At 72.3% G+C, this 56,598-nt stretch carries 52 protein-coding genes and 1 pseudogene (1 of these 53 only partly in view); 37 read left to right on the top strand and 16 right to left on the bottom strand.

Features of this window, described 5'->3' with window-relative positions; all coding sequences use genetic code 11:
- A protein-coding gene (locus D0D28_RS18165) for a vitamin B12-dependent ribonucleotide reductase (RefSeq protein WP_094007509.1) crosses the window boundary here: on the top strand, positions 1-1,556 show its 3' portion. The gene continues 1,267 nt to the left of window position 1, outside the view; the window shows 1,556 of its 2,823 coding nt (coding positions 1,268-2,823); its start codon lies beyond the left edge, outside the window; its stop codon occupies positions 1,554-1,556.
- A 128-nt stretch (positions 1,557-1,684) separates the two neighbouring features.
- On the opposite strand, the gene D0D28_RS18160 is transcribed toward D0D28_RS18165, so the two are convergent.
- Positions 1,685-2,506 (bottom strand): ComF family protein, encoded by an 822-nt coding sequence (locus tag D0D28_RS18160; RefSeq protein ID WP_162831108.1) that lies wholly within the window; start codon positions 2,504-2,506, stop codon positions 1,685-1,687.
- Between the two features lie 135 nt (positions 2,507-2,641).
- Between D0D28_RS18160 and D0D28_RS18155 the strand changes: the two genes are divergently transcribed.
- Together D0D28_RS18155 and D0D28_RS18150 are read left to right on the top strand one after the other, a co-directional pair.
- Positions 2,642-3,529 (top strand): DNA-processing protein DprA, encoded by an 888-nt coding sequence (locus D0D28_RS18155; protein WP_116111391.1) that lies wholly within the window; start codon positions 2,642-2,644, stop codon positions 3,527-3,529.
- Between the two features lie 53 nt (positions 3,530-3,582).
- Positions 3,583-4,347, top strand: coding sequence for an SDR family oxidoreductase (locus tag D0D28_RS18150; RefSeq protein WP_116111390.1), 765 nt, complete (start codon positions 3,583-3,585; stop codon positions 4,345-4,347).
- Here the strand turns inward: D0D28_RS18150 and D0D28_RS18145 are convergent.
- Entirely contained in the window at positions 4,329-5,156 is an 828-nt protein-coding gene (locus D0D28_RS18145) for a LysR family transcriptional regulator (protein WP_116111389.1), read from the bottom strand. The genes D0D28_RS18150 and D0D28_RS18145 overlap by 19 nt on opposite strands.
- Before the next feature lie 297 nt (positions 5,157-5,453).
- On the opposite strand from D0D28_RS18145, the gene D0D28_RS18140 reads away from it, so the two are divergent.
- Positions 5,454-6,761: an MFS transporter gene (locus D0D28_RS18140; RefSeq protein WP_116111388.1), complete on the top strand. Its 1,308-nt coding sequence runs from the start codon at positions 5,454-5,456 to the stop codon at positions 6,759-6,761.
- Here D0D28_RS18140 and D0D28_RS18135 read toward each other — a convergent pair.
- Together D0D28_RS18135 and D0D28_RS18130 are read right to left on the bottom strand one after the other, a co-directional pair.
- Positions 6,710-8,719: a prolyl oligopeptidase family serine peptidase gene (locus D0D28_RS18135; protein WP_116111387.1), complete on the bottom strand. Its 2,010-nt coding sequence runs from the start codon at positions 8,717-8,719 to the stop codon at positions 6,710-6,712. The two genes, D0D28_RS18140 and D0D28_RS18135, sit on opposite strands and share 52 nt — an antisense overlap.
- Positions 8,720-8,748: 29 nt before the next feature.
- Positions 8,749-9,309, bottom strand: coding sequence for a TIGR03086 family metal-binding protein (locus D0D28_RS18130; protein ID WP_116111386.1), 561 nt, complete (start codon positions 9,307-9,309; stop codon positions 8,749-8,751).
- Between the two features lie 79 nt (positions 9,310-9,388).
- Between D0D28_RS18130 and D0D28_RS18125 the strand changes: the two genes are divergently transcribed.
- Together D0D28_RS18125 and D0D28_RS18120 are read left to right on the top strand one after the other, a co-directional pair.
- Positions 9,389-10,813: a PLP-dependent aminotransferase family protein gene (locus D0D28_RS18125; RefSeq protein WP_116111385.1), complete on the top strand. Its 1,425-nt coding sequence runs from the start codon at positions 9,389-9,391 to the stop codon at positions 10,811-10,813.
- A 35-nt stretch (positions 10,814-10,848) separates the two neighbouring features.
- Positions 10,849-11,277 carry a CBS domain-containing protein gene (locus tag D0D28_RS18120; protein ID WP_094007516.1) on the top strand — a complete coding sequence of 143 codons (429 nt, stop codon included), beginning with the start codon at positions 10,849-10,851 and terminating at the stop codon, positions 11,275-11,277.
- A 206-nt stretch (positions 11,278-11,483) separates the two neighbouring features.
- On the opposite strand, the gene D0D28_RS18115 is transcribed toward D0D28_RS18120, so the two are convergent.
- On the bottom strand, positions 11,484-12,533 hold the full coding sequence (locus tag D0D28_RS18115) for a DUF2293 domain-containing protein (RefSeq protein ID WP_116111384.1): 1,050 nt from the start codon (positions 12,531-12,533) through the stop codon (positions 11,484-11,486).
- A gap of 55 nt (positions 12,534-12,588) precedes the next feature.
- Entirely contained in the window at positions 12,589-13,515 is a 927-nt protein-coding gene (locus D0D28_RS18110; RefSeq protein ID WP_240323254.1) for a hypothetical protein, read from the bottom strand.
- Between the two features lie 261 nt (positions 13,516-13,776).
- Here D0D28_RS18110 and D0D28_RS18105 point away from each other — a divergent pair, with 261 nt between their 5' ends.
- Positions 13,777-14,856 (top strand): DUF4192 domain-containing protein, encoded by a 1,080-nt coding sequence (locus D0D28_RS18105; RefSeq protein WP_116111382.1) that lies wholly within the window; start codon positions 13,777-13,779, stop codon positions 14,854-14,856.
- Positions 14,857-15,749: 893 nt separating this feature from the next.
- On the opposite strand, the gene galE is transcribed toward D0D28_RS18105, so the two are convergent.
- The 3 genes and pseudogenes from galE to D0D28_RS18090 form a co-directional block, all read right to left on the bottom strand.
- Positions 15,750-16,739, bottom strand: a complete 990-nt coding sequence (galE, locus tag D0D28_RS18100; RefSeq protein ID WP_116111381.1) for a UDP-glucose 4-epimerase GalE — start codon at positions 16,737-16,739, stop codon at positions 15,750-15,752.
- Positions 16,740-16,825: 86 nt separating this feature from the next.
- Positions 16,826-17,998, bottom strand: a pseudogene (gene galK, locus D0D28_RS18095) (galactokinase).
- Entirely contained in the window at positions 17,995-18,690 is a 696-nt protein-coding gene (locus D0D28_RS18090; protein WP_116111380.1) for a metal-dependent transcriptional regulator, read from the bottom strand. Before D0D28_RS18090 ends, galK begins: the two are co-directional and overlap by 4 nt.
- A gap of 104 nt (positions 18,691-18,794) precedes the next feature.
- Between D0D28_RS18090 and D0D28_RS18085 the strand changes: the two genes are divergently transcribed.
- Both D0D28_RS18085 and D0D28_RS18080 read left to right on the top strand, forming a co-directional pair.
- The gene (locus D0D28_RS18085; RefSeq protein WP_094007522.1) at positions 18,795-19,964 is read left to right on the top strand and encodes an acetoin utilization protein AcuC; all 1,170 of its coding nucleotides are present in this window, start codon (positions 18,795-18,797) and stop codon (positions 19,962-19,964) included.
- 616 nt (positions 19,965-20,580) lie between these two features.
- On the top strand, positions 20,581-23,208 hold the full coding sequence (locus D0D28_RS18080; RefSeq protein ID WP_116111405.1) for a bifunctional GNAT family N-acetyltransferase/acetate--CoA ligase family protein: 2,628 nt from the start codon (positions 20,581-20,583) through the stop codon (positions 23,206-23,208).
- Positions 23,209-23,273: 65 nt separating this feature from the next.
- Here D0D28_RS18080 and D0D28_RS18075 read toward each other — a convergent pair whose 3' ends face one another.
- The 3 genes from D0D28_RS18075 to D0D28_RS18065 are packed head-to-tail and all read right to left on the bottom strand — an operon-like array spanning position 23,274 to position 27,038.
- Positions 23,274-24,803, bottom strand: a complete 1,530-nt coding sequence (locus D0D28_RS18075) for a long-chain-fatty-acid--CoA ligase (RefSeq protein ID WP_116111379.1) — start codon at positions 24,801-24,803, stop codon at positions 23,274-23,276.
- Positions 24,800-25,846 (bottom strand): acyl-CoA dehydrogenase family protein, encoded by a 1,047-nt coding sequence (locus tag D0D28_RS18070; RefSeq protein WP_116111378.1) that lies wholly within the window; start codon positions 25,844-25,846, stop codon positions 24,800-24,802. The genes D0D28_RS18075 and D0D28_RS18070 overlap by 4 nt, the downstream gene beginning before the upstream one ends.
- A 10-nt stretch (positions 25,847-25,856) precedes the next feature.
- Entirely contained in the window at positions 25,857-27,038 is a 1,182-nt protein-coding gene (locus D0D28_RS18065; protein WP_116111377.1) for an acyl-CoA dehydrogenase family protein, read from the bottom strand.
- A gap of 105 nt (positions 27,039-27,143) precedes the next feature.
- Here D0D28_RS18065 and D0D28_RS18060 point away from each other — a divergent pair, with 105 nt between their 5' ends.
- The 14 genes from D0D28_RS18060 (at position 27,144) to D0D28_RS17995 (ending at position 40,271) form a co-directional block, all read left to right on the top strand.
- The gene (locus tag D0D28_RS18060; protein ID WP_116111376.1) at positions 27,144-27,335 is read left to right on the top strand and encodes a ferredoxin; all 192 of its coding nucleotides are present in this window, start codon (positions 27,144-27,146) and stop codon (positions 27,333-27,335) included.
- 53 nt (positions 27,336-27,388) lie between these two features.
- Positions 27,389-28,279, top strand: a complete 891-nt coding sequence (locus D0D28_RS18055; protein ID WP_116111375.1) for a 3-oxoacyl-ACP reductase — start codon at positions 27,389-27,391, stop codon at positions 28,277-28,279.
- Positions 28,276-29,790 (top strand): aldehyde dehydrogenase family protein, encoded by a 1,515-nt coding sequence (locus D0D28_RS18050; protein ID WP_116111374.1) that lies wholly within the window; start codon positions 28,276-28,278, stop codon positions 29,788-29,790. The genes D0D28_RS18055 and D0D28_RS18050 overlap by 4 nt, the downstream gene beginning before the upstream one ends.
- Positions 29,790-30,551, top strand: coding sequence for a glucose 1-dehydrogenase (locus D0D28_RS18045; protein WP_116111373.1), 762 nt, complete (start codon positions 29,790-29,792; stop codon positions 30,549-30,551). Before D0D28_RS18050 ends, D0D28_RS18045 begins: the two co-directional genes overlap by 1 nt.
- 99 nt (positions 30,552-30,650) lie before the next feature.
- A complete protein-coding gene (locus tag D0D28_RS18040) occupies positions 30,651-31,445 on the top strand; it encodes an MlaE family ABC transporter permease (RefSeq protein ID WP_116111372.1) in 795 nt (264 codons plus the stop codon).
- Positions 31,445-32,308 carry an MlaE family ABC transporter permease gene (locus D0D28_RS18035; protein ID WP_162831107.1) on the top strand — a complete coding sequence of 288 codons (864 nt, stop codon included), beginning with the start codon at positions 31,445-31,447 and terminating at the stop codon, positions 32,306-32,308. Before D0D28_RS18040 ends, D0D28_RS18035 begins: the two co-directional genes overlap by 1 nt.
- Positions 32,305-33,627 (top strand): MCE family protein, encoded by a 1,323-nt coding sequence (locus D0D28_RS18030; RefSeq protein ID WP_116111370.1) that lies wholly within the window; start codon positions 32,305-32,307, stop codon positions 33,625-33,627. Before D0D28_RS18035 ends, D0D28_RS18030 begins: the two co-directional genes overlap by 4 nt.
- Positions 33,624-34,667, top strand: a complete 1,044-nt coding sequence (locus D0D28_RS18025; RefSeq protein WP_116111369.1) for an MCE family protein — start codon at positions 33,624-33,626, stop codon at positions 34,665-34,667. Before D0D28_RS18030 ends, D0D28_RS18025 begins: the two co-directional genes overlap by 4 nt.
- The gene (locus D0D28_RS18020; protein ID WP_094007534.1) at positions 34,664-35,695 is read left to right on the top strand and encodes an MCE family protein; all 1,032 of its coding nucleotides are present in this window, start codon (positions 34,664-34,666) and stop codon (positions 35,693-35,695) included. Before D0D28_RS18025 ends, D0D28_RS18020 begins: the two co-directional genes overlap by 4 nt.
- Complete coding sequence (locus D0D28_RS18015) at positions 35,692-36,879, top strand: MCE family protein (RefSeq protein ID WP_094007535.1); 1,188 nt, start codon at positions 35,692-35,694, stop codon at positions 36,877-36,879. Before D0D28_RS18020 ends, D0D28_RS18015 begins: the two co-directional genes overlap by 4 nt.
- On the top strand, positions 36,876-38,066 hold the full coding sequence (locus D0D28_RS18010) for an MCE family protein (protein ID WP_116111368.1): 1,191 nt from the start codon (positions 36,876-36,878) through the stop codon (positions 38,064-38,066). Before D0D28_RS18015 ends, D0D28_RS18010 begins: the two co-directional genes overlap by 4 nt.
- Complete coding sequence (locus D0D28_RS18005; RefSeq protein WP_116111367.1) at positions 38,063-39,301, top strand: MCE family protein; 1,239 nt, start codon at positions 38,063-38,065, stop codon at positions 39,299-39,301. Before D0D28_RS18010 ends, D0D28_RS18005 begins: the two co-directional genes overlap by 4 nt.
- Complete coding sequence (locus tag D0D28_RS18000; protein WP_116111366.1) at positions 39,298-39,774, top strand: hypothetical protein; 477 nt, start codon at positions 39,298-39,300, stop codon at positions 39,772-39,774. Before D0D28_RS18005 ends, D0D28_RS18000 begins: the two co-directional genes overlap by 4 nt.
- Positions 39,771-40,271: a nuclear transport factor 2 family protein gene (locus tag D0D28_RS17995; RefSeq protein WP_116111365.1), complete on the top strand. Its 501-nt coding sequence runs from the start codon at positions 39,771-39,773 to the stop codon at positions 40,269-40,271. The genes D0D28_RS18000 and D0D28_RS17995 overlap by 4 nt, the downstream gene beginning before the upstream one ends.
- Before the next feature lie 254 nt (positions 40,272-40,525).
- Here the strand turns inward: D0D28_RS17995 and D0D28_RS17990 are convergent, their stop codons facing one another.
- From D0D28_RS17990 to D0D28_RS17980, 3 genes are read right to left on the bottom strand one after another with little or no spacing between them, the layout of a single operon-like run.
- Positions 40,526-41,431 carry a sensor histidine kinase gene (locus D0D28_RS17990; protein ID WP_116111364.1) on the bottom strand — a complete coding sequence of 302 codons (906 nt, stop codon included), beginning with the start codon at positions 41,429-41,431 and terminating at the stop codon, positions 40,526-40,528.
- A complete protein-coding gene (locus D0D28_RS17985) occupies positions 41,428-42,204 on the bottom strand; it encodes an MEDS domain-containing protein (RefSeq protein WP_240323253.1) in 777 nt (258 codons plus the stop codon). The genes D0D28_RS17990 and D0D28_RS17985 overlap by 4 nt, the downstream gene beginning before the upstream one ends.
- Before the next feature lie 21 nt (positions 42,205-42,225).
- Positions 42,226-44,022, bottom strand: a complete 1,797-nt coding sequence (locus tag D0D28_RS17980; protein ID WP_094007542.1) for an AMP-dependent synthetase/ligase — start codon at positions 44,020-44,022, stop codon at positions 42,226-42,228.
- Positions 44,023-44,135: 113 nt separating this feature from the next.
- On the opposite strand from D0D28_RS17980, the gene D0D28_RS17975 reads away from it, so the two are divergent.
- The 9 genes from D0D28_RS17975 (at position 44,136) to D0D28_RS17935 (ending at position 50,482) form a co-directional block, all read left to right on the top strand.
- The gene (locus D0D28_RS17975; RefSeq protein ID WP_094007543.1) at positions 44,136-44,537 is read left to right on the top strand and encodes a polyketide cyclase / dehydrase and lipid transport; all 402 of its coding nucleotides are present in this window, start codon (positions 44,136-44,138) and stop codon (positions 44,535-44,537) included.
- A gap of 20 nt (positions 44,538-44,557) precedes the next feature.
- Positions 44,558-45,349, top strand: a complete 792-nt coding sequence (locus D0D28_RS17970; protein WP_116111362.1) for a metallophosphoesterase family protein — start codon at positions 44,558-44,560, stop codon at positions 45,347-45,349.
- 27 nt (positions 45,350-45,376) lie between these two features.
- Positions 45,377-45,820 carry an SRPBCC family protein gene (locus D0D28_RS17965; protein WP_094007545.1) on the top strand — a complete coding sequence of 148 codons (444 nt, stop codon included), beginning with the start codon at positions 45,377-45,379 and terminating at the stop codon, positions 45,818-45,820.
- A 13-nt stretch (positions 45,821-45,833) separates the two neighbouring features.
- A complete protein-coding gene (locus D0D28_RS17960; RefSeq protein WP_116111361.1) occupies positions 45,834-46,976 on the top strand; it encodes an ArsA family ATPase in 1,143 nt (380 codons plus the stop codon).
- The gene (locus D0D28_RS17955) at positions 46,973-47,353 is read left to right on the top strand and encodes a hypothetical protein (RefSeq protein ID WP_094007547.1); all 381 of its coding nucleotides are present in this window, start codon (positions 46,973-46,975) and stop codon (positions 47,351-47,353) included. The genes D0D28_RS17960 and D0D28_RS17955 overlap by 4 nt, the downstream gene beginning before the upstream one ends.
- 14 nt (positions 47,354-47,367) lie before the next feature.
- A complete protein-coding gene (locus D0D28_RS17950; RefSeq protein WP_116111404.1) occupies positions 47,368-48,303 on the top strand; it encodes an ROK family protein in 936 nt (311 codons plus the stop codon).
- Between the two features lie 12 nt (positions 48,304-48,315).
- Positions 48,316-49,185: an NUDIX domain-containing protein gene (locus tag D0D28_RS17945; RefSeq protein ID WP_116111360.1), complete on the top strand. Its 870-nt coding sequence runs from the start codon at positions 48,316-48,318 to the stop codon at positions 49,183-49,185.
- A gap of 277 nt (positions 49,186-49,462) precedes the next feature.
- Positions 49,463-50,095, top strand: a complete 633-nt coding sequence (locus tag D0D28_RS17940; protein WP_116111359.1) for a TetR/AcrR family transcriptional regulator — start codon at positions 49,463-49,465, stop codon at positions 50,093-50,095.
- A 3-nt stretch (positions 50,096-50,098) separates the two neighbouring features.
- Entirely contained in the window at positions 50,099-50,482 is a 384-nt protein-coding gene (locus D0D28_RS17935; RefSeq protein WP_116111358.1) for a hypothetical protein, read from the top strand.
- Between the two features lie 4 nt (positions 50,483-50,486).
- Here D0D28_RS17935 and mftR read toward each other — a convergent pair whose 3' ends face one another.
- Positions 50,487-51,083, bottom strand: a complete 597-nt coding sequence (gene mftR, locus D0D28_RS17930; RefSeq protein ID WP_094007551.1) for a mycofactocin system transcriptional regulator — start codon at positions 51,081-51,083, stop codon at positions 50,487-50,489.
- 85 nt (positions 51,084-51,168) lie between these two features.
- Here mftR and mftA point away from each other — a divergent pair, with 85 nt between their 5' ends.
- From mftA to D0D28_RS17905, 5 genes are read left to right on the top strand one after another with little or no spacing between them, the layout of a single operon-like run.
- Positions 51,169-51,273 (top strand): mycofactocin precursor MftA, encoded by a 105-nt coding sequence (gene mftA, locus D0D28_RS17925; RefSeq protein WP_094007552.1) that lies wholly within the window; start codon positions 51,169-51,171, stop codon positions 51,271-51,273.
- The gene (gene mftB, locus D0D28_RS17920) at positions 51,258-51,539 is read left to right on the top strand and encodes a mycofactocin biosynthesis chaperone MftB (protein WP_116111357.1); all 282 of its coding nucleotides are present in this window, start codon (positions 51,258-51,260) and stop codon (positions 51,537-51,539) included. The genes mftA and mftB overlap by 16 nt, the downstream gene beginning before the upstream one ends.
- Positions 51,540-51,561: 22 nt before the next feature.
- The gene (gene mftC, locus D0D28_RS17915) at positions 51,562-52,770 is read left to right on the top strand and encodes a mycofactocin radical SAM maturase (protein WP_116111356.1); all 1,209 of its coding nucleotides are present in this window, start codon (positions 51,562-51,564) and stop codon (positions 52,768-52,770) included.
- On the top strand, positions 52,767-54,575 hold the full coding sequence (locus D0D28_RS17910) for a mycofactocin system FadH/OYE family oxidoreductase 1 (protein ID WP_116111355.1): 1,809 nt from the start codon (positions 52,767-52,769) through the stop codon (positions 54,573-54,575). Before mftC ends, D0D28_RS17910 begins: the two co-directional genes overlap by 4 nt.
- The gene (locus D0D28_RS17905; protein WP_116111354.1) at positions 54,572-56,497 is read left to right on the top strand and encodes a mycofactocin system FadH/OYE family oxidoreductase 2; all 1,926 of its coding nucleotides are present in this window, start codon (positions 54,572-54,574) and stop codon (positions 56,495-56,497) included. The genes D0D28_RS17910 and D0D28_RS17905 overlap by 4 nt, the downstream gene beginning before the upstream one ends.
- The last annotated feature ends 101 nt before the right edge of the window (positions 56,498-56,598 follow it).

Raw genomic sequence — 56,598 nt, 5'->3', positions numbered from 1 at the left:
TCGGCGAGACCACCCGCAAGTTCCGCCAGCTGGGCATCGGCTACGCCAACCTGGGCGCGCTGCTGATGGCCACCGGGCACGCCTACGACTCCGACGGCGGCCGGGCGCTCGCCGCGAGCATCACGTCGCTGATGACCGGCACCTCCTACCGCCGCTCGGCGGAGATGGCCGGCGTGGTCGGCGCGTACGAGGGCTACAGCCGCAACGCCGAGGCGCACCAGCGCGTCATGCGCAAGCACGCGGCGGCCAACGACGCGATCCGCACGATGCACACCAACGACGCCACGATCCGTGACCTGGCCACCCGGGAGTGGCGCAACGGCATCGAGATCGGCACGAAGAACGGCTGGCGCAACGCGCAGGCCAGCGTGCTCGCGCCGACCGGCACCATCGGCTTCATGATGGACTGCGACACCACCGGCATCGAGCCGGACTTCTCGCTGGTGAAGTTCAAGAAGCTCGTCGGCGGCGGGTCCATGCAGATCGTCAACCAGACCATCCCGCGGTCGCTCAAGACCCTGGGCTACCAGGACGAGCAGATCGAGGCGATCGTCGAGTACATCGCCGAGCACGGTCACGTGGTCGACGCGCCGGGCCTGCGCCCGGAGCACTACGAGGTGTACGACTGCGCCATCGGTGAGCGGTCCATCGCGCCGATGGGCCACGTGCGGATGATGGCCGCCGTGCAGCCGTTCCTGTCCGGCGCGATCTCCAAGACCGTGAACATGCCGGAGACGGCGACGGTCGAGGACATCGAGGAGATCTACTTCCAGGGCTGGAAGCTGGGCCTCAAGGCGCTGGCGATCTACCGCGACAACTGCAAGGTCGGGCAGCCGCTGTCCAGCGCGAAGAAGAAGGCCGAGGTGGCCGAAGCTTCAGCGCCGGAGAAGGTCGTCGAGTACAAGCCGATCCGCAAGCGGCTGCCGAAGAAGCGCCCGAGCCAGACCCTGTCGTTCACGGTCGGCGGCGCCGAGGGCTACCTGCACGCGGGTTCCTACCCGGACGACGGGCTGGGCGAGATCTTCGTGAAGCTGGGCAAGCAGGGTTCGACGCTGGCGGGTGTCATGGACGCCTTCTCGATGTCGATCTCGGTGGGCCTGCAGTACGGCATCCCGCTGGAGTTCTACGTCTCGAAGTTCTCGAACCTGCGCTTCGAGCCGGCCGGCATGACCGACGACCCGGACATCCGGATCGCCACCAGCGTGCTGGACTACCTGTTCCGCCGTCTCGCGCTGGACTACCTGCCGTACGAGAAGCGGGCCGAGCTGGGCATCTTCACGGCGGCCGAGCGCGCCGCCCAGGTGGAGACGGGCTACGGCGCGCAGCCGGCCGAGCAGGTCGACCTGGAGGCGCTGCGCAGCACGGTCGACTCGAGCCCGGCGAAGGCCGAGCCGGCCGAGCAGCCCCACCCGGCGCACAGCACGGCCGAGCTGATGGAGCTGCACCTCGGCAAGGCGGCCGACGCGCCGCTGTGCATGACCTGCGGCACCAAGATGCGCCCCGCGGGCTCCTGCTACGCCTGCGAGGGCTGCGGCGCCACGTCCGGCTGCAGCTGATCGCATGACCGGGTTTGAGGTGGTGTAGCAGACCCACCTCGGGGCGCCCGAGAACGAAGTCTGCTGTGGGGTGGGACGGTCGTCCCACCCCACAGCGGCTTTCACGGCGGGGCATTCCCGGCGGCGGATCAGTTGCTCAGGGTCCGAAGCGCGGCGAGCCCGACCACCGTCTTGGCCCCGCTGTATTTCGCCGCTGCCGCGACCCCGTCCATGGTCTGTCCGGTCTCGTAAACGTCGTCGATCAGGAGGACCGTCTGCCCCTCCAGGTCTTCGTCGACTCTGTACTCCCAGCGGAATGAGGCGCGATCGGCGCGGGACATTTCCTTGGCAGGCGGCCGTGATGAAATGCGACGTTTCACCTCGACAATTTCTCGTCCGGTTTCACGCGCGACGGCGGTGCCGATCCGCATACTTGCGCTTACCTCCTTGCTGTCGTGTCCTGGCACGGGAACTATCTTGGTCGCCTTGTCGAACCACAGGTGTTCGCGAACGATCCGGCTGAGTCTCTTGCAGAGAAACCGCTCGGTCTCATGCCGTTGCTCGTCGCTGTGCGGTCCGTAGTCTTTGGCGGCACGCATCAGTATCGCGGTCGGTGAATCCCGCAGGGTTCCGTCGGTATCTGGAATCTTGTAGAAGTCGAAAGCGACGGCCCCATCGAGGTAGTACCTCCCCCGGACCCTGAGTACGAGAACCTCCTCGAGGAGTCTCAGAAAATCGGTCAGCTCGTCAGGAGGACGGAAGTCCATCCGAAAGAGGCAGGTCCATTCGGAGTCGCGCCCAGGCGTTTGCGCCTCCGCGCGGGGGAGCGCACCGAGGATGTGTTCCGCGATCTCCTTTGAGCCGCGGATTTTCAGTAACGTCGTGGACCCGGATTGCTCGATCGACCAGGCGTCGAGTCGATTTCCGCGGTGGTCGGGCCGATAACGCGTGATTCCCGATGAAGCGGACAAGTCGGGAAACCTCCCAGGAGTGAACGTCGCTGCGGCCCCGATCATTCCACAGAACGGTCGTCCGTGAGGTCGATTCCGCTAACGGGGCACAGGCTATACTTCGTCGCGGTACCCCTGCGAGCGATTGTGGAATGAATGAGCACAGGAGTGTCGCTTGGCGATCAGGCGGCCGGCGAGCGCGAGTTGGCGTTCGCCCTGTTGGCAGGGCCCGCTGCGGGTGGCGCGCGCCGCGCGACGCGCAGCCTCTTGCGCTCGGGGCGATCACAGATTCTGGATTTGATCGCCCATCTTCCTGCTCCGGATCGTGAGAACGCCGAGGCGACGGCTGCGCGTTTGTGGGAACGCGGTGTACGCCCGTTGCTCTGTGACGACCCTCGGTATCCAGATTCTTTGCGTCGATTCAGCGGTGCCCCACCGGCCTTGTTCTGCTTGGGGCCGATGGAGCTGCTGGAGCGGCCTGCCGTAGGGGTGTGCGGCTCCCGCGACGCGAGCGACGGGGGAATTCGCGCGGCACGGGCCTGCGGAGCGGAAGCCGCCCGCCTCGGCATCGCAGTCGTGTCCGGGTATGCGAAAGGCGTGGACACGGCGGGTCACCTCGCGGCGCTCGAAGCGGGGGGAACGACGATCGCGGTCCTGGCGGAGGGAATCGATCACTTCCGGATGAAGGCGCCCTACCGAGAGCTCGGCACGGCGGTGGGCGCGAACATGCTGGTCGTCTCGCAGTTCCCGCCGGCCCAGCGATGGACGGCCGGGGCGGCCATGACTCGTAATCAAGTCATCGTGGGACTGAGTCGTGCTCTGGTCGTCGTCGAGGCGCGGGACACCGGGGGAACGCTGAAGGCCGGGGAGGTCGCGCTTCGCGGAAGCCGTCCCGTCTTCGTGCTCGACAGCATGGGCAGCGCATCGCCGGGTAATCAGCGCTTGATCTCGGCAGGGGGCCGTCACGTGGCCGACCGTCGTGAGCTGAGGGCGTTACTACAACAGTTGCGTGTCGAGCAAGCACCCCTGCTGCCGATCGACTGAGGGACTCATCTGGCACCTTGTCACGTTCCGGTCGGCTACCGAGTCTTGTCGGTATGAGCGAAACGATCCTCGTCACCGGTGGGACCGGTGTGCTCGGCCGGCAGGTGGCCCGGCGGCTTCTCGCGCCGGGACGGGAAGTGCGCGTGCTGAGCCGTCGTGCGGCGCCCGCGGCCACGCCCTACGCCTGGCGCACCGGCGACCTCCGCAGCCACGACGGCATCGACGCGGCGGTGCGTGGCGCGGATGTGATCGTGCATTGCGCCACGACCCTCGGCGGCAAGGACGTCGCCACCACGAAAGCGCTCCTCGACACGGCCCGGCGCCACGACACCCCGCATCTCGTGTTCATCTCGATCGTCGGTGTCGACCGGATCCCGCTCCCGTACTACCGGGCCAAGCTCGCCGCGGAGGAGGCCGTCGTCGCGTCCGGTCTGCCGTGGACGATCCTGCGTGCCACGCAGTTCCACGACCTGGTGTGCCGCCTCGTGGAGGTCCAGCGGTTCCTGCCGGTCGTCCTGTACCCCGCCGGGTTCCGCGCCCAGCCCGTCGACGCCGGCGAGGTCGCCGCGCGCCTGGCGGACCTCGCCCTCGGTGAGCCCGCCGGTCGGGCACCCGACCTGGGTGGCCCGGAGGTCCGCGACTTCGCCGACCTGGCCCGGGCTTCGTTGCGCGGCAAGGGACGACGCCGTGCGCTGGTGCCGGTGCCGTTCCCCGGCGCCACCGGCCGCGCCTACCGGGCGGGCCACCACCTGACCCCGAACGCGACGGGCCGCGTCACGTTCGAGGAGTTCCTGGCCGCTCAGGCCGCCATCGCGTAGAGGACCTCGCGCAGGCCGTCCTCGCGATCGGTGCGCCACACCACGCGCAACGCCAGCTCGGCCGGGTCGTCGAGCGGCAGCGCGACGAGCGTGCCCTCCGCGAGGTCACCGCCGACCGCGAAGTCGGGCAGCAGGGCGGTTCCGAGGCCCTGCGCCACCCACGCGCGGATCGTCGAGACGCTGTCGAACTCCAGCCGTTTCCCGCCGGTGCCCAGGAGCCGGTCGGCGGCCATCCGGAACGAACAGCCGCTCGGGGTGACCAGCAGGGCGTCGCCGTCGTACCCCGGCCGGGCCACCAGGAACAGCCGCACCGTGTCGATGTCCACGAAGGACAGATCACCGCCGTCGAAACCCAGCGTGCCCAACGCCGTTCCGGTGTCGAGCAGCAGCCCGGCGTCGAGGGACCCGTCCGACACCGCGCGCAGCAACGGCTGCCGCATCAACGACCGCACCGCCAGATCGACGTCCGGCCGCCGGTCCCCGAGCCGGGCGGCCACCGCGGGCAGCCGCGTGGCGACGAGCGTTTCGAGCGCGCCGATGGTGAACCGGGTCCGCTCGTCGCTCACCAGGCGCCGGATCGACTCGGCCTGGTCCAGCAGGCGCCGCGCCTCGGGCAGCAGCCCGCGGCCCCGCTCGCCGAGCACCATCCCGGTCGGTTTCCGATCGAACAGCACCACGCCGAGCGAGGACTCCAGCGAGCGCACGTGCTCGGACACGGTCGCGGGCGACAACCCGAGCCGCCCGGCCGCCCCGGTGACCGTACCGGCCCCCGCGACCGCGACGAAGGCCCGCAACTGCCGCAACTCCATGCGATCACTCTACCGAGAAGGCATTCGGAAAAGGCGAACGCGCAGGTCGGCGACCGGATTCTGGGTGGTTTCGAGTGGACCGCGATGTGGTGCCGGCACCGCCGCAGCTCCGCGAGTGGTACCGCTGGCCACGGGACTCCGGCCCCGGCGCCGCCCAAGAGTGGGTGCCGCCGGGCAGGCGACTCCGACCCCCACCCCCATGAAAATCACCTTAACCACCCCGCATCCGGGAAAACCGAACGCCGCATCAGGCTCAGCCCGTTGAGCAGCAGCCCCGAAAACCGGAGAGTCGCCGCCGTGACCACAACCTCCACCCGGGGCAGCCTCCTCGGAGTCTCCCTCGCCTACTTCCTCGTCCTGCTGGACACCACCGTGCTCACCGTCGCGCTGCCCGGCATCCGCGCCGACCTCGGCGGCTCGGTCGCCGGGCAGCAGTGGGTGGTCAACGGCTACACCGTCTCGTTCGCCGCGTTCCTGCTCGGCGGCGGCGCGCTCGCGGACCGGTTCGGCCCGCTGCGCGTGTTCCGCTGGGGCGTGGCGAGCTTCGGCGTCCTCTCCCTGGTCTCGGCCGCCGCGCCGAACCTGACCCTCCTCGTCGTGCTGCGCGTCCTGCTCGGCGTCGCGGGCGCGGCGTGCCTGCCCAGCTCGCTCGCCCTGATCAGCCGCCTGCACCCGGACCCGGCCGCCCGCGCGAAGGCGCTCGGCGCCTGGGCCGCGATCACCGGCGTCGCGCTCGCCGCCGGGCCGATCGCCGGTGGGGTACTGGTCGACCTCGCCGGCTGGCGCGCGGTGTTCCTCGTCAACGTGCCACTCGCGGCCCTCGGGCTGGCTCTCACCCGCGGCCGCGAGACGGCACCGCCCGGGCGCCGGTTCGACGTCAAGTCCCAGCTCGCCGCGTGCGTGTTCCTCGGCCTGCTGACCGAGGCCATCGTCGACGCCCAGCCCGTCGCGGCCGTCCTCGCCCTGCTGGTCCTGGCCCTGTTCGTGCACCGGGAACGCCGCGCCGCGAACCCGTCCGTGCCGCCGGTCCTGGTGCGCACCCGGGGCGTCGCCGTGAACCTGTTCGCCGGCGCGGCGGTCAACTTCGTGCTCTCCGGCGCGTTGTTCGCGGTGACCCTGCTGCTGCAGGACGAGCGTCACCTCACCCCGGTCGAAACCGGCCTGGCGTTCCTGCCGCTCACGCTGCCCACCGCGTTCAACCCGCTGCTGACCAGCCGGATCGTCGCCGCCCGCGGCCCGCGCCTGCCGGTCGTCGCCGGGCTGACGCTGCTGACCGCCGGTGCCGCCGTCCTGGCCGCCACCGTCCACGCGCCCTACCCGCTGCTGGCGTGCGGCCTCCTGCTGCTCGGGTTCGGCGTCTCCCTCGCGCTGCCCGCGCTCGTCACCGGCGTGGTGACCGCCGCCCCCGAGGGCTACGCCGGAACGGCCGGTGGCCTGCTCAACGCCGTCCGCCAGGTCGGGGCGACCGTCGGCGTCGCGGCGATGGGCGCGGTGGTGGCCACCGGCTCGTTCGGCTGGGCGTTCGTGCTCGCCGCGGCGGTGGCGGCGAGCGGTCAGCTGCTGAGCTTCTGCCAGAGGAACTCGAACAGCAGGGCCCACTTGTAGGCCAGCTGCTCGTTGTCGGCCGCGGCGCCGTGCCCGCCCTCGATGTTCTCGTAGTACCGCACGTCGTGCCCCTGTTCGAGCATGCGCGCCATCATCTTGCGCGCGTGCGCCGGGTGCACGCGATCGTCGCGGGTGGACGTCATGAACAGCGTGGGCGGGTAGGCCCGTCCCTTGTGGACGTTCTGGTACGGCGAGTACTTCCCGAGGTACTCCCACTCGGCCGGGTCGTCCGGGTCGCCGTACTCGGCCATCCAGGACGCCCCGGCGAGCAGCAGGTGGTAGCGCTTCATGTCGAGCAGCGGCACCTGGCTGACGATCGCGCCGAACAGCTCGGGGTAGCGGGTGAGCATGACGCCCATCAGCAGGCCGCCGTTGCTGCCGCCCTGGATGCCCAGCCGCTGCGGCGTGGTGATGCCGCGTTCGACGAGGTCCGCGGCGACCGCGGCGAAGTCCTCGTAGACCAGGTACCGGTTTTCCTTGATCGCGCCGGTGTGCCAGCCGGGCCCGTACTCGCCACCGCCGCGGATGTTCGCGAGCACGTACGTGCCGCCGCGCGCGAGCCAGCCCCGGCCGATCACGCCGCTGTAGGCGGGCAGGCGGGACACCTCGAACCCGCCGTAGCCGGTGAGCATCGTCGGCCCGTCCCCGTTGCGGGGCCGCACCACAAAGTACGGGATCCGCGTGCCGTCGTTCGACGTGGCGAAGTGCTGCTCGACGGTGATGTCCGTGGCGTCGAACCGGGCCGGGGCCTGCTTGAGCACCTCGGTGCCGCCGCCGACGTGCCCGTACGAGAGCGTCGAGGGCTGCGTGAAGCCGCTGGTGTTGAGCAGGTACTCGTCGCTGTGGTCGGGATCGGTGTCGATGATCTCCGCGGTGCCCAGCTCGGGCGCCCCGGCCAGTGGTTCCCGGCGCCAGCCGTCCGCGCCGGGCGTGAGGACGTGCAGCTCGGTGTGCACGTCGGCCAGGGTGGTCAGCAGCAGGTGGTTCCGCGTCCAGTCCCACGCCTCGAGCGAGGTGCGCCCGTCCGGCTCGAACAGGACGGTGAGGTCGCGATCGCCGGCCAGGTAGTCGTCGAACCGCGCGGCGAGCAGCGTGCCGGGCGCGTACTCCCGTCCGCCGACGCTCCACGCGCTGCGGGTGCGGATCAGCAGCCACTCCTTGCGCGTGGTGGTCTGCGCGTCCTCGGGCACGTCGAGCTTGACCAGGCCGTCCGCGGTGCGCAGGAACTTCTCCGTGCGGTAGAAATCCAGGGAGCGGCCGACGAAATCGCGCTCGAAGCCCGGCGTCGGGTCGTGGTAGGCGAACACCGCGACGTCGTCGGGCTTGCCTTCGAAGACCGTGACGGCGTCGGCGAGCGGCGTGCCGCGGCGCCACTCCTTGATGATCCGCGGATAGCCGGACGTGGTCATCGACCCGGGGCCGAAGTCGGTGCCGACGTAGATGCGGTCCTCGTCGATCCAGCCGACCCGGCTCTTGGCCTCCGGCAGCTCGAACCCGCCCGTGACGAACTCCCGCGCCTCGAGGTCGAACTCGCGCACGACGGCCGCGTCCGCGCCGCCGCGGGACAGCTCCGCCAGCCCGCGCCGGTACGACGGACGCAGCACCGCAGCGCCCTGCCAGACCCAGTTCTCGCCCTCGGCCGCGGCGAGCGCGTCGACGTCGAGCAGGACCTCCCACTCGGGCCGCTCGGTGCGGTAGGAGGCGAGCGTGGTGCGCCGCCACAACCCGCGCGGGTGCGCGGCGTCCTGCCAGAAGTTGTAGAAGTACTCGCCGCGGCGGCGGATGTAGGGGATCCGGTCGTCGGCGTCGAGCACCTCGCGGGCTTCGTCGCGCAGCTGCTCGAACCGCGTGCTCCCGGTGAGCTCGGCGACCGATTCGGCGTTGCGCTGCCGAACCCAGTCGAGCGCCCGCTCGCCGGTCACGTCCTCGAGCCACAGGTACGGGTCTTCGTCGGCCATGTCCCCATCCTGCCAGGTGGGGATGGTTTTCAACGCCAGGCGGGGTCCCGGCCGGTCAGCGCGAGGAACCGGTCCAGCTCCGCGGCGCCCGCGGCGATCTCGACGGCGGGGGCGAAGACGTCGTCGCCGGGACGGGGCCGGGCGCGCATCCGCTCGGCGAACAGCAGCGCGACGTGCACGGCTTCGGGGTCCGGGTCGTAGGGCGCGTCGAGGGTGCGGGCGAGGTCCCAGCCGTGGGCGACCGAGTCGACCAGGTGCATGGTGAGCGCGACCGGACCGGGGAAGGTGCCGAATTCGCGGATGGTCACCTGACGGTCCAGCACGGTGTCGTCGGCGGAGGCGGCGAGGAAGGCGTCGACGGAGTCGGCGTAGGCGCGGTACGGGTCGTCGCCGAGGGTGCCGCTCGACCAATCCGGCGCCGCGCCGTCACGCAGGGCCACGGCGAAGGCGTGGTTCTCACTGACCTGGTGGATGAGCAGGTCGCCGAGCGTCCACCCCGTGCACGGCGTGCGCAGCCCGAGGTCGGTGACGCCGGAAACGATCTTGTCGACGGTGGTGAGGACCCGCCGGTCGAGGTCTCGGATGTCCATGTGGTCACCGTATGCCGCAAGCGGCCCTGCTGGAGGGCCAAAACTCGGCGTAGTGAGGTGGGCCAATTAGACTCGGGAGATGGACATCCAGATCGAGCTGGGGGCCGGCCGCGGCCGGCGGGATGCCATCTACCGCCAGATCCGCGAGGCGATCCTCGACGGGCGCCTGCGCGACGGGGACGCGCTGCCGCCCACACGCGAGCTGGCGCAGCGGCTGGCGGTGTCGCGCAACACGGTCAGCGCGGCCTACGACCGCCTGGTCGCCGAGGGTTTCCTGGAATCGCGGGTCGGTGCGGGCACGTTCCCGGGCGCGGGCGCCCGGCGGGACGGCCACCCGCCGCGGGGCGGCCCGGAGTCGCTGACCGCGACCGCGGTGTGGGACGACGTGCCCCGCCCGCCGGACCGGTTCCGCGAGCGGCCGCGGTTCGACTTCCGCTCGGGCGCGCCGGACGTGTCGCTGTTCCCGTTCGACACCTGGCGCCGCCTGGTGACCCAGCAGCTGCGCCGGTCCCGGCACGACCTGCTCACCTACGGCGATCCGCAGGGGCACCCCGGCCTGCGGGAGGCGATCGCGCGGCACATCGGGGTGTCCCGGGCGGTCCGGGCCACCGCGGACGACGTGCTGGTCACCAACGGATCGCAGCAGGCGGTGGACCTCGCCGCCCGGGTGCTGATCGAGCCGGGCGCCCGGGTCGCGGTCGAGGACCCGGGCTACCCGCCGCCGCGTCAGCTGTTCGCCACGCTGGGGGCGCGCCCGGTCGGGGTGCCGGTGGACGACGAGGGCATCGTGGTCGACGCCATCCCGGACGACTGCCGCCTGGTGTACGTGACGCCGTCGCACCAGTTCCCGCTCGGGGTGCCGATGTCGATGGCGCGGCGCGTGGCCCTGATCGACTGGGCGCGCCGTCACGACGCGGCGATCCTGGAGGACGACTACGACACCGAGTTCCGCTACACCGGCCGTCCGCTGGAACCGTTGCGCAGCATCGATTCCAGCGGGCGCGTGCTCTACATCGGATCGTTTTCCAAGGTGCTGCTGCCCGGGTTGCGGCTCGGGTTCCTGGTCGCCCCACCGGGGCTGCGGCCGGCCCTGGCGAAGGCGAAGTACCTGACCGACTGGCATTCGGCGAGCGTCACGCAGGCGGCGCTGGCGGAGTTCATGGACAGCGGCGAGTTCGCGCGGCACATCCGGCGCACCCGCCGCGAGTACGCCGCCCGGCGCGAGCTGGTGTCCCGGGTCGTCGCGCGGGAGTTCCCGGAGCTGCGGCTGATCCCGTCGTCGGCGGGACTCCATCTGAGTGCTTTCAGCGCGACGCCGGTACGTCCGATGGTGCGAGCCGCGCGGCGGGCCGGGGTGCGGATCTACACGCTGGGTGACTTCACGGCGGTGCGGGATGCCCTGGACGGACTCGTCTTCGGGTTCGGCGCGATCCCGCGTGACCACATCGAAGCGGGACTGCGTGAGCTGCGGGCTTTCGCGGACAGCGACCGGGCTCTAACCTGATGTGAGCCGGGTCACGTCCAGCTGGGAGGCTGCCGATGCGGATCGCCGACGTACTGCGGAGCAAGGGGAACTGGGTGGCCACGGTGCGGCCCGAGGCGTCCATCACCGATCTGCTCGCCGGGCTGGCCGAGCACAACGTGGGTGCGATGGTCGTGGCCGGGGAGGGCGGCATCGAGGGCATCGTCTCGGAGCGGGACGTGGTGCGCCAGCTGCACGAACACGGGCCGGCCCTGCTGGAGCGGCCGGTGTCGGAGATCATGACGAGGGTCGTGGCGACGTGCACCCCGCGCGATTCGGTGGACGACCTGAGCGTGCTGATGACGCAGCGCCGGGTGCGGCACGTCCCCGTCCTCGAGGACGGACGGCTGGCCGGGATCGTCAGCATCGGCGACGTGGTGAAGACCCGGATGGAAGAGCTGGAGGCGACGCAGCAGCAGCTGGCGGCGTACATCGCGCAGGGCTGAGGTCGCTCGCACCCGCCACGGCCGGTGCACGGGACGCAACTCCCGGCGCCTCCACACGCGGTGCGCTACCCCTCGCGCCGCACGCGTCCGTGCCGCCCCAGGGGGCGCACCCGCCACCCCAACGCACGTCGCGCCACCCGTAGTCGAGACCCACCGGCGTCGAGCACCCAGCGCGCCTCCGCAGCCGTGCGGCCGACGCCCCGCGCTCAAGCCCGCGCCCAGCGCACCAGCACGCGGTCGAGATCCGGCCGGATGCGCTCACGGGCGTCGGCGCGCGGCACACCGTCCATGAGCATCCGGTCGTAGCCGGTGTCCAGGTGCCGCACCGAAGCGATCACCGCGAGCCGCACCGCTTCCTCGTCCAGCGCCCGCCCCGCCGCCGACCGCCCCACGCGCCCGCTGCCCCGCGTCCCGGCGTGCTCGGCGATCGCCCGGGCCCGGTCCGGCGGGCAGCCGGGGTACAGCCGCCGGATGGCGTCGGCGAAGCCGGCCTGGAACTCGACGTCCTGCGCGGCGCGGCGGTGCGCGTCCCGTTCCCGCCGCCGGGCACGGACGTCCTCGTCGGCGAGGCACTGCTGTTCGGCCCGCTCCAGCGCGGCCTCTTCGACGAGGATCCCCTGGCGCTCGTGGCGTTTGCGGCGCCGGTTGAACCGCAGGACCAGCACGGCGAGGGTGCTTTCCTGCTTGGCGCGGCGGGACAGCGCGGCGTTGCCGGCGGGCAGGAAGACCAGGTGGTCGAAGTCGGCGCACGCCAGGCACAGGTGGCCCTCGCCCTCGGGCAGGTGCAGCTCACCGGCCTCGCCCCGGCCGGCGCACCCCGCGCAGGTCCACGAGGTACCGGCGACGGTCACGGCCAGGTCCGGCGCCTTGTTCTGCCGCTCGGTGAGGCGTTCCCGTTGCTTCTCCGTCAGACCCGGCGCGAGCCAGTGCGTGCGGCACAGGCGGTCGAGCCCGTCGTCGTCGGTGAACCGCAGATCGCGGCGATCGCGGGTGCCGGCGACGTAAGCGCTGTCGGACCGCGTCAGCCCGTTCTCCCGCGCCCAGACATCGAGGCACCGCAAGGCTTCGGCGATGCGCGCGTTGTCGACGGGCAGTTCCTTCGCGAGCGGACTGAACCGCCCACGACGCCACTCTTCGACGCGGGACGGATGCACCCAGCCGAGCGCGGTGAACAGGTCGACAGGAGCGACGTACTTGCGCTGCGCGAGCGCGGCGCAAGCCACCGAAGCGACGCGGTTGTGCAGTTTCCCGGCCATCGGCCCGGAAGTCTAGCCATGCTCCCCGCTCGCAACCGCGACGCCCGGAAGGGGGTCAGGGCAGGCCGGCCACGGTCGGCCGCAACGCGCTGATCCCGGCCGTCAGCGCGGCGCGCCCCGTCGCGTAGCTCGTCCCGAGCGGCAGTTCGGTCAGCAGCACCGCGACGTAGCGGTAGTGCTGTCCGACCAGCCCGGTCGTGTTCAGCACGACGGCCCGGCTGATCTCCATCCAGCCCTGCTTCACCGCGCGCGGCAGCCCCGGCAGGCCGTCCGGGATGCCGAAGTACTGCGGGAACCCGTCCGCGGCCGGGGTCCGGATCCCGGCCAGCCCGTCGAGGATCGGCTGCCGGGCCTCGGGCGGGACCTGGCTCGTCAGGTACCGGTAGATGGCCACCAGGTCGTTCGGGGTGGTCCTGGTCATCTCCCACTGGTCGGAAACCCGCGGCGGCTGGGTGCCTCGCAGGTTCATCAAATCAGCCATCCGCGTGATGATCGACCCGCGCCCGCCGGAGTTCCACAACGAGTCCGCCTCACCGTCGTGGCTGAGCGACAGCATTTCGACGATGCGCTCGCGCTGCGCGTCGCTCGGGGCGTGCCACCCGCCGGTGTGCAGCACGTCGAGCGCCATCAGCAGTTTGACCACCGAGGCCGCGTAGAACGGCCGGTCCCCGTTGGCGGATGCCAGCAGTTCACCGGTGGCGGTGTCGTAGAGGGCGAGGCCGACGGTGGTCCCGGGCACCTCGCCGGTCACCGCGCGGGTCGCGGCGCCGGCGAGACGCACGCGCTCGTCCTCGCTCAGCGTCGAGTGGGCTGTGCTGCTCGGGGCGCTGGACGGTGTCGTTGTGGTGCCGGCCGACGGCAGCGCGCTCGGCGCCGCGACGGGCACCGAGCCGGTGTCCGCCTTGCCGACGGTCAGCGACGTCACGACCACGGCCGCGGCGAGGCCCGCGCCGACCCCGGCGAGCACGACACGCCATTTCATGCCCGGCATAACGTCCAGCTAAGCGGATTCGTGCCCCGCTCGGGTAACCGTACGGTAAAACCACACGATGTCGTGCCGGTCATCGGCATACCGGGTCGGGTCTACTGTGGACCGGGCACGGGGGCGCGCACCTTACCCCATACCCCCGACAAGAATCCGCCGTCTGCTCCAGGGGCCGGCGAGTTGTCCACATCGTCCTCAGTCATCCACAGAATCTCGTTCTGTTCTTTCCCGGCCTGTTTTCTGCCGCATAGTGGGTGCATGACTTCCACGACCACCAGCACCGGCACGGACGGCCGGATCACCGTCCGCATCTCCGACCCCGGCGAACTCATCGCGGCGGTTCCGCACCTGCTGTCGTACCGGCCCGGGCCGTCCGTCGTCCTGCTCAACCACAGCCGGGGCAGGAGGCGCAGGATCATCCCGGTGATCCGCGCGGATCTGCCGGACGAGACGTGCGAGCCGGACGCGGTGCGCGAGCTCGTGCGCTGCGTGCTCCGACATCCCGGCGCCGGGGTGACGGTCCTCATCGTCGGCTGCCGTCCCGGCCACCGCGCGCCGCCGGGCACGCTGCCGCACCACCGCCTGGCCCACCGGCTCGTCGCCGAGTGCGAGGCCGCCGGGCGGCCGGTCGACCACGCCCTGTGGGTGCCGGAGATCCGCGGCGGCGCGCCGTGGCGGTGCTACCACGAGGACTGCCGGCCGGGCGTCCTGCCGGACGATCGGGAGACGGTGCTGGCCGCGGCCATGGCGACGAACGGCCAGGTGACCTACGGCAGCCGGGAGGAGCTGGCGCGGCAACTCGACCCGGACGACCCGGCCGCGATCGAGCGCCGGGATCGGTTGCTGGCAGCAGCGGCCGACGCGAGGCCGGATGCGCCCGCGATGGGGTCGTCCCGTGTGGCGGAGCCGGCCGGGCACGTCGCCGTGGTCCGTGCCGCGCTGGCCCGGGCCGTGGCGGGTGATTTCGACCTGAGCGACGAGGACGTCGTGTCCCTGGCGATGGCCTTGTCGGACCTCAGGGTGCGCGACCGTTGCCTCACGACGGCCGAACCACCCGGCGAACCCCCGGCGGCCGCGGCCGAACGCCTTTGGCTGGAACTGGTGCGCCGCACCCCGCCCCCGGAACGCGCCGAGGCGGCGCTGCTGCTCGGCTACGCGGCCTACCGCCGCGGTGACGGCGTCCTGGCCGCCCTCGCGTTCGACAACGCCCTCGCCGCTCACCCCGGCCACCGCCTCGCGGAGCTGCTCCAGATCTGCCTGACGCGCCAACTCCCACCCGACGCACTACGCCGACTGAGCCACTGCCAGGAGGGAGGCTTGATGCCGCCACCCCCGTAAGCCCGGCAGCGCCGGCCCCGGAGGGAATGTCGAGCTGGCGGCCTGCACCCAGGACCGCAGCCAGGACATCACCGCAACACGCGACTGACGACAGGGAGTCACAGCGGATGCGTCCCCAGCGCAGCCGCACCGGGAAGCCCAGCCCCTTCAACTCTGAGCGGCGGCTGCCTGGGCCTGCCTCCCTGCGGTGTGAGCCGCTCCCCGGCTGCCTACGGCGCGGTCCGCTAACCGGTTGCCTGCGGCGTAGGCCGCTCCCCGGCTGCGTACGGCGTGGCCCACTCCTGGGTCGCCCGGGGTGGGCAGCTCCCAGGTTCCCTACGGCGTCGGCCGCTGTCGGGTTGCCCGCGGCGCGGGCCGCTCCCTGGTTGCGTAGGGGTCGGGTTGCCGACGGTGTGTGCTTTCCGGCTACGTACGGCGTGGGCCGGTCCCCGGCTGCGTACGGCGTGGGCCGCTGTCGGGTTGCGCGCGGCGTGGTCGTTACCGGACTCCCCCCGTGTGAGCCGCTCCCGGCTGCCTACCGGGAGCCACTGTCCTGCGGCACCAGCCGCAGGAGCATCGGCACGGCCGAGAGCCTCACCCTCCGAGCAGCAGCTGCGGGACCCACCGGGACATGCGCCCTGGACGGGGGAGCCGATGGCTGCTGTCGCGGGGCCGGCCCAGGGCGTCAGCCCTCGGAGGGGCCTGCCGGTCGGGAGCTACTGCGCTGCGGCACCAGCGCGGGAGCCTCCGGCAGTTCAGGTCCCGCCGGACGTCGGCAGGCATGCTCACCCAAGGGCCAGCCCCGCACCGGAAACCCGACCGGCGGCACCACCGGCAACCGGCCGCCACAACCCCAGCCGCATCCCGCTCACCACGCCCCGCGAGCCGCGGCACCACCGGCAGAACCGGGCGCCTCAGCCCCCGAGCGCCTGCCGCTCCTGGGTGAAGCGCCACGCGTCGCGGACGATAACTTCCAGGTCGGCGCGCTCGCCCTTCCAGCCGAGCTCCTCGCGCGCCCGGTCGCTGGCCGCCACGAGGATCGCGGGGTCGCCGGCCCGGCGGGGCGCCACCTCGGCCGGGATCGGGTGCCCGGTGACCGCCCGGCAGGCCTCGATGACCTGGCGCACGGAGAACCCGGTGCCGTTGCCCAGGTTGTAGATGCGGTGCTCACCGGCCCGCGCGTGCGTCAGCGCGAGCAGGTGGGCGTCGGCGAGGTCGGCGACGTGGATGTAGTCGCGGATGGCCGTCCCGTCGTCGGTGGGGTAGTCCTCGCCGAAGATGCTGACCTGCGGCCGGTCCCCGGTGGCGACCTGCAGCACCAGCGGGATCAGGTGGGTTTCGGTGGTGTGCCGCTCCCCGTAGCGGCCGTAGGCGCCGGCGACGTTGAAGTACCGCAGGCTCACGGCGGCCAGCCCGTGGGCCCGCGCGTAGCTGGTGATCGCGTGGTCGATGGCCAGCTTCGACGCGCCGTAGGTGTTGGTCGGCATCGTCGGCGCGGTCTCCGGGATCGGGCTGCGCTCCGGCTCGCCGTAGGTCGCCGCCGTCGAGGAGAACACCAGGCGAGGCGTGCCGTGCGCACGCATCGCGTCGAGCAACCGGATGGAGGTGATCACGTTCCCGTGCCAGTACTTGGCCGGGTCCTGCATCGACTCGCCGACGAGGGACTTCGCCGCGAAGTGCAGCACGCCGTCGAAGCCCTCGCCGAGCAGGGACGCCGTCGCGTCGGCGGCGTCGCCCTCGACGAAGCGCGCGCCGTCGGGGACGGCGTCCGCGTGGCCGGTGGACAGGTCGTCCACCACGACGACCTCGTGCCCGGCCTCCAGCAGACGGGCCGTGCACACACTGCCCACGTAACCGGCACCGCCCGTGACGATCAGCTTGAGGCGGGAGGAGTCGGAAGCCATCGAAGCCTTTCTCGAGAACGAAAAGGAGGTGTCCGCCAGTGTGGACCATCGACCTGTGAGCCACGCACAGGCTCGGCCCGCCCGGGCTACAGCTCGTCGCGCCGTGCGCCGGGGGACGGGACCGCCACGAAGGCACGCGGCGCGCGGTAGCCCGCGCGGTCGAAGGCCGCCATGACAGCCGCCTCCACGGTGTCCACAGCGGACTCCGGCACGAGGGCGATCGCGGTGCCGCCGAACCCGCCGCCGGTCATCCGCGCGCCGAGGGCGCCGCTGGCGTTGGCCACGTCCACCGCGAGGTCCAGTTCCGGGCAGGAGATGCGGTAGTCGTCGCGCATGCTGACGTGCGAGGCGGCCAGCAGCGGGCCGATGTCGCCGATCCGGCCGTCGCGGAGCAGGGCGACGACGTCGAGCACACGCTGGTTCTCCGTCACGATGTGACGGACGAGCGGGCCGAGGTCGGCGGGCAGCCGCGCGAGCGCGCCGGCCAGGTCGTCCGGGCCCACGTCCCGCAGCGCCTTGACGCCGAGCAGGTCGGCGGCGCGTTCGGTGCCCTTGCGGCGCTCGCCGTAGCCGCTCTCGCTGTGGGCGTGCTTGACGCGCGTGTCGATGGCCAGGATGCGCAGGCCCGCGGCCGCGGCGTCGAAGGGCACCTGTTCCATGTCGCCCGAGCGGACGTCGAGGAACAGCACGTGCCCGTCGGCGCAGCACAGCGACGCGGTCTGGTCGAGCACGCCCGTCGGGACGCCGACGAAGTCGTTCTCGGCGCGCTGGGCCCAGCGGGCGATCTCGGCCCGCCGTTCCAGCCCCGGGTCGTCCTCACCGGCCAGCCCCAGCAGGGCCAGCGCCACCGCGCACTACGGCGCGGCGGAGGAGGACAGCCCGGCTCCGGTGGGGACGTCACCGGCCAGCACGACGTCGGCGCCGCGCTCGACGCCGTGGTCGCGCAGCACCCACGCCACACCGGCCGGGTACGCGGACCAACCGTCGACACCACCGGGACGCAGGTCGGGGATCGTGACCGGCTCGGCTTCCTGGATGCGTCCGTCGGAGCCGAGGGTGGACACGGTGAGGACCTGGTCGGTCCGCGGGGACGCGGCGGCGGCCAGCCGGTGCGGCAGGGCGAACGGCAGCACGAAGCCGTCGTTGTAGTCGGTGTGCTCGCCGATGAGGTTGACCCGGCCGGGCGCCGACCACACCCCGGCCGGGGCCCGCCCGTGCACGGACCGGAACGCCTCCGCGGCCTCGCTCGCGGAGCTCACTTGGCCTGCGCCAGAACCGCGTGCAGCACCGACATGGGCACCTGGACCGCGCCGAGCTCACCGGTCAGCTCGGCGGTGCCGCCGCCGTCCGCGCGGCTCACCGACACGACGCTGCCGGGGGCGACTCCCGCCTTCTTCAGGTCGACCATCAGCTTCTCGTCGAGCTGGATGTGCTCGGCCAGGCGCCGGATCTCCGCCTTGCCGCCGCCGGAGCGCGCGAAGTCGTCCAGCCGCACCAGGTCGGCCTCGGCCGGCGGCGCGGGCAGCCCGCCCTCGCCGAGCTTGTCCAGACCGGGGATCGGGTTGCCGTAGGGCGAGGTGGTCGGGTGGTCGAGCAGCCGGACCAGCTTGCGCTCCACCGCCTCGCTCATGACGTGCTCCCAGTGGCAGGCCTCGGTGTGCACGTGCTCCCACTCCAGGCCGATCACGTCGAGCAGCAGCCGCTCCGCGAGGCGGTGCTTGCGCATGACGGCGATGGCGAGCTCCCGCCCGTGGTCGGTGAGCTGCAGGTGGCGGTCGTCGGCGACGCGCACCAGCCCGTCGCGTTCCATGCGGGCCACCGTCTGGCTGACTGTCGGACCGCTCTGCTGCAGCCGTTCGGCGATGCGGGCGCGCAGCGGTACGACACCTTCCTCTTCGAGCTCGAAGATGGTCTTCAAGTACATCTCTGTGGTGTCGATGAGATCGTTCACGATGTCCCCTTCGTCCGCGACAATCCATGGTAGTCGTTCCGGGCGACGGTCACCCCAGGTGACCGGGAGGATAATCCCGCTCCTCACGGCTACCATCGGACGTCATGCAGCCCGCCGTCGTCTGGGATCCCGCCCTCCTCGGTTACGACCTCGGCGGTGAGCACCCGTTCAACCCGGTCCGGCTCGACCTCACCGTGCGGCTCGCCACCGAGCTGGGGGTCCTCGACGGCGTGGAACTGCTCGTGCCCGAGCCCGCCACCGATACCGAGTTGTACCGCATCCACGCTGAGGAGTACCTGGCGGCGGTCAAGCTGGCGCCGACCGCGGGCTGGGACGTCGGCCACGGCCTCGGCACCGCCGACAACCCGGTGTTCAGCGACATGCACGACGCCTCCGCCCTGGTGGTCGGCTCGACCCTGCTCGGCGCCCGCAAGATCGCCGACGGGGAGGCGCGCCGCGCGGTGAACATCGCGGGTGGCCTGCACCACGCCATGCGCGACCACGCCGCGGGCTTCTGCGTCTACAACGACTGCGCGGTCGCCGTCTCCTGGCTGCTCGACCACGGTTTCGACCGCATCGCCTACATCGACACCGACGTCCACCACGGCGACGGCGTGCAGGCCGCCTTCTACGGCGACCCCCGCGTGCTCACCGTCTCGCTGCACCAGCACCCGTTCACCCTGTGGCCGGGCACCGGGTACAGCGCGGAGACCGGGTCCGGCGAGGCCGAGGGCACGTCGGTGAACGTCCCGCTGCCGCCGGGCACGCGCGACGCCGGGTGGCTGCGCGCCTTCCACGCGGTCGTGCCGTCCCTGCTCGAGGTGTTCCGGCCGCAGATCCTGGTCACCCAGTGCGGCGTGGACTCGCACGAGGAGGACCCCCTGGCCGACCTCGCGCTCTCGGTCGACGGACACCGGACGATCTACGCTACTCTGCGTGACCTCGCCGAGCGCCACACCGAGGGCCGGTGGCTCGCCGTCGGCGGTGGCGGGTACCAGCTGATCCGGGTGGTGCCGAGGTCGTGGACGCACCTGATGGCGACGGTGCTCGACCGCGACGTGAAGCCCGAGACGCCGCTGCCGCCCAACTGGGTCAGCACGGTCCTGAGGGCCGCGCCGAGCGCCGAGGTGCCGCCGGAGATGACCGACGGGCGGGACACCGCGTTCCGCGCCTGGGGCGACGGGGTGGACGACCCGGTCGACGTCGCGATCCGGGACACGCGCCGCGCGGTGTTCCCGCTGCACGGCCTCGACCCCGACGACCCGAGGGACTGACCCGACCGAGCCGAGGAATAGACGTGAGATGAGCAGGACCGACACGCCCGGCGGCGCGCACGAGGACGAACCCGGCGGGACCGCTCGCGGCCTGAGCGGGGCGGAGCAGCGGTGGACCGGCGCGGCCCGCGGCGAGGCCGGCGCGCACCGGGCCTCGGCCGCCGCGCCCGGTGAGAGCCGGAGCGGTGGCGGCGACCGGAAGCAGCCGGGCGAGACCGGCCCCAGGGGTAGCGGTGGCGCTGGGCCCGCTGGTGCCGACCGCGGTGGTGCTGGACTTGGTGGCGCTGGGCGCGGTGCGGCTGAGCCTGGCGCAGAGCGCGGTGGCGGTGGGCCTGCTGGTGCTGGGAGCGGTGGCGCTGAGCCCGATTCTGAGCGCGGTGGTGCCGAGCGTGGTGCGGCTGGGCCGGGTGCCGAGCCTGGTGGTGCTGGGCGCGATGGTGTTGGCAGTGGTGGCCCTGAGCCTCGTGCTGGGGGTGGGGCGGGTGAGCCCGGTGCCGAGCGCGGTGGTGCTGAGCGTGGGGCGGCTGAGCTCGACGCCGAGCGTGGTGGCGCGAACCGTGACAAGCACGGGCCCCGCGATCCCTATGACTACCCCCGCCACTGGGAGGCCGACGTTCTGCTCAGCGACGGCGGCACCGTCCACTTGCGACCCATCATCCCCAGTGACGCCGACGCCCTCGTCTCCTTCCACGGCAAGCTTTCCGAGCGCACCCGGTACCTGCGTTACTTCGGCGCCTACCCGCGCATCCCGCAGCGGGATCTCGAGCGGTTCTCCGTCGTGGACCACCACGACCGGGTCGCGTTCGTCGCCCTGCTCGGCGACGACATCATCGCCGTGGGGCGGTACGAGCGGCTCGGGCACGGGCCGTCGGCCGAGGTGGCGTTCGTCGTCGACGATGCTCACCAGGGGCGCGGTGTCGGGTCGATCCTGCTGGAACACCTGGCCGCGGCCGCCTCCGAGAGCGGTCTGCGCCGGTTCGTCGCCGAGGTCCTCGCCGAGAACGCCGCCATGGTGCGTGTCTTCCGCGACGCCGGCTACCAGGTCAGCCGCGCCATCGAGGAGGGCGTGCTGCACCTGGAGTTCGACATCGACCCCACCGAGGAGTCCCTCGCCGTCGCCCGGGCGCGGGAACAGGCCGCCGAGGCGCGTAGCGTCTACAACCTGCTGCACCCGCGGTCGGTGGCCGTGATCGGTGCCTCCGCCGACCCCACCAAGGTCGGCTACTCGGTCCTGTCGAACCTGCTCGGCGCGGACTTCGCCGGCACCGTCTACCCGGTCAACCCGGAGCACCGATCGGTGCGCGGGGTGCGCGCCTATCCGTCCGTTGTGGACATCCCGGACCCGGTGGACCTCGCCGTGGTCGCGGTCCCGGCCGACCAGGTCGAGTCCGTGTTGGACGGTGCGCTCGCCAAGGGTGTCAAGACGTTGCTGATCGTCACCGCCGGGTTCGGCGAGGCCGGACCGCACGGCCTGCACGCCGAGCTGCGCCTGGTCGGCGAGGCCCGCGCGCACGGCATGCGCGTGGTCGGCCCGAACGCCCTCGGCGTGCTCAACACCGACCCGGCCGTGCGGCTCAACGCCACCCTCGCCCCGCGCCTGCCCAAACGCGGCCGCGCCGGCTTCTTCTGCCAGTCCGGCGCGCTGGGCACGGCGATCCTCGCCGACGCGGAGGCGCGCGGCCTGGGCCTGTCGACGTTCGTCTCCGCAGGCAACCGCGCCGACGTCTCGGGCAACGACCTGCTGCAGTACTGGGAGACCGACTCCAACACCGACCTCGTCCTGCTCTACCTCGAATCGTTCGGCAACCCGCGCAAGTTCGCGCGGCTGGCGCGGCGGCTGGGCCGCAGCAAGCCGATCGTCGCGGTGAAGTCCGGCCGGCACGCCGTCCGCCCGCAGCTGGCCGCGACCTCCGCCGAGGTCGACGAGTCGAGCGTGCAGGCCCTGTTCGAGCAGGCCGGCGTGGTGCGGGTGGAGACGCTGGCGCAGCTGTTCGACACCGCCCTGGTGTTCGCGCACCAGCCGCTGCCCGCGGGCCCGCGGATCGGGATCGTCGGCAACTCCAGCGCGATCGGCCTGCTCGCCGCCGACACCGCCCGCGCGCAGGGGCTGCGGCTGGCGTTCGACCCGGTCGACGTCGGGCCGCAGGCCGGTCCGGACGACTTCGCCGCCGCGGTGCGGGAGGCGCTGAACAACCCGGAGACCGACGCGCTGGTCGCGGTGTTCGTGCCGCCGCTGTCGATCCCGGGCAGCACCTACGCGCGGGCGCTGCGCGAGGCGGCGCAGGAGCTGGACCAGGGCAAACCGATCGTCTCGACGTTTCTGGCCGCCGAGGGCGTGCCGGCCGAGCTGGCCGTGCCCGGCCCGGACGGCGCCCCCGGCCGCGGGTCGATCCCGTCCTACCCGAGCCCCGAGCGCGCGGTGAACGCGCTGGCGAAGGTCGTGCGGTACGCGGCGTGGCGGCAGCGGCCGCAGGGCACGCTGATCCGCCCCGACGGGCTGCACGTCGAGCAGGCGGAGCAGGTCGTGCGGGACATCCTGGCCGGCGGTGACAAGAACGTCGTGCTGGAGGACGCCGACATCGTGCGGCTGCTCGGGTGCTACGGGATCGACGTGGTGCCGTTCCGGATGGTGTCCAGCGCCGAGGGCGCGGTCGAGGCCGCCGAGGAGCTGGGCTACCCGGTGACGGTGAAGGCCGTGGACGAGCGGTTGCGCGGACGGCCGGACCTCGCGGGCGTGCGACTGGACCTGGCCTCGCCCGACGCGGTGCGGCGCGGGTACGAGGACCTGAGCGAGGTGTCCGGCGAGCAGGACGTCTACGTGCAGAAGATGGCGCCGAAGGGTATCTCGTGCCTGATCGGGCTGCAGGACGACCCGTCGTTCGGCAGCCTGGTGTCGTTCGGGCTGTCCGGGCTGGTGAGCACGCTGCTCGGGGACCGGGCGTACCGGGCGGTGCCGCTGACCGACGTGGACGCCGCGACGCTCATCCGGGAGCCGAAGAGCGCCCCGCTGCTGACCGGGTACCGCGGTGACGAGCCGGCGGACCTGGCCGCGCTGCAGGACATGGTGCTGCGGGTGGCGACGCTGGCGGAGGACCACCCGGAGGTGCGGGCGCTGACGCTGGACCCGGTGATGGCCTCGCCGGAGGGGGCGTTCGTCGCCAACGCGCGCATCGTGCTGGGCCCGCCGCCCGCCCGGCCGGACACCGGACCCCGGCGCCTGCGGCCGATCAACGTGCGGTTCTGAGCCGCCGGGGAGAGGCCCGCGGTGGGGAACAGGTTCAGTGCGTGAACCGCACCGATACCGCCACTCTACGGCCGCACCGTCGGCCGGGGGGCGTACACGCAATCCTTGCCGGTACGTGACCAGACCGGGTCCGAGCAGCCCGTCCCCTCCGCGGCCAGCCGCCGTTTCACCACCTTGTACGTCGACGTCCGGGGGAGTTCCGAGACGAGGCGCACGAACCGGGGCAGCTGCTTCGGGCCGAGGTCCGGTTGCGCCGCCAGGAACGAGCCGAACTCGCCGGGCGTCAGCGGCCCCGACAACACGAGCGCGGCCATCACCTGGTCACCGACCGCGGGGTCCGGCACGGCGTACACCGCCGCCTCCGCGATCGCCGGGTGGCGCAACAGGATCCGCTCGATCGGCGCGGTGCCCAGGTTCTCCCCGTCGACCCGCAGCCAGTCGCCCAGCCGGCCGGCGAAGAAGCAGAACCCGTTCTCGTCCACGTACGCCAGGTCGCCCGTGTGGTACCGCCCGTCGCGCAGGCGCTCGGCGTCCGCCTCCGGGTTCTTGTAGTAGCCCGCGAACGCACCCGCGCCGGCGGTGTTCACCAGTTCCCCGACCACGCCGGGCGGGCACACCGAGCCGGTTTCCGGGTCCAGCACAGACACGCCCTCGGGCAGCCGGCCCAGCGAACCCGGCGGCGTGTCCGGCGTCCGGGCGAAGCCGATCCCGCCCTCGGTCGAGCCGAACGCGTCCACCACGTGACAGCCGAACCGCCGCCCGAACTCGGCCAGATCCGCTTCCGCGCCCTCGTTGCCGTACACGATCCGCAGCGGGTTGTCGGCGTCGTCCGGCAACTCCGGCGTCGCGAGCACGTACGACAGCGGCTTGCCGACGTAGTTCGCGTAGGTGGCGCCGAACCGCCGCACGTCCGGCAGGAACCCGGACGCCGAGAACCGCCGCCGCATCGCCAGCGTCGCCCCGGCGGCCCGCCCCACCGACCAGCCGGCCATGATCGCGTTCGAGTGGAACATCGGCATCGACAGGTAGACGCAGTCCGATGTGGACAACCCGAACCGGGTGGCGAGCATCTGCCCGGGGAACGCGATCTTCTCGTGCGTGCACCGCACCGCCTTCGGATCGCCGCTGGTGCCGGAGGTGAAGATGAGCATCAGCAGATCCGCGGGCGTCGCGGCCACCGGGGACAGCGGAGACCCCGCGCACGAGGCCAGCAACGAAGCCCACTCCGGCCCGTCCAGGTCCAGCACCGGGACGTCGATGCCGGACAGCAGCGACGCGTGCCGCCCCTCGGTGAGCACCAGCTGGCAGTCCGCGAGCCGGATGTCCCGCTCCAGCGCCGCACCCCGGCGCGTCGGGTTCAGCCCCACCAGCACCGCACCCGCGAACGCGCACCCGCCGAGCAGGAACGAAAACGACGGCACGTTGTCCGCCAGCACACCCACGTGCTTCACCGGCCCGGTGAGCAGCGACCGCAACGCCGCCGCGTGATCCGCGCACTGCTGCACGTGCTCCCGCCACGTCCACGACGCGTCCTCGAACCGCAACCCCGGGCCGTCGTCCTCGGCGCGGGCCAGCAGCAGATCGGTGACCGTCATGACGCCGCGAGCAGGTCGCCCAGCACCCGCAGCTGCGCCGTGGCCCCGCCGAGGGTGAACTCCAGCCGCTTGGCCGCGACGAAGTACCGGTGCAGGTCGCCTTCGGTGTCGATGCCGACGCCGCCGTGCACGTGGACCGCGGTGTGCGCGACCCGGTGCCCGGCCTCGGCGGCCCAGTACTTCGCGGTCGCGACCTCCTCGCCCGCCGGCAGCCCCTCGGACAGGCGCCACGCGGCCTGCCACAGCGTCAGCCGCACGGCCTCCACGTCGATGTAGCCGTCCGCGAGCCGCTGCCGCACCGCCTGGAACGCCCCGATCGCGTGCCCGAACTGCTCCCGCGAGCGCGCGTACTCGGCCGTGCGGTGCAACGCGCTCTCCAGCACCCCGAGCTGCTGCGCGCACAACCCGACCGTCGCCCGCTCGCGCACCCACGCCTCGGGAAGAGCCAGGCGCGTAGCCGGGGCCCCGGCCAGTTCGACCAGGCCGGCGTCCGCGTGGTCGACCACGCTCTGCGGCTGCACCCCGTCCGCGTCCACCACGAACACCGCGGTGCCCTCCGGCGTGTGCGCGGACACGACCAGCGCGTCGGCGAACGCGGCGAACGGCACCGCCGTCTGCGCCCCGGAGACCCGCCAGCCGCCGCCGTCGCCGTCCGCCGTGAACCCGCACGGCGCACCCGCGTCCGGCAGGGCCAGGGCCAGCACCGCCCGGCCGCGCACCGCCGGCACCACCCACCGCTCGATCAGCCGCCCGTCGCCGGCCTCGGCGATCGCGGACGCCGCCACCACGGTCGGCAGGTACGGCACCTCGACGACCGCCCGGCCGATCTCGGTCAGCACCGCGCACTGCCCGAGCAGACCCAGGCCACCGCCGCCGACCGCGGCCGGGAGCGCCGCGTCGATCACCCCCGCCCGCGCCAGCTCCGCCCAGGCCGCCCGGTCGAACCCACCCGAGCCGTGGGCGCTCGGCGTCGCCCGCTCGCCCAGGATCCGCCGGACGAGCGCGGCCAGCTCGGTGACGTCCTCACTCAGCGCGAAGTCCACGGGTTCCTCCTCAGCGGGTCACGGGCAGGGCCAGGGCGGTCGCGGCGATCAGGTCGCGCTGGATCTCGTTCGTGCCGCCGCCGAAGGTCAGGATCAGCGCCGAGCGGTGCGCGCGTTCCAGCCGTCCGCGCAGCACGGCGCCGGGGGAGCCGGCACGCACCACCGCGCCCGGCCCGACGACCTCCATCAGCAGCCGGTACGCCTCGATCGCCAGCTCCGTGCCGAACACCTTCGTCGCCGACGCCTCCGCCGCGCCCAGCTCGTCCGACCCGGCCGCCCACGCGATCCGCCAGTTGCGCAGCTTCAGGTACTCGGCGTGGGCGTGCACGCGGGCCAGGTGCGTGCGGACCCACCCGGCGTCGATGACCCGGCTGCCGTCCGGCTGCTTGGTCTCCCGCGCCCACCTCCGCACCTCGTCCAGTGCCGCGATGACCGGCGCGGCCGAGGTCAGCGCGACCCGCTCGTGGTTGAGCTGGTTCGTGATGAGCGGCCAGCCGGCGTTCTCGTCGGCGATCCGGGCGGACACCGGCACCCGCACGCCGTCGTAGAAGGTCGCGCTCGTGCCGGGCCCGGCGACGGTGCGCACCTTGGTCCAGGAGAACCCGGGCGCGTCGGTGGGCACCACCAGGATGCTCAGCCCCTTGTGCCGCTTCGCGTCCGGATCGGTGCGCGCGGCCAGCCACACGTAGTCGGCGTACTCGATCAGGCTCGTCCACATCTTCTGGCCGGTGATCACGTAGGAGTCGCCGTCGCGGACCGCGCGGGTGCGCAGCGACGCCAGGTCGGTCCCGGCCTCCGGCTCGGAGTAACCGATCGAGAAGTGCAGCTCCCCGGCGGCGATGCGGGGCAGGTAGAACGCCTTCTGCTCGGACGTGCCGAACCGCATGATCGTGGGGCCGATCGTGTTGACCGTCAGGAACGGCACCGGCACCCCGGCCACGGCCGCCTCGTCGGTGAAGATCAGCTGGTCGAGCATCGGCCGGGCCTGCCCGCCGTACTCCTCCGGCCACCCGATCGCGAGCCACCCGTCCCGGCCCAGCTCACGCACGATTTCCTTGTAGGCCTTGCCATCCCCGTACTCGCCGCCGGCCGCGGCCAGCGCCTCCCGCCGCTCCGGGGTCATCAGCCGGGCGAAGTAGTCGCGCAGTTCGCCGCGCAGTTCCTCCTGGTCGGGCGTGTAGCCGATCCGCATGCGTCACCTCCGGCCCGCCCGGTCGTTGCTGGAAGCAGACCGGTCCATGGCGCTAGTCTAGAACACGTTCTATTTCTATCAGTTCCGCCGCCGAGGAGGAAAGCCATGGAGGTCGCCGTCGACCGGTCGCTGTGCGAGGCGAACGAGGTGTGCATCGGGTTCGCGCCCGCCGTGTTCGAGCTGGACGAGGACGAGGAGTTGCGCATCATCCACTCGTCGGTGCCGGAATCTGAAGTAGAACGTGTTTCGCAGGCGATCGCGGCCTGCCCGAAGAATGCGCTCTTCACGGTCGGGTAAACGGCAGAAACTGGGGCTTGTCCGGAACGAGAACAGATTCTAGTCTGGCCGTCGTGGATGGTGCGAGGGAACCGCGGGTGGCGATCGTGACCGGCGCCGGGGCGGGACTGGGCCGGGCGGAGGCGCTCGCGCTGGCCCGTTCGGGTGCCGCGGTGGTCGTCAACGACGTCGCCGAAACCGCCAAGACCGTCGTCGACGAGATCGAGGCCGAGGGCGGCCGGGCGCTGCTCGTCACCGGGGACGTGGGCGAGGCCGCCGCCGCCGACGCCCTCGTCGAAGCCGCGCTCGGCCACTTCGGCGGGCTGCACGTCGTCGTCAACAACGCCGGGGTGCTGCGCGACCGGATGCTCTTCTCGATGTCCGACGACGAGTGGGACACCGTGATCCGGGTGCACCTGCGGGGCCACTTCCTGTTGTCCCGCAACGCCACCGCGCACTGGCGCAAGCAGTCCAAGGAGACCGGGCGACCGGTGTTCGCGCGGATCGTCAACACCGCCTCCGAGGCGTTCCTCGTCGGATCCGCCGGTCAGCCCAACTACGCGGCGGCCAAGGCGGGGATCGTGGGCCTCACCGTCGCCACCGCCCGGGGCGCCGCCCGGAACGGCGGCAGGTCCAACGCCATCTGCCCCCGCGCGCGCACCGCGATGACCGCGGACGTCTTCGGCGACGCGCCGGACGGCGGCACCGACCCGCTGTCGGTGGACCACGTCGCCCCGTTCGTCGCGTTCCTCGCGTCGGCGAAGGCGGAGCGCATCAACGGCCAGGTGTTCGTGGTGCACGGCGGCATGGTCGCGTTGCTCAAACCGCCCGCCGTCGAGCAGCGGTTCGACACCACCGGTCCGCTGTGGACGGCCGAGGAGCTGGACACCACCGTGGGCGCGCACTTCGCCGGCCGTGACCCCGAGACCATGTTCGCCGCCACCGAGATCCTGGAGCTCCCATGACACTCACCGTGCAGCCGCACCGCGAATCCGTCGGCCTCAAGACCGGTCAGCTCTACCTCGACGGCCAGTGGGGCCCGGGCACCGGCAGCGAGTCCTGGACCCACCGGCACCCGGCCACCGGCGAGGAGATCGGCGAGTTCGCCATCGCCACCGAGGCCGACGTCGACGCCGCGGTCGCCTCGGCGCGCGTGGCTTTCGAGTCCGGCGCCTGGTCCCATTCCCGCGCGAGCACCCGGGTCGCGGTGCTGCACCGGTACGCCGACCTGCTGCGCGAGCACGCCGAGGAGCTGCGCGCGTTGCAGGCACTGGACAACTCGGTGCCGCTGTCGTTCAGCAGCACGATCTACGCGACCTCGGTCGGCGCCGCGGCGGACGTGTTCGACCACCACGCCGGCTGGGTCGACAAGCTCGGCGGCGAGACCCTGACCCCGTACCAGGGCGGCGACCACCTGGCGATGACCTTCCGCGAGCCGATCGGCGTGGTCGCGGCGATCCTGCCGTGGAACGCGCCGTTCCTGCTGTTCGCGCAGAAGGTCGCCCCGGCGCTCGCGGCCGGGTGCACCATCGTGCTCAAACCTTCGGAGTACTGCACGTTCACCGTGCTGCGCATGGTGGAGCTGCTCGTGGAGGCCGGGCTGCCGGCCGGCACGCTCAACGTCGTCACCGGCCCCGGCGACCCGGTCGGTGAAGCGCTGATCACCCACCCCGCCGTGGACAAGGTCAGCTTCACCGGCAGCCGCGCGGTGGGCAAGCACATCGTCGAGGCCTCCGCGGGCACGCTCAAGCGGGTCTCGCTCGAACTCGGCGGCAAGAGCCCGGCGCTGGTGTTCGCCGACGCGCCCAACGTCGCGCTGGCCGCCGCCACGGTCGTCGGCGCCGTCACCATGGGGCTGTCCGGTCAGGCGTGCGTCGCCAACACCCGCGCCCTGGTGCACCGCGACGTCTACGACGAGTTCCTCGGCGCGGCCCAGGGCATGGCGCAGGCGATGACCTACGGCGACCCGTTCGACCCGGGCGTGATGGCCAGCCCGCTGATCAACCCCAGGCAGCTGGAACGCGTGCTCGGCTACATCGAGAAGGGCAAGGCCGAGGGCGCCCGCCTGGTCACCGGCGGTGAACGGCTCGGCGGCGACTTGGCGGGTGGCAACTTCGTCGCCCCGACCATCTTCGCCGACGTGGACAACCACGCCACCATCGCGCAGGAGGAGATCTTCGGCCCGGTGCTCGCGGTCGTCCCGTTCACCGAGGAGGACGAGGCCGTGCGGCTGGCCAACGACACCGAGTACGGCCTGGGTGCGGGCCTGTTCACCGCCGACGTCCAGCGCGCGTTCCGGGTCTCCCGCAAGCTGCGGGCCGGCACGATCGGCATCAACGGCTTCCAGATCGAGCCGCACCTGCCCTTCGGCGGCTTCAAGCAGTCCGGGCTGGGCCGGGAGGGCGGCAAGTCCTCGATCGAGGCCTACACCGAGCTGAAGTCGGTGTACCTGCCGCTGACCGACGAGATGATGTGATGGGACGCCTCGACGGGAAGGCCGCGCTGATCACCGGCGCGGCCCGCGGACAGGGCGCGGCCGCGGCGCGGCGCTTCACGCAGGAGGGCGCGAAGGTGATGGTCGCCGACGTCGCCGACGACGACGGCAAGGCGCTCGCCGAGGAGATCGGCGCGGTCTACCAGCACCTGGACGTCTCACGCGAGGACGACTGGGCCGCCGCGGTCCAGCGGGCCGGGGACGAGTTCGGCGGGCTCACCGTGCTGGTGAACAACGCGGGAATCCTGCACTTCTCGGAGCTGGCGCACACATCACTGGCCGATTACGAACGCGTCATCGGGATCAACCAGATCGGGGCGTTTCTCGGGATGCGCTCGGTCGTTGAACCGATGACGCGGGCCGGTGGCGGCTCGATCATCAACGTGTCCTCTGTGGAGGGTCTGGCCGGCATGCCGTTCCTCGTCGCCTACACCGCGAGCAAGTTCGCGATCCGGGGGATGACGAAGGTGGCCGCGCTGGAGCTGGGGCGCAAGGGGATCCGGGTCAATTCGGTCCATCCCGGCATGATCGACACCAAGATGGTGTCCGACGCCGCGGGCGGGGCCGAGATCGACACGTCCTGGGTCGGCAAGAAGGTCGCGCTGGGCCGGGTCGGCGAGCCGGACGAGATCGCGCAGCTCGCGGTGTTCCTGGCGTCCGACGAGAGTTCCTACTGCACCGGCGCCGAGTTCGTCGCCGACGGCGGGGCCACCGCCACCCACGCACTGAACATCCAGGGGTGATCGACTTCACGGGAATACGAAGTAAACACCGCTAACGCAAAGCGGTTTCCCGCCAGGGAGTAAGACTCAGAGCAACGAGGCTGGGGTCGCGGAGGTGTGATGGGGTCACGCACGGGAACGCTCACGATACCGGGCACCGCCGCGCTCACCCAGGTCGGCCGCCTGTCCACACTGGCCTGGGAGGTGCTGCGGGCGATCCCGCGCAGGCCCTTCCAGTTCCGCGAGTGGATCCTGCAGTGCTGGTTCTTCGCGAGCGTGACGATCCTGCCGACCGCGCTCGTCGCCATCCCGTTCGGCGCGGTGATCGCGCTGCAGCTGGGCTCGCTGACGCAGCAGATCGGCGCGCAGTCGTTCACCGGCGCGGCCAGCGCGCTGGCGATCGTGCAGCAGGCCGCCCCGCTGATCACCGCCGTGCTCGTCGCCGGCGCCGGCGGCAGTGCCGTCTGCGCGGACATCGGGGCGCGCAAGATCCGCGAGGAGATCGACGCGATGGAGGTGCTCGGGGTCAACCCGATCCAGCGCCTCATCGTGCCGCGCGTGCTCGCCGCGATGGTCGTGTCCGTGCTGCTCAACGGCCTGGTCAGCGTGGTCGGGGTGCTCGGCGGCTACTTCTTCAACGTCGTCATGCAGGGCGGCACCCCGGGCGCGTACCTGGCCAGCTTCAACGCGCTGGCACAGCTGCCCGACCTCTACGTCAGCGAGATCAAGGCGGTGCTGTACGGGTTCGTCGCCGGGGTGGTGGCCGCCTACCGCGGGCTCAACCCGGCCGGCGGCCCGAAGGGCGTCGGCGACGCGGTGAACCAGGCCGTGGTCATCACGTTCCTGCTGCTGTTCCTCATCAACGTCGTGCTGACCGCCATCTACCTGCGGATCGTTCCGCCGAAAGCGCTGTGATGACCGCCGAAACCCTGGAGAGACAGCCGGGGGTGTCCGACCGGACACTCGAGATGATCGCGCGCCCGGGCGCGGTCCTGGAGGGACTGGGCGGCCAGCTCTCCTTCTACGTCCGCGCGCTCGCCTGGGCGCCGCGCACGCTTCGCCGCTACCGCAAGGAAACATTGCGGCTGCTGACCGAGGTCTGTTTCGGCACCGGCGGTCTGGCCGTGATCGGCGGGACACTCGGCGTGATGATCGGCATGACCCTGTTCACCGGTCTCATCGTCGGCCTGCAGGGCTACGCCGCGCTCAGCCAGCTCGGCACGGCCGCGCTCACCGGGTTCATCTCGGCCTACTTCAACACGCGTGAGGTGGCGCCGCTGGCCGCCGGGCTCGCGTTGTCGGCGACCGTCGGCTGCGGGTTCACCGCGCAGCTCGGCGCGATGCGGATCTCCGAGGAGATCGACGCGCTCGAGGTGATGGCGGTGCCCAGCCTGCCGTACCTGGTCACCACGCGCGTGCTCGCCGGGCTCGGTGCGGTGATCCCGCTCTACGCGGTCGGCCTGCTGTCGTCCTACCTGGCGTCCCGGCAGGTCACGGTGTGGCTCTACGGCCAGTCCGCGGGCACCTACGACCACTACTTCGGGCTGTTCCTGCCGCCCGAGGACGTGCTGTGGTCGTTCGGCAAGGTGATCGTGTTCAGCGTGCTGGTGATCCTGTCGCACTGCTACTACGGCTACACCGCCAGCGGCGGCCCGGCCGGCGTCGGGGTCGCGGTGGGCCGCGCGGTGCGGACCTCGATCGTGCTGATCTCGGTGCTGGACTTCTTCCTCAGCCTGGCGATCTGGGGCGCGACCACGACGGTGAGGATCGCGGGATGAGACGGGCGGTGCTGCTGCGGCGACTCTGGTACCAGGTGCTCGGCCTGGTGTTCCTCGTCGTGTGCGGGCTGTTCTTCGCCACCACGGTGGCCGCCTACAACAAGGAGTTCACCCCGGTCGCGATGGTGCGGCTGGAGACCGACCACGTCGGCAACCAGCTGCGCAAGGGCTCCGACGTCAAGATCCGCGGCGTCGTGGTCGGCGAGGTGCGCTCGATCGACGCGCTCGGCGACCACGCCGTGCTCGACCTGGCCCTGGACCCGGACCAGCTGCCCCTGATCCCGGCCAACGTGTCGGCGCGGCTGCTGCCCAAGACCCTGTTCGGCGAACGCTACGTGGCGCTGCAGATCCCGCCCGATCCGGCGGCGCAGCACATCGCCGCCGGTGACGTCATCCCGCAGGACCGCAGCAGCTCCGCGATCGAGCTGGAGCAGGTGCTCAACAACGTCATGCCGCTGCTGCAGGCCGTCCAGCCGCAGAAGCTCGCCAGCACGCTCAGCGCGGTGTCCACCGCGCTCGACGGCCGCGGCGAGCAGCTCGGCGCCACGCTGGTCAACCTGTCCGAGTACCTGGCCGGGCTGAACCCGTCGCTGCCCGACATCAAGGCCGACATCACCGGGCTGGCGGACGTCGCGGACACCTACGACCGGGCCGCGCCGGACTTCCTGCAGGCGCTGGCCGATCTGACCACCACCACGAAGACCCTGGTGGACAAGCAGCAGACCCTCGCCCAGGTGTGGGCGTCGGTGACCGGCGCGAGCGACAACCTGGACAGCTTCCTGCGCGTCAACCGGGCCAACCTGATCAACCTCACGGTCACTTCGCAGTCCACATTGGAGGTCCTGGCGAAGTACGCGCCGGAGTACCCGTGCCTGCTGCAGCAGCTGGCCGAGGCCGTGCCGCGCGCGTACCAGGCCTTCGGCGCCGGCACCGACAAGATGAACCACGTGACGATCCGGTTCATCGCCGACCGCACCAAGTACGAGCCGGGCAAGGACGAACCGGAGTACCTCGACAAGCGTGGCCCGCGCTGCTACCCGATGGTGCCGCCGCCGGGCCGCTGGCCGCAGTACCCGCCGGGCGGGCCCATCCAGGACGGCTCGACCCACCCGCCGGCCGGCCCGGGCGCGAGCGTGCCGCTGCCCAGCAACGGGATCATCGCGGGCGGGTCCTCCACCACGGGTTCGGTGGCGAACTCGCCGGCCGAGCAGGACCTGGTCGCGGCGCTGCTGTCCCCGGCCGCGCCGCAGGACGTGCCCGGGTGGGCGACCCTGCTCGCCGGGCCGCTCTACCGCGGGGCGGAGGTGGAGGTCCAGTGAACCGGTTCCTGCCGTCGCTGATCAAGATCGCGATCTTCGCGGCCGTCACGGTGCTGCTGACCGGGATCCTCGGCGCGACCATCGCCAACACCGACTTCGGGGTCACCTCCACCTACACCGCGCGCTTCACCGACGCCTCCGGGCTGCACGAGGGCGACGACGTGCGGATCGTCGGCGTGAAGGTCGGGCAGGTGGACAGCATCACCGTCGAGCAGGACGGCGACGCCAGCTACGCCGACGTGCACTTCACCGTCCAGTCGGCCTACCGCTTGCCCGGCTCGGTCACCGCGACCGTCAAGTACCGCAACCTGGTCGGGCAGCGGTACCTGTCGCTGGGCACCAACGTCCCCGGCGACGACCGGCTCGCGGCGGGCGGCATGATCCCGCCGGAGCGCACCCAGCCCGCGCTCAACCTCACCGTGCTGTTCAACGGGTTCAAGCCGCTGTTCGCCGCGCTCGACCCGCAGCAGGTCAACCAGCTCTCCTACGAGATCATCCAGGTGTTCCAGGGCGAGGGCGGCACGATCGAGAGCCTGCTGTCGCACACCGCGTCGCTCACCCAGGCCATCGCCGACCGCGACCAGGTGATCGGCCAGGTGATCGGCAACCTCAACACCGTCCTGACCACGGTGAACGACCGCGGCCCGCAGCTGTCGAACCTGATCGACCAGACCCAGCAGCTGGTGTCCGGCCTGGCCGCCCAGCGCGGCCCGATCGGGGACGCGGTGTCCGCGCTGGGCGACCTCACCGACGCCACCGCCGGACTGCTCGCCGACGCCCGCCCGCCGGTGCAGCAGGACATCGCCGCGCGCGGCACGCTGTCCGGCACCCTGGCCGACTCCGGGCAGCTGATCGACGAGCTGCTGACGAAACTGCCCGGCAACCTGGAGAAGTTCACCCGGACCCTGAGCTACGGCGGCTGGTACAACTACTACCTCTGCGGCCTGACCGGGACGATCGGCGTGACCTCGCTGAACATCACGCTGCCGCTGCTCCCCCTTCCGGCGACCGAGCTTCCGGAGAGGTGCAAGACGTCATGAAGCCGCTCAAGGACCGCAACCAGGCCGCCGTCGGGGCGGTGACGCTCGTGCTCGTCGTGCTGGTGACGCTGGTGTCCTACTTCTCCGACGAGCTGCCGCTGCTCGGCACCGGGACCACCTACCAGGCCTACTTCGCCGAGTCCGCCGGTCTCGCGCCGGACAACGAGGTGCAGGTGGCCGGCGTGAAGGTCGGCCAGGTCACCGACGTGTCGCTGGCCGGCAAGACGGTGCTGGTCAGGTTCAAGGTGGAGAACACCCGCGTCGGCCGTGACTCGACCGCCTCGATCGAGATCAAGACGTTGCTGGGGGAGAAGTACCTGGCGCTGAAACCCAGGGGCGAGGGCGCGCTGGACCCGGACGAGCCGATCCCGGTCGAGCGGACCACCACGCCGTTCCAGCTGCAGGACGCCTTCCAGCAGCTGTCCACCACGGTCGATCAGATCGACACCGGCCAGCTGGCGCAGAGCTTCGACGTGGTCGCCGACGCGCTCAAGGACACGCCGCAACCGTTGCGGGACACGCTGTCCGGCCTGTCCGCGTTGTCGCGCACGGTGTCCTCCCGCGACCAGGAGCTGGCGAACCTGCTGGCGAACACCAGCCAGGTGTCGCGCACGCTCGCCGACCGCAACGCCCAGCTCACCGCGATCATCGACGACGGCAACCTGCTGCTCGGCGAGCTGCAGCGGCGCCGGGACGCGATCAAGGCGCTGCTCACCGGCACCCAGCAGCTCGCCGCCCAGCTGTCCGGCCTGGTCGCCGACAACCGCGCCCAGCTGCGGCCGACGCTGGAACGGCTCGGCGAGGTCACCACGATCCTGCAGAACAACCAGGACAACCTGAACCGCAGCCTCGAGCTGCTCGCGCCGTTCACCCGCGTCGGCGCGAACGCGACCGGGAACGGGCGCTGGTTCGAGGGCTACATCTGCGGGCTGCTGCCGCCGGTGATCAAGGCGGGTGGGCTGTCCATCAACCCGGAGGGCTGCACGCCGCCGATCTCCGCGCCGGACCAGGGATTGGGGGGCGGATGACGCTCGACAGCCGTGCCTCGCGCGGCGTCTACCGCTGGGTCGCGACCGGGTGCGTGGTCGCGCTGCTCGTGACCGCCGGGCTGTTCCTGGTGTTCCGGGACACCGGCGGCACGCGGATCTCCGCGCTGTTCGACAAGACCGTCGGCCTCTACGCCGGATCGTCGGTGCGGGTGCTCGGCGTGCAGGTCGGCGAGATCACCGGGGTCACCCCGGAAGGTGCCGTGGTGCGCGTGGACATGCGGGTCGACGACGACGTGCAGATCCCCGCCGACGCGGGTGCCGTGGTGGTCGCGCCCAGCCTGGTCAGCGACCGGTACGTGCAGCTCACCCCGGCCTACGACAGCGGCCCGGTGATGGCGTCCGGCGCCGTGATCCCGCGGGAGCGCACCGCGACGCCGATGGAGCTGGACGACCTCTACGGCACGCTGGACGAGCTCTCCACCAGCCTGGGCCCCAACGGCGCCAACGCCAACGGGGCGCTGTCCGATCTGCTGGACACCGCCGCGGCCAACCTCGACGGCAACGGGCTGAACCTCAACAGCACCGTCACCGAGCTGGCGAACCTGTCGCGCACCCTGGACAACTCCAAGGACGACCTGTTCGGCACCGTGCGGAACCTGCAGTCGTTCACCACCGCGCTGGCCGGCAGCGACGCGCAGCTCAACGAGTTCTACCAGCGGCTGGGCAACGTCACCGGCTTCCTCGCCGAGGACTCCGACGACGTCAGCGCCGCGCTGGCCGCCCTCGGCTCCTCGCTCGGCGACGTGCAGAGCTTCGTGGCGGAGAACAAGGACCTGCTGACGTCCAATGTGGACAAGCTGGCGAGCATCACGCAGGTGCTGGTGGACCAGCGGGCGGCGCTGGCCGAGGTGCTCGACGTCGGCCCGACCGGCATGACGAACTTCATCAACTCCTACGACGCGGCGTCGGGCAGCATCGCGATCCGCTACAACGCCAACGAGTTCACCAACCCGCTGATCACCACGCTGTGCCGGCTGATCAAGGCGTCCACGCCGGTCGGGCTGCCGACCACGGTCAGCGACGTGTGCGAGGCGATCGCCCCGGTGGTCGAGGGCATCGCGAAGGTGCCGTCGATCCCGCAGCTGCTGGCCGACATCAACAGCGGCAAGCTGCCGCCGCTGCCCCTGCTGCCGCTGGTCGACATCCCGGAGGCCGGGTCGTGAGGCGGCTGACCGGGGTGCTGAGCGGGGTGCTGCTGCTCGTGGCCGGCTGCGGGACGGCCGGCTTCTCCGGGCTGTACAACACGCCGCTGCCGGGCGGCGCGGACCTCGGCGACCACCCGTACCGGATCACCGCGCAGTTCGCCGACGTGCTCGACCTCGTCCCGCAGGCCGCGGTGAAGGTCAACGACGTGCCGATCGGCCGGGTCGACACCATCACGCTGGCGCCGGACACGAAGTCGGCGATCGTCACCATGAGCCTCAACGGCGACCTGAAGATGCCGGAGAACTCCTTCGCCCAGCTGCGCCAGTCGAGCCTGCTGGGGGAGAAGTTCGTGCAGCTCGCCGAGCCGGCCGGGGAACCGGCGGCCGGGACGTTGCGTGAGGGCTCGGTGATCCCGCTGACCCGCACCAACCGCAACCCCGAGGTGGAGGAGGTGCTGGGCGCGCTGTCGCTGCTGCTCAACGGCGGCGGCGTCAACCAGCTGGCCGACATCACCCGCGAGCTGAACCACGCGCTCACCGGCAACGAGGCGGAGATCCGGGCGCTGCTGGCGCGGGTGGACCGGATCGCGATCGAACTGGACGGGCAGAAGTCGGAGATCATCCGGGCCATCGACGGGCTCAACCGGCTGTCCGGCACGCTGGTCGCGCAGACCGCGAACCTGACCACCGCCCTGGACGATCTCGCGCCCGGCATGGACGTGGTGACCCAGCAGCGGGACCAGCTCGTCGGGATGCTGCAGTCGCTCGACCGGCTCTCCGGGGTGGCCGTGGACACGATCAACGCCAGCCGGGAGTCGCTGCTGGCGGACCTGCGGGCGCTCGCGCCCACCCTGTCCAAACTGGCCGAAGCGGGCACGGACCTGCCGGAGGCGCTGAAGATCCTGCCGACCTACCCGCTGCCCGACGTGGCCGGTGACGTGGTCAAGGGCGACTACGCGAACGTCACCGCGCGGCTGGACCTCAACCTGGACGCGATCTTCCAGAACATCGCCAACTCCGGCAAGTTCCCGTCGATCCAGCTGCCGAGCACCAACGTCACCGGCACGCAGGCCACGGCGCCGCCGCTGCCGATCCCGCAGCCGCAGCTGGGCACGTCGGGGGCCCAGACCCAGCCGCAGCCGGCGACCGGCCTGCTGCCGGGGCTGTCCGACCTGCTCGGCAACCTGCTCGGAGGAACGCCGTGATCACGCGCAAGCACCGGATCCAGCTGATCGCGTTCCTGCTGATCGCGCTCGCGTCGGTCGGTTACGCCGGCGGCGAGTACGCCGGGCTGGGCCGGCTGTTCGGCACCAGCGGTTACCTGGTGACGGCGAACCTGACCGAGTCGGGCGGGATCTTCGAAGGCGCCGAGGTGACCTACCGCGGGGTCGCGGTCGGGCGCGTGACGAAGCTGCACCTGACCGAGGAGGGGGTCGCGGTCGACCTGGACATCACCTCCGACGAGAAGATCCCGGCCGACACCGAGGCCGTCGTGGCGACCCGGTCGGCGGTCGGGGAGCAATACGTCGACCTGCGGCCCAAGCACGAGGACGGGCCCTACCTGGCGGACGGGTCGGTGATCACCAGCGACCGCACGGCCATCCCGCTGTCGCCGGACACCGTGCTGGCCAACCTCGACCGGCTCGTGTCCAGTGTGGACACGCAGTCGCTGAAGACGGTCGTGGACGAGACCTACGACGCGTTCGCGGGCAGCGGCCACGACCTGCAACAGCTGCTCGACACCGCGAACTCGTTCACCACCACCGCGACGGAGAACCTGCCGCAGACCACGCGGCTGCTCGCGGACGGCCGGACCGTGCTGGACACCCAGCAGCGGCAGGCCGACACCATCACGTCGATGGCGACCGGGCTGCGCACGATCGCCGAGCAGCTCAAGGGCGCCGACCCGGACCTGCGGAAGGTCATCGACACCACGCCCGGGCTCGCGCGGGACCTGGACACGATCCTCGCGACCTCCGGCACCGACCTCGGCGTGCTGATCGCGAACCTGCTCACCACCGCGCAGATCACCTCGGTGCGCACGGACGCGATCGAGGAGCTGCTGGTGGCCTACCCGGTGATCTCGGCGTTCACCCGGTCCGTGTGGTCCAACGGCGAGGGGCACCTCGGGCTGGTGCTGAACTTCTTCGACCCGCACTCGTGCACCAAGGGCTACGAGACGACGCAGCAGCGTCCGGCGAACGACACCCGCGAGGTCCCGGCGAACCGGCAGGCGTACTGCGCCGAACCGCCGGGCAGCGCGACGGGCGTGCGGGGCGCGCAGAACGCGCCGTACGCGGGCAAGCCGGTCAACCCGGCGAAGCCGTCCGGCCCCGCGCCCGCGCCGGAGCAGTCCTCGTCGCCTCAGCTGCCGGGGGTGCTGGGACTGGTCAGCGGGACCGCGAGCTCGCTCGGGCAGCTGCTGGGGCTGCCGGGATGACGCGGTTGCTGGGCGCGCTGGCGGCGGTCGCGGTGCTGGCCGCGGCGTGGTTCGGGTGGAGCTGGTGGAGCGCGGCGCACGACGACGGGCTGGTGCGTGCCCGGGACCGGGACGCGGTGATCGCGGCCGCGGGCGACGCGCTGGTCGCGTTGAACACGATCGACTACCGCGAGGCCGGCGCCGCGCTGGACCGGTGGATCGCGGTGACGAGCGGGCAGCTGGGCACGTCGCTGAGCGGGGACCGGCAGGGGCAGGTGGACCGGGCCACGGCGGCGAAACTGGTGGCGACGGCGTCGCTGCGGCAGATCGCCGTGACGGAGCTGACGGGTGACGCGGCGCGGGTGATCGCGGTGCTGGACGTGTCGATCGCCTCCGGTGGCGACGAGCCGAAGCCGGGCCGCAGCCATCTGACGGCGGACGTGGCGCGGGCCGGCGGGACGTGGAAGATCACGTCCGTGCAGGGGTCGTCGTGACTCCCCGCGTGGCGACGTGGGTGTCGGTGCTCACGGCGGTGATCGTGGTCGCCGGCGGGTTCGCCGGGTGGGCCGCGGTGCAGGCCGGCCGGTGGCACACGCCGAACGCCGCGCTCGCGGACGCACCGGCGACGACGGAGGCGGCGGAGCAGATCAGCGCGGCCCTGAAGGCGGTGTTTTCCTACGACTACGGCAACCTGGCGCGAACCGAGCGCGCCGCGCTGGACGGCCTGGTCGACGAGGCGGTGGCCCAGTACCGGGACACCTTCGCGGCGGCGCAGGAGCAGGCGGCCGCGCAGAAGCTGATCCGCACGACGACGGTGGCGTCCCTGGGGGTGCAGGACCTGAGCGGCGGCACGGCGCGGGTGCTGGCGTTCCTGGAGCAGCAGACGCTCAACACCACGACGGGCCAGCAGACCTCGTCGTCGGCAGCGTTGTCGGTGACGGCGCGCAAAGTGGACGGTACGTGGAAGATCGCCGCGCTGACACCGCTGTGACCACCGGCGGCGTGCGTCGGGATGGTGCCCGGCCGGCGCGAGCGCGGATCCCATCGGGATGCCCGTGCGCGCGGCGGTGCTCGGCAGCGCTCGCGGACGGCGTGCGCGGCGGAGCGCTTGCCATCGCGGCCGGTGCCGCTGGGTTCACCGGCGGCGTGCAGCGGCGGGGTGGCCGCCTTGCCGGCAGCCGGCTGCGGCCCGAGGTTGCGCGCGGCGGCGTGCGCGGTGCACCGCCTGCACCATCGCCGCGCCGGCTACAAGCGCAGCAGCGCGTACTGCGTCGTCCGGCCGGGCTGGGTGTACGTGCGCACCAGGTCGGCCAGCTGGTGCACCATCAGCAGGCCCCGCCCGCCCGGCTCGCCGTGGGGGCGCGGGTGCCGTCCGGCCAGGGGGTCCGCCAGGTGACCGTCGTCGTGGACGGCGCAGCACACGTGGCCGTCCGCGGGCCACAGCTCGACCCGGCACGAGCCGCCGGCATGGCGCAGGCTGTTGGTCACCAGCTCGGTGACGATCAGCTCCAGATCCGGCAGCCGGTCGTCGTCCAGGCCGAGGCGTCGCGCCTGCTCGGCCGCCCAGCGCCGGGCCTGCCGGACCTCCGCGTCGGCCGTCACCGGGAACACGACCGGCGCCGCCGCGGGCACCGGCTGGTTGTAGCGCGACACGACGTCGTCCGGCGCGTACTCCCCGCTGACGTACCGCCGCGACGCCTCCCACACCTCCGGGTGCGTCGCCCTGGCGTCGGCGACCACGTCCGGTTCCAGGGCCACCGTGTCGTAGGGGCACACGATCGTGACGTCCCGGCCGGTGAACGCGTGGTTGATCAGCGCCTCGTGCTGTGCGCACGCCGGGTACTCGGTGGCCGAACGGCCGGCCCAGATCGGTTCGCCGATGATGCGCACGTGCCGGTCCGGGTGCGCGTCGGCGAACCGGCGCAGCACCGTCGGGATGATCCGGCCCGGGTTGCGGCCGGCCTCGTTCATGTCCAGCCACAGCACGTCGTCGCTGCCGACCGCCGGGCGCAGCACCCGCAGCCGGTCGCCGGGCACTACCTCGGCGACCGGTTCCCGCCGCGCGAGACCGTCGGTGACGAACGGGACGAGCGTGTCCAGGTACTCCTCGTCGGAGCGGTAGAACAGCGCGGGGTGCACGAACGCGCTCACGCGACCCCCTCCACCCGCACCGACGGCAGCCCCAGCACTTCGACCAGGCGGGTGACGGCCGGCGAGGGATCGCGCAACACCAGTGTCGCACCCTCGCTCGCGGCGTGCTCGGCCAGCCGGGTCAGGCTCCGGTAGTCGGCGAACCGCAGACCGCTCACGTCGAGCACCAGACGGCCGTCGACCGGCCGCGGGTTCGCCCGCCGCAACGCCTCGGCCAGCAGCTGTTCGGTGTAGAGGTCCAGTTCCCCGGCGAGCGCGGCCGCCGCCGAAGCCGAGCCGAACAGCCGGAACCCGGGATCGGCGTTGCCCACCGGGTGCAGGCACGCCACCCTCGCCACCGCCTCGTCGTCGACCCGGCCGCGGTCGTACCCGCACATCGCCGAGAACGTCCCCGCGGCCGCGTACCGGTCCACCGTGTGCTCGTACCGCGCGAACGCGTCCAGCTGCTCGGGTGTGGCCACCAGCGTCGTGCAGTCCGCGGCGACCCGCAACCCGGTGTAACCCGCCGCGAGCGCGGCCTCGGTCGCCTCGGCGTAGCTGCGGGTCTGCTCGTCCGGATCGACCACCGTGCCCACGGCGTAGGTGTCGTCCAGCGAGACGACGCGCGCGGCGCCGGTGCGCAACGCCTCGTCCAGCCCGTCGAGCTCGGGCTCGCCGGGCGCGACGAACCAGACCTGCGTGCCCTGGGCGAGCCCGTCGCGCAGGAACTCCCGCGCGCGGGCCCGGAACTCGTCGGCGGACTCGAAGGCCCAGCACCGGTGATCGTGCAGCACTGACACAGCGTAGTAGTCTCGTTACTTCTGGTACAGGCTCTCGATGAACGTGGCGTAGTTCTTGGTCACCACGTTGCGCTTGAGCTTCAGGCTCGGCGTGATCTCGCCGCCGGCCTCGGTGAAGTCGTTGCCGAGGATGACGAACTTCTTGATCGACTCGGCGTGCGAGACCTGCTTGTTCGCCTCGTTCACGGCGCCCTGCACGGCCGCGATCAGGTCCGGGTCCTGCGCCAGGTCGGCGACCGTGGCGTCGGCGGGCTTGCCGTTCTGCGACTTCCAGGCCGGGAAGAACTCCTCGTCGATCGTGATCAGCGCGGCGATGAACGGGCGCTGGTCGCCGACCACCATGGCCTGGCTGATCAGCGGGTGGGCGCGCATGGTGTCCTCGAGGCCGGACGGGGCGACGTTCTTGCCGCCCGCCGTCACGATGATCTCCTTCTTGCGCCCGGTGATCTTGAGGAAGCCGTCGTCGTCGAGCTCGCCGAGGTCGCCGGTGTGGAACCAGCCGTCCTCCAGCGCCTCCTTGGTGGCGGTCTCGTTGTTGAAGTAGGCGCCGAACACGACGTCACCCTTGAGCAGGACCTCGCCGTCGTCGGCGATCCGCACCGAGGTGCCGGCCACCGGGCGGCCCACGGTGCCGACGCGGAACGCGTCCTGGGTGTTCACGTTCGCCGCGGCCGAGGTCTCGGTCAGGCCGTAGCCCTCGAACACCGGCACGCCGATGCCGCGGAAGAAGTGCGCCAGCCGGGCGCCCAGCGGCGCGCCACCGGACACCGCGGCGATGCAGCGGCCGCCCAGCGCGGCCCGCAGCTTGCCGTAGACCAGCTTGTCGAACAGGAGGTGCCGCGCCTTCAGCCCCAGCCCGGCGCCACCGGTGTCCTGCGCCTCGCTGTAGGACACCGCGACCTGCTCGGCCGCGTCGAAGATCTTGCCCTTGCCCTCGGAGTGGGCCTTCTGCTTCGCGCCGTTGTAGACCTTCTCGAACACGCGCGGCACGGCCACCACGAACGTCGGCCGGAACGTGCCCAGATCGGCGACCAGGTTCTTGACGTCGGAGGTGTGGCCCAGCGTGACGCGCGCGGTGACGGCGGTGACGGCGATGGCGCGGGCCAGCACGTGCGCCAGCGGCAGGAAGCACAGCAGCGAGTTGCCCTGCTCCATCAGCTGCGGGAAGGCGTTGATGTCGGCCCGGATCTCGGCGAGCAGGTTGCGGTGGGTCAGCTCGACGCCCTTGGGGCGGCCGGTGGTGCCCGAGGTGTACACGATGGTGGCCAGGTCGCCGGCCCGCACCAGGCGGCGCCGCTCGTGCACGGTGTCGTCGGCGACGTCGGCGCCCAGCGTGGTCAGCTCGTCCACCGCGGGCCGGGCCGCCTCGATCTGCCAGGTGTACCGCAGGTCGGGCAGCCGGTCGCGGACCTCGTCGACGGCGGCCAGGTGCTCGCTGGTCTCCACGAAGACGCCCTTGGCGCCGGAGTCGGACAGGATCCAGGCGACCTGCTCGGGCGAGGACGTGTCGTAGATCGGCACGGTGACCGCGCCCGCGGCCCAGATGGCGAAGTCGATCAGCGTCCACTCGTACCGGGTCTTGGACATCAGCCCGACCCGGTCACCCCGCTCGATCCCGGCCTCGACCAGGCCCTTGGCGATCCCGATGACCTGGGCGGCGAACTCGCGGGCGGTGACGTCCAGCCACGAGCCGTCCACCTGGCGCCGGAAGCTGATCGCGTCGGGGAACCGCTCGGCGTTCGCCCACACGATGTCGGCGAGGTTCTCGTCATCGGCAACCGGCTGCACTGCCGGGGCGCTGTACTCGCGCACGGTGGACCTCCGTGGTTCAGGGGTGTTACTCGCCAGTCACAACTTAGCGTCGGTGACACCTTACGACCAAGGGGGCGGACCGGCGGTAACACGGGCATGACATTCTGCTCGGCGTGAGCACGCTCAACGGTGCGCCGCCCAGCATCGACATCGTCGACGAGACGTTCCTCGCGGTGCCGCCCGCCACCGTGGCGGCGGTGTTCGCCGACCCGGCCGCGTGGCGGCGGTACTGGCCCGACCTGGTGCTCGAGGTCTACACCGACCGCGGTGACGAGGGGCTGCGCTGGACGGTCCGGGGCGCCCTGGTCGGCACGATGGAGGTCTGGCTGGAGCGCACGCTGGACGGCACGCTGCTGCACTACTTCCTGCGCGCGAGCCCGGCCGCGGAGATGAGCCCGCGCCGGCTGCGCCGCGAGTTCGACCGGCGAGCCCGCGCGGCCAAGGCCGTGGCGCTGGGGTTGAAGGAGATCCTCGAAGACGGCCGCGAGCCCGGCGTGCCCCCGAGGACTTCTTAGCGTCGCTAAACTGGGGCATCATGCGCGTTCATGTCGTCTCGGACGTCCACGGCAACACCGAGGCCCTGGCCCGGGCCGGTGAGGGGGCGGACGCGCTGATCGTCCTCGGCGATCTGCTCGACTTCGTCGACTACCACCAGCACGACCGGGGCATCCTCGGCACGTTGTTCGGCCCGGAGAAGGTCGCCACGTTCGCCCGGCTGCGCCGCGAGGGCACCCGCGAGGAGTCGATCGCCTTCTCGCGCTCCCTGTGGTCGAGCCTGGACGACCCGGCCGCCGCCGTCGAGGAGGCCGTCCGCGAGCAGTACTCCGCGATGTTCGCGGCGATGACCGCGCCGACCTACGCGATCGCCGGCAACGTCGACTCGCCGGACCTGTGGCCGGAGTTCGCCGGCGACGACGTGCGGCTCGTCGAGGGCGAGGTCGTCGAGATCGGCGGCCTGCGGTTCGGCTTCGCCGGCGGGGTGGTGCTGCCCGCCGGGGCCACGATCCGCCGGTCCAACCCGGTGTGGCGGCCCTACCTGCGCACCCAGGAGGAGTTCGACGCGGCCGTCGGCAAGCTCACCGACATCGACGTGCTGTGCACCCACCAGCCACCCGCGCTGCCCGAGCTGACCTACGACGTGGTGGCGCGGCGGCACGAACTGGGCTCGTCGGCCCTGCGCGCGCTGGTCTACGCGGAGCAGCCGCGGTGGTCGCTGTTCGGCCACGTGCACCAGCCGCTGTCGGCCAGGCTGCGGGTCGGCCGCACCGAATGCCGTAACGTCGGCCACTTCAAGGTCACCGAGCGCCCGCACGTCCTGCGGTGGTGACGCGGGACAGGCGGTAACCTCTCCGCCATGGCCGACCAGTCCACGCAGTCCATCGAGGTCGACGCGCCGCCGGAGAAGGTCATGGCGGTGATCGCGGACTTCGCGTCGTACCCGGAATGGGCCAAGCAGGTCCGGGAGACCGAGGTGCTCGCCACCGACGACACCGGCCGCGCGAAGCAGGTCAAGCTGACCCTGGACGCCGGTCCGATCAAGGACGTCTACACGCTGGAGTACGACTGGGCCGCCGACGGCCGCTCGGTGAGCTGGCACCTGGTGCGCGGGCAGATGCAGAAGGCGCAGGACGGCCGCTACGAGCTGGTCCCGGTCGGCGAGGGCCGCACCCGGGTCACCTACACGCTGTCGGTCGAGCTGGTGCTGCCGATGATCGGGCTGCTGCGCCGCAAGGCGGAGAAGATGGTCATGGACACCGCGCTCAAGGAGCTCAAGCGCCGCGTGGAGGACCTCGCCTGAGGGCGGGGCGGCGATGACGCGGCTGCTGCTGTTCACCGACAAGGGAGGCGTCGGCAAGACGACGCTCGCCGCGGCGACGGCGGCGGGCCTGGCCGCGCGCGGGTACAAGACGCTGGTGGTGTCCACCGATCCGGCGCACTCGCTGGGCGACGCGTTCGGCAAGCGCCTGGGCCGCGAACCGTCCGACGTGGACACCCGGCTGCACGGGGCGCAGGTCGACTCGCGCGGCCTGGTCGACGACATCTGGCAGGACCTGCGCGGCCGGCTCAAGGGCGCGCTCGCCGGCGCCGGGGTGGACGCGCTCGACGCCGAGGAGCTGAGCGTCCTGCCGGGCGTGGACGAGCTGCTCGCGCTGACCGAGGTGCAGCGGCTGGCCGAGGCCGGCCGCTGGGACGTCGTGGTGGTGGACTGCGGGCCGACCGCGGAAACCCTGCGGCTGCTCGCGCTTCCCGAGGCCGTTTCCGGGTACCTGGACAAGGTGTTCGGCTGGCAGCTCACGCTCACCGGGTCGCGCGATCTGGCCCGGTCGGTCCGCGACCTCGCGGCGCACGTGTCCGCCCTGCGTGACCTGCTGACCGATCCGGCCGTCACCACCGTGCGGCTGGTGCTGACGCCGGAGCGGGTCGTGGTCGCCGAGGCGCGCCGCACGCTCAGCTCGCTGGCGCTGCGCGGCATCCGCGTCGACGGGCTGATCGTGAACCGGCTGATGCCCGCGCCCGGCGTGTGGCGGGGCGCGGCGGCGAACTGGATGCGCACCCGCCGCCGCCAGCAGGACGAGGTGCTCGGCGAGCTGACCTGGGAGCTGGCCCGGGTCGAGCACCGGGCAGCCGAACCGGTCGGGCTGCCCGCGCTGCGCGAGATCGCCACCGAGCTGTACGGCGAGCGGGATCCGTTGGCGGGCAACGGTTCCGGGTCCGCGCCGCTGCTGCACGTGACCGAAGTGGACGGTGGGTACCGGCTGCGGCTGGCGCTGCCGCTGGACCGCGGCGCCGAGCTGGACCTGGCGCGCGTGGACGACGACCTGGCCGTCACCGTCGCCGGGTTCCGCCGCCTGGTCGCGTTGCCGGAACCGTTGCGCCCGTGCCGGATCACCGGTGCCGAGTCCGATGCGGACGGTCTCGTCGTCTCGCTGACCAAGCCGGGGGAGGACGGATGACGACCGAAGGGGTGACCGCGGCGAGCCTGGCCGAGGAGATCCGGCTGCTCGTCGAGATGGTCGCCGAACGCGCCGCGCCGTGGCTGGACGGCGTGGTCGCCGCCGGGCACGGCAAGCCCGAGACGCCCGAGGGCGACGGCGACTGCGGCTGGTGCCCGCTGTGCGCGATCGTCGCCGTGGTGCGCGGTGAGAAGCCCGAGTTCGTGGCTCGGGTGCTGGAGCAGGCGGCGCAGATCATCGCGTTGCTGCGGGCCGTGCTGGCCGACCGGTGGGAGCCGCAGGAGGGCGTGCACATGCCCGGCTTCCAGCCGCCGCCGCGGCCGCGGCCGGAGTCCGGCCGGGTGCAGCGCATCCCGGTCCAGTGGCGGGACGGCTAGTGCGTGCGATCGGCCTGGACGTCGGCGGCACGAGTGTCCGTGCCGGGGTGGTGGACGAGTACGGCTCGATCCTGGACACCGCGCGGGCGGGCACGCCGAGCGCCGAGGACGCGCTCGAGGACGCGATCACCGGTGTGATCGACGAGCTGCGCAACCGGCACGGGGACGTCACCGGGGTCGGTCTCGCGGTCGCCGGGTTCGTCGCCAACGACCGGCGCACCGTGATGTTCGCGCCGCACCTGGCGTGGCGGAACGCGCCGGTGGCGGACCGGATCGCCAAGCGCGTCGGGCTGCCGGTGACGCTGGAGCACGACGCCAACGCCGCCGCGGTCGGCGAGCACCGCTTCGGCGCGGCGCGTGGAGCCAAGGTCGCGGCGCTGGTGGCGATCGGCACCGGGATCGGCGCGGGCCTGCTGCTGGACGGCCAGCTGTACCGCGGCGCGAACGGGGTGGCGCCGGAGCTGGGGCACCTGACGGTCGTGCCGGACGGGCGGGCGTGCCCGTGCGGCAAGTACGGCTGCTGGGAGCGCTACTGCAGCGGGACGGCGCTGGCCGCGACCGCGATCGAGCTGCTGGCCCGGTATCCGGGCACCTCGACGATCCTGTCCCGGGACATCGCGCTGGACCCCGGCGCGCTGACCGGGCGCCGGGTGGCGGGGGCGGCGCGCGACGGCGACCCGGTCGCGCAGCGGGCGGTGGCCGAGCTGGCGAAGTGGCTCGGTGAGGGGCTGGCCCTGGTCGCGGACGTGTTCGACCCGGAGATCGTGGTGATCGCCGGCGGGGTGTCGGAGTCGGCGCCGCTGTTCCTCGACGAGGCTCGTGAGCACTACGCGGCCGCGATCACCGGCGGCAGGCACCGGCCGCTGGCGCGCATCCGGACCGCGCAGCTGGGCGACGACGCCGCCCTGGTGGGGGCCGCCGCGCTCGCGCTCGAAGCCCGGGCGGTATGACAAGCTGGACTGATGACCCCTGATGACGGCGACGGCTTCGTGTACTGCGAGCGCGGCCATCGGCACTGGGGCCTGTTCGGCGCCGCCGGCCTGTTGCTGACCGATCCCGAGCGGGGGGTGCTGCTGCAGCACCGGGCCTGGTGGACCCACCACGGCCGGACGTGGGCGTTGCCGGGCGGCGCGCGGCGCGGCCACGAGTCGGCGCGCGAGGCGGCGACGCGGGAGGCCGAGGAGGAGGCCGCGGTGCCGGTCGGCGCGGTGCGGCCCACCGCGGAGTCGGTGGTCGACCACGGCGGCTGGAGCTACACGACGGTGCTCGCGAACACCCGGCACCCGGTGCGGGAGCGGGTGGTCGACGAGGAGAGCGCCGAGCTGCGGTGGGTGCCGCCGGAGGAGGTCGGGTCGTTCCCGCTGCACGCCGATTTCGCCGCCGCGTGGCCGGCGCTGCACGCCCAGCTGGGGCGCGAGCTGGTGCTGGTGGTCGACGCGGCCAACGTGGTCGGGTCCCGGCCGGACGGCTGGTGGCGGGACCGGGCCGGCGCGGCGGAGCGGTTGCGGAACCGGCTGTCCGGGCTGGTGCGCGACGGGGTGCGCAGCGCGGACGTCGGGCTCGGCGGGGCGGAGTGGTCGTGGTGGCCGCGGGTGCAGATGGTCGTCGAGGGCCAGGCCCGGGACGTGTCCCCGGCCGACGACGTGGAGGTGATCGCCGCGGTCCGCGACGGCGACTCGCAGATCGTGGAGAGCGTCCGCAAGGCGCGGGACGCCCGGCCGCGGGACCACGTGGTGGTGGTGACGGCGGACCGGGAGCTGCGCTCCCGAGTCGAGGCCGAGGGCGCGAACGTGCTGGGCCCGGCGAAGCTGCTGGGCCTGGTGGCGGACTAGGGAGTGTCCTAAGTCATCGGGGCCAGAGGACGATGGCGGCGGTGGTGAGCCGGTTGCAGCGGCGTTCGACCACGTTCCGCTGCCGGTAGGCCTCGGCATCGGAAGCGGGAGGACGCCCGCCGCGGGAAGCAGCACCCGCATCGGCAACCCGCGCCCATCGACCGCACGATGGATCTTCGTGCTCAGCCCCGGAGCGGCCGCCAGGTGCCATCCGCGGCCCACCACGTCACTGAGAAATAAGACCGACCGATCGGTTTTCTAGTGTACGGTCGGTCCCATGCACATCGATCGGCGGCGCGAGCGCGGGCGGCGCACCCGGGAGACGGTGCTCGACGCGGCGGTGGCTCTGGCCTCGGTGCACGGGCTGGACGGCCTGACCTTCGGGCGGCTCGCCGAGCACCTCGGCACCAGCAAGTCCGGGCTGTTCGCGCACTGGAAGGACAAGGAGCACCTGCAGCTCGACGCGATCGACCAGGCGCGCCGCCAGTGGACGGACCGCGTCATGGCACCCGCGCTGCGCACGCCGCCCGGCATCCGGCGGGTGTTCGCGCTGCACGAGGCGCGGATGGCCTTCTACGCCGGCGGTGTGCTGCCCGGTGGGTGCTTCTTCCTCGCCGCGCAAACCGAGTTCGACGACCGGCCCGGCGCGGTCCAGGCGAAAACGGCGCAGGCGCTGCACGACTGGCTCGCGTTCATCCGCTCGCTCGTCGACGAGGCGATCGCGCTGGGCGAGCTGACCGAAGACGCCGACCCGGACCAGCTCGCCTACGAGATCGACGCGCTCGGCGAGTCGGCCGTGATCCACTCGCGCCTCGTCGGGCACGAGGTCACCTACGCCCGCGCCCGCCGCGCCGTCCTGGAGCGGCTGCGCGCCCTGGCCACCGATCCCGCCACCCTGCCGGAGGACTGAACCGTGCTGCGCACCTCGTGGACACCCGGGCCCGCCACCGCGAGCGGGCTCGTGCTCGTCAGCGTCACCGGCTTCACCGCCGACCGGCTGCGCGACCTGCCGGGGATCTACCGCGCGGGCAGACAGCTGGCGCGCCTGTGGCCGGCCCTCGACGGCGCGGTCGGGCACTGGCTCTGGGCCGAACCCTCGCGGCGCAGAACCGGCTCGGTCTCACTGTGGCGGAGCGAGGACGCCATGCGCGGCTTCGTCGGCCTGCCCGTGCACCGCCGGATCATGCGGACCTACCGCGGGCGGGGCGAGATCCGCTCCACGACGTGGACCGCGAGCGATCCGGACCTGCGCGAGGTGTGGCACCGGGCCACGGAGTTCCTCCGCCTGCCCCGCTGACCACTCAGGTCAGCGCCGCGGTCAGCTGGTCCACTCCGGCGGCCATCAGATCGGCCAGGTCCGCCCGCGGGTCGCGCAGCCACTGCTCGTACGCCGCCAGCGCGATGCCCAGCGCGGTGTAGGCCACGGTCTGCGGGGCGAGCGCCGAGGCGTCCACCCCGAGCCGGTCCGCGACGAACTCCGCGATCACCTGCCGCCAGTCCGCGTACCGCAGCGTGGAATGCGCTTGCAGCGCCGGGGTGGTCAGGATCAGCTCCATCCGCTGCCGGTGCCACACCGCCTCGTCCGGGTCGACCCGGTTGAAGTCCACCAGCGCCTCGCGCAGCACACCGGGCAGCGGGCGGTCCGGCGGGTAGGTGGCGAGCCGCTTGCGCATCCGGTCCAGCTGCCCGTCGAAGTCGCCCCAGGCGATGTCGTTCTTCGACGGGAAGTAGCGGAAGAACGTGCGCCGCCCGATGCCGGCGGCCTTCGCGATGTCGTCGATCGTCGTGCGGTCGAAGCCGCGGGTGGCGAACAGCTCGAACGCCACGTGCTCGACCTCCGCCCGCGACGTGATCGGCTTGCGCCCCGCCCTGGGCGCCGGCTCCGCCTTTTCGGTCATCCCTCTTCCATTCGGCACTGGGTGCCATTATCGTCCGAGAAGCGCGGCCGCACCGGAGCGGCCGGATCGCCGAAGGGAGCATCCCATGTCCGACAGCAAGAATGTTTCCCCCACCGCGGAGGACTCGCTCGTCGAGGAGGACCTGCTCGTCGAAGAGGTCTCCATCGACGGCATGTGCGGCGTCTACTGACCGTGTTCGATCCGGACCAGGCCTACCGGTGCTCCCCGCGCGTCGCGTTGCGGCCGGAACCGTTCGGGGCGCTCGCCTACGACTTCGGCACCCGGAGGCTGGCGTTCCTGAAGACGAAGATCCTGGTCGAGGTGGTGCGCACGCTCGGGGACCAGCCCGACGTGCACACCACCCTCGACGCCGCCGGCGTCCCGGACGACCAGCGTCCGGCCTACCTGACGGCGCTGGCGGGACTGGCCGAGAACGGCACGATCGAACCGCGCTGACCGCAGACGAGAAGGGCGTGCGATGAAGCTCGTCGAACACTTCAAGCAGGGGCTGACCTCGCCCATCTGCCTGACCTGGGAACTGACCTACGCCTGCAACCTCTCGTGCGTGCACTGCCTGTCCTCGTCGGGCCGCCGGGATCCGCGGGAGCTGAGCACGGCGGAGTGCAAGGCCGTCATCGACGAGCTGCAGCGCATGCAGGTCTTCTACGTCAACATCGGCGGCGGCGAACCGACTGTGCGCGCCGACTTCTGGGAGCTCGTCGAGTACGCGGTGGACCACCAGGTGGGCGTCAAGTTCTCCACCAACGGCGTCAAGCTCACCCCGGAGCGGGCGCGGTGGCTCGCCGCGACCGACTACGTGGACGTGCAGATTTCCCTCGATGGCGCGACCGCCGAGGTCAACGACCACGTCCGGGGCCCGGGTTCCTACGACACGGCGATCCGGGCGATGCGGAACCTGTCCGACGCCGGGTTCCGCGGCTTCAAGCTCTCCGTCGTGATGACCCGGCACAACGTCGGTCAGCTCGACGAGTTCAAGGCGATCGCCGACACCTACGGCGCCCAGCTGCGCATCACACGGCTGCGCCCGTCCGGCCGCGGCGCGGACACCTGGGACGAGCTGCACCCCACCGCCGACCAGCAGTTGCAGCTCTACGACTGGCTGGTCGCCAACGGCGAGCAGGTGCTCACCGGCGACTCGTTCTTCCACCTCAACGCGCTCGGCTCGGACCCGCTGCCCGGTCTGAACCTGTGCGGTGCGGGACGGGTGGTGTGCCTGATCGACCCGGTCGGCGACGTCTACGCCTGCCCGTTCGCGATCCACGAGGAGTTCCTCGCCGGCAACGTCCGCGACGAGGGCGGGTTCGCCGGCGTGTGGCGGACCTCCGAGCTGTTCGAGCGGCTGCGTGGCCCGCAGATCGGCGGTGCGTGCACGTCGTGCTCGGCCTACGACGCCTGCCAGGGCGGGTGCATGGCGGCGAAGTTCTTCACCGGGCTGCCGCTGGACGGCCCGGACCCGGAATGCGTGAAGGGACACGGCGAACTGGCGCTGGCCGGGGTCAGCGCGGCGCCGCGCTCGCACATCGACCACTCGCACCGCACGACCCGCCAGGCTCGCAAGACCGGCAAGGTGCCGGTCAGCATCGGGTTCGGCCCGCCGGAGGGCGGCACCCGGCCCGACCGGGCCTGCGACACCAGCCCGCTCGCGGGGTTCCAGCCCGCGCGATGAGCAGGCTCGCCGGCCCCGTCCGGGTCGGCGGCGGCACCGCCCCGAGCCGGGTCCTCTTCGGTCCGCACGAAACCAACCTGGCTCGGGGCCGGGCGCTCGCCGACCGGCACGTCGCCTACTACCGGCGGCGGGCCGAGGGTGGCGCCGGGGTCATCGTGACCGAGACGGCGAGCGTGCATCCCTCCGACTGGCCGTACGAGCGTGCCCCGCTGGCCGCTTCGTGTGGTCCTGGTTGGACGTCCATCGTGGACGCCTGCCGTCCACACGGGACGCTTGTGATCGCGTCACTCGGGCACGCCGGCGGGCAGGGCTCGTCGGCCTACCACCAGTCTGCGCTGTGGGCACCGTCGCGCGTGCCGGATCCGGTGAGCCGGGAACTGCCGATGGAGATGGAGGGCCCGGAGATCGCGGCGGTGGTCGACGCGTTCCGCGCCGCGGCCGCACTGGCCATTGGGTCCGGTGTGGACGGTGTGGAGATCGACGCCGGCCAGTACTCGCTGCTGCGGCAGTTCTGTTCCGGGCTGACCAACCGGCGCACGGACGCCTACGGTGACCGGGGGCGGTTGCTGTGTGAGGTGCTGGCGGCGGTCCGGGAGGCGATCGGGGACCGGATCCTCGGGCTGCGCCTGGCGTGCGACGAGGGTGCGCCGTGGGGCGGGATCACGCCGGAGACCGCTCCCGTGCCCGGTGGGATCGACTACCTGGTGCCGGTGCGCGGTTCGGCGTTCGCGGATGCCCGGCCCGATCTGCGGACGGAACCGGGGTTCAACCTCGATCTGTGCCGGACGGTGTCCGGGCGGACCTTGACGGTGTGCCAGGGCAGCGTGGTCGATCCAGCACTCGCGGAGCGGGCGCTGGAGTTCGCCGGGCTGGTCGAGATGACCCGCGCGCAGATCGCCGATCCGGACCTGGTCCGGCATCTGCGGGCGGGGACCGCGCCGCGGCCGTGCGTGCTGTGCAACCAGAACTGCCGCGTGCGGGACCCGCGCAACCCGATCGTCAGCTGCATCGGCGAACCGGGCAGCGGGCACGAGACCGAGGACCTCGTGGCCGGCGCGGGTGGCGGGGAAGTGCTGGTGGTCGGTGGCGGGCCGGCCGGCTTGGAAGCCGCGCGCGTGCTCGCGCTGCGGGGGTTCGACGTCGAGCTGACCGAGCGGGCCGACCGGCTCGGCGGGATGGTGCGCGTCGCGGCGCGGCTCGCCGGGCGGGACCGGCTGGCGCGACTGGTGGACTGGCTGGAGGCCGAGGTCCGGCGGCTGGGTGTGCGGATCTCGACCGGGGTGGAGACCCGCGCCGGGGACGGGCGGCCGGTGATCGTGGCGACCGGCAGCCGGCCCGGCCCGCGTGACTACGCCGTCGAGGGCGGTCGCGTGCTCGATGTGGTTGCCGTGCTGGACGGTGCGACGCTGCCGGACGGGCCGGTCGTGGTGCACGATCCGCTCGGCGACTGGACCGGCGCGGGTGTCGCGGAACTGCTGGCCGCCGCGCGTCCGGTGGCGATCGCCGGCCCGGATCCGGTGATCGCGACGCAGGTGCGCGACATCGCCGGGGTGAACGCGCGTCTGCAACGGGCGGGGGTCACGCTCGTCAAGCGGTCGCGTCTTCGCGTGGTGCGCCGGGATCACGTGGTGGTGGAGGACGTGCTCACCGGGGAACGCCGGGAGCTGCCGTGTGGTGTCGTGATCCATTGTGGACACCGGTTGCCGGATGCCGCGCTGTCCGGGACGACGGTCGGTGACGCGGTGGCGCCCCGGACCATCCACGAAGCCGTTCTGGACGGTCGCCGGGCGGCGGTGGCGCTGTGAGCCTGCTGTTCGAGCCGTTGCGGCTGGGGCCGGTCGAGGTGCGCAACCGGATCGTGTTCGCCGCGCACCTGACCAACTACGCCACCGGCAACCTGCCCACCGAGCAGCACGCGGCGTACTACGCCGAGCGGGCCGCGGGCGGCGCCGGGCTGATCATCACCGAGGAACACGTGGTGCACCCCTCGGACTGGCCCTACGAGAAGGTGATCCACGGGTACCGGCCGGAGGTCGTGCCCGGCTACCGCCGTATCACCGGCGCGGTGCACGCGCACGGGGTGCCGATCTTCGCGCAGCTCAACCACAACGGCGGGCAGGCGTCGTCGAGGTACACGCGGCGCGCGGTGTGGGCGCCTTCGCCGGTGCCGGATCCGCTGTTCCGCGAGGTGCCCAAGATCATGTCCGCCGCGGAGATCGCCGAGGTCGTCGCCGGGTTCGGGCGGGTCGCGCGGCACTGCGCCGCGGGCGGGTTCGACGGCGTGGAGATCCAGTGCTCGCAGTCGTCGCTGGTGCGCGGGTTCCTGGCGCCCGCGACGAACATGCGCACCGACGACTACGGCGGGCCGCTGGCGAACCGGGCCCGGATCCTGCTCGAGATCATCGCGGCGGTGCGCGCGGCGATCGGCCCGGACCGCGCGCTGGGGGTGCGGCTGTCCGGCGACGACCTGGTCCAGGGCGGCATCACGCTCGGCGAGGCGGTCGAGGTGGCGCGGATGATCGCGCCCGGAATCGACTACCTGAACACCTCGATCGGGGTCGCGACCTCGACGTTGTACCTGGTCGAGCCGTCGATGGCGGTGCCGCGCGGGTACGCGTTGCCGGTGTCCGAGACGTTGCGGCGGGCGGTGCCGGTGCCGGTGGTCGGCATCGGGCGGATCAAGTCGCCCGAGGAGGCCGAGCGCGCGCTGGTTGAAGGGCGGTGCGACCTGGTCGGGGTGGTGCGCGGGCAGATTGCCGACCCGTCGTTCGCGGCGAAGGCGCGGGCCGGGCGGGAGGTGCGGACGTGCCTGTCCTGCAACCAGGAGTGCGTGGGGCGGATGGGACTCAACCGGTGGCTGGGGTGCGTGGAGAACCCGCGCGCCGGGCGGGAGGCGGTGCCGCTGCCGCCGCCGGGGCCGCGTCCGAAGCGGGTGCTGGTCGTCGGCGCGGGCCCGGCGGGGCTGACGGCGGCGGCGACGGCGGCGGAGCGGGGACACCACGTCACGGTGCTGGAGCGCGGTGAGCCGGGCGGGCAGATCGCGCTGGCGGGCGCCGCGCCGGGGCGGGCCGAGCTGGGGGACCTGGTGCGCAACCTGCTGACCGACTGCCGGCGCGCGGGTGTCGACTTGACGACAGGGTGCGCGGCGACGCCTGCGGTGTTGCTGGACGAGGCGCCGGACGCCGTGGTGCTGGCGACGGGGGCCCGGCCGGTGCTGCCGGAGTGGGCGGTATCGCCGCGGGTGGTGCACGCGCGGGAGGTGCTGGGCGGGGTTTCGCCGTCGGGTGAGGTGGTGGTGATCGACGAGGTGGGCTTCCACCCGGCGACGTCGGTGGCGGAGCTGCTGGCCGCGGTGGGGTGCCGGGTGACGGTGTCGACGCCGGGGATGGTGGTGGGGCAGGACCTCGGGCTCACGCTGGACCGGGAGCTGTTCGCACGGCGGGCGCACGCGCTCGGGATCGCGGAGCGGACGGACGAGATGGTGCTCACCGCCGCGGCGACGGAGGATGGGGGCGTGGCGTTGCGGATGCTGAAGCACACGACCGGCGAGACCAGGGAGGCCCGCTGCGACTGGGTGGTGTGCGCGACGCACCAGGAACCGGAGGACACGCTGTGGCACGCCCTGCGGGAGGCGCCGTTTCGCGTGTTGAGGGTGGGGGACTGCGTCACGCCGAGGCGAGCGCACGCGGCGGTGGTGGAGGGGTATCGGGTGGGGGTGTCGTTGTGACGGTTGAAGTGGCACGCTCCCCGCGTGGAGATGATCACGTGACCCCGCGCGTCGCCGTGGTGACGGGGGCCGGGCGCGGGATCGGGGCGGCCGTCGTGCAT

Origin of the sequence: Amycolatopsis ruanii, assembly GCF_003385175.1 — a bacterium.
GTDB lineage: Bacteria > Actinomycetota > Actinomycetes > Mycobacteriales > Pseudonocardiaceae > Amycolatopsis_E > Amycolatopsis_E thermalba.
This window is presented reverse-complemented; position numbering and strand designations above follow the sequence as displayed.

What these genes read in the sequence shown, in the direction of transcription:
- D0D28_RS18000 (WP_116111366.1), top strand. Translation starts at nt 39,298, where the DNA reads ATGACGCGGTTGCTGGGCGCGCTGGCGGCGGTCGCGGTGCTGGCCGCG.
- D0D28_RS17970 (WP_116111362.1), top strand. Translation starts at nt 44,558, where the DNA reads ATGCGCGTTCATGTCGTCTCGGACGTCCACGGCAACACCGAGGCCCTG.
- mftR (WP_094007551.1), bottom strand. Translation starts at nt 51,083, where the DNA reads ATGACCGAAAAGGCGGAGCCGGCGCCCAGGGCGGGGCGCAAGCCGATC.
- D0D28_RS18135 (WP_116111387.1), bottom strand. Translation starts at nt 8,719, where the DNA reads ATGGCCGACGAAGACCCGTACCTGTGGCTCGAGGACGTGACCGGCGAG.
- D0D28_RS18065 (WP_116111377.1), bottom strand. Translation starts at nt 27,038, where the DNA reads ATGCGGATCGGCTACACGCCCGACCAGGAGGAACTGCGCGGCGAACTG.
- D0D28_RS17945 (WP_116111360.1), top strand. Translation starts at nt 48,316, where the DNA reads ATGACCCCTGATGACGGCGACGGCTTCGTGTACTGCGAGCGCGGCCAT.
- D0D28_RS17910 (WP_116111355.1), top strand. Translation starts at nt 52,767, where the DNA reads ATGAGCAGGCTCGCCGGCCCCGTCCGGGTCGGCGGCGGCACCGCCCCG.
- D0D28_RS17955 (WP_094007547.1), top strand. Translation starts at nt 46,973, where the DNA reads ATGACGACCGAAGGGGTGACCGCGGCGAGCCTGGCCGAGGAGATCCGG.
- mftC (WP_116111356.1), top strand. Translation starts at nt 51,562, where the DNA reads ATGAAGCTCGTCGAACACTTCAAGCAGGGGCTGACCTCGCCCATCTGC.
- D0D28_RS18155 (WP_116111391.1), top strand. Translation starts at nt 2,642, where the DNA reads ATGAGCACAGGAGTGTCGCTTGGCGATCAGGCGGCCGGCGAGCGCGAG.
- D0D28_RS18020 (WP_094007534.1), top strand. Translation starts at nt 34,664, where the DNA reads ATGAAGCCGCTCAAGGACCGCAACCAGGCCGCCGTCGGGGCGGTGACG.
- D0D28_RS18115 (WP_116111384.1), bottom strand. Translation starts at nt 12,533, where the DNA reads ATGGCCGGGAAACTGCACAACCGCGTCGCTTCGGTGGCTTGCGCCGCG.
- D0D28_RS18035 (WP_162831107.1), top strand. Translation starts at nt 31,445, where the DNA reads ATGACCGCCGAAACCCTGGAGAGACAGCCGGGGGTGTCCGACCGGACA.
- D0D28_RS18075 (WP_116111379.1), bottom strand. Translation starts at nt 24,803, where the DNA reads ATGACGGTCACCGATCTGCTGCTGGCCCGCGCCGAGGACGACGGCCCG.
- D0D28_RS18060 (WP_116111376.1), top strand. Translation starts at nt 27,144, where the DNA reads ATGGAGGTCGCCGTCGACCGGTCGCTGTGCGAGGCGAACGAGGTGTGC.
- mftA (WP_094007552.1), top strand. Translation starts at nt 51,169, where the DNA reads ATGTCCGACAGCAAGAATGTTTCCCCCACCGCGGAGGACTCGCTCGTC.
- D0D28_RS18085 (WP_094007522.1), top strand. Translation starts at nt 18,795, where the DNA reads ATGCAGCCCGCCGTCGTCTGGGATCCCGCCCTCCTCGGTTACGACCTC.
- D0D28_RS17965 (WP_094007545.1), top strand. Translation starts at nt 45,377, where the DNA reads ATGGCCGACCAGTCCACGCAGTCCATCGAGGTCGACGCGCCGCCGGAG.
- D0D28_RS18120 (WP_094007516.1), top strand. Translation starts at nt 10,849, where the DNA reads ATGCGGATCGCCGACGTACTGCGGAGCAAGGGGAACTGGGTGGCCACG.
- D0D28_RS18015 (WP_094007535.1), top strand. Translation starts at nt 35,692, where the DNA reads ATGACGCTCGACAGCCGTGCCTCGCGCGGCGTCTACCGCTGGGTCGCG.
- D0D28_RS17940 (WP_116111359.1), top strand. Translation starts at nt 49,463, where the DNA reads ATGCACATCGATCGGCGGCGCGAGCGCGGGCGGCGCACCCGGGAGACG.
- D0D28_RS17960 (WP_116111361.1), top strand. Translation starts at nt 45,834, where the DNA reads ATGACGCGGCTGCTGCTGTTCACCGACAAGGGAGGCGTCGGCAAGACG.
- D0D28_RS18040 (WP_116111372.1), top strand. Translation starts at nt 30,651, where the DNA reads ATGGGGTCACGCACGGGAACGCTCACGATACCGGGCACCGCCGCGCTC.
- D0D28_RS18125 (WP_116111385.1), top strand. Translation starts at nt 9,389, where the DNA reads ATGGACATCCAGATCGAGCTGGGGGCCGGCCGCGGCCGGCGGGATGCC.
- D0D28_RS18045 (WP_116111373.1), top strand. Translation starts at nt 29,790, where the DNA reads ATGGGACGCCTCGACGGGAAGGCCGCGCTGATCACCGGCGCGGCCCGC.
- D0D28_RS18110 (WP_240323254.1), bottom strand. Translation starts at nt 13,515, where the DNA reads ATGAAATGGCGTGTCGTGCTCGCCGGGGTCGGCGCGGGCCTCGCCGCG.
- D0D28_RS18150 (WP_116111390.1), top strand. Translation starts at nt 3,583, where the DNA reads ATGAGCGAAACGATCCTCGTCACCGGTGGGACCGGTGTGCTCGGCCGG.
- D0D28_RS18130 (WP_116111386.1), bottom strand. Translation starts at nt 9,309, where the DNA reads ATGGACATCCGAGACCTCGACCGGCGGGTCCTCACCACCGTCGACAAG.
- D0D28_RS18030 (WP_116111370.1), top strand. Translation starts at nt 32,305, where the DNA reads ATGAGACGGGCGGTGCTGCTGCGGCGACTCTGGTACCAGGTGCTCGGC.
- galE (WP_116111381.1), bottom strand. Translation starts at nt 16,739, where the DNA reads ATGGCTTCCGACTCCTCCCGCCTCAAGCTGATCGTCACGGGCGGTGCC.
- D0D28_RS18145 (WP_116111389.1), bottom strand. Translation starts at nt 5,156, where the DNA reads ATGGAGTTGCGGCAGTTGCGGGCCTTCGTCGCGGTCGCGGGGGCCGGT.
- D0D28_RS18050 (WP_116111374.1), top strand. Translation starts at nt 28,276, where the DNA reads ATGACACTCACCGTGCAGCCGCACCGCGAATCCGTCGGCCTCAAGACC.
- D0D28_RS18105 (WP_116111382.1), top strand. Translation starts at nt 13,777, where the DNA reads ATGACTTCCACGACCACCAGCACCGGCACGGACGGCCGGATCACCGTC.